Annotated in this window: 48 protein-coding genes and 1 other RNA gene; 43 read left to right on the top strand and 6 right to left on the bottom strand. The window is 40.8% G+C overall.

The window, feature by feature from the left end; translation table 11 throughout:
- The first annotated feature begins 166 nt into the window (after positions 1-166).
- The 9 genes from BTU61_RS07440 (at position 167) to BTU61_RS07400 (ending at position 14,909) form a co-directional block, all read left to right on the top strand.
- Positions 167-1,798: a Na/Pi cotransporter family protein gene (locus BTU61_RS07440; RefSeq protein WP_187538196.1), complete on the top strand. Its 1,632-nt coding sequence runs from the start codon at positions 167-169 to the stop codon at positions 1,796-1,798.
- A 152-nt stretch (positions 1,799-1,950) separates the two neighbouring features.
- Positions 1,951-3,102 (top strand): N-acetylglucosamine-6-phosphate deacetylase, encoded by a 1,152-nt coding sequence (gene nagA / locus BTU61_RS07435; RefSeq protein WP_200773001.1) that lies wholly within the window; start codon positions 1,951-1,953, stop codon positions 3,100-3,102.
- Positions 3,103-3,468: 366 nt separating this feature from the next.
- Positions 3,469-4,311 (top strand): aldo/keto reductase, encoded by an 843-nt coding sequence (locus tag BTU61_RS07430; RefSeq protein WP_200773000.1) that lies wholly within the window; start codon positions 3,469-3,471, stop codon positions 4,309-4,311.
- A gap of 267 nt (positions 4,312-4,578) precedes the next feature.
- On the top strand, positions 4,579-9,000 hold the full coding sequence (locus BTU61_RS07425; protein WP_200772999.1) for a S8 family serine peptidase: 4,422 nt from the start codon (positions 4,579-4,581) through the stop codon (positions 8,998-9,000).
- Between the two features lie 323 nt (positions 9,001-9,323).
- Positions 9,324-9,695 carry a GFA family protein gene (locus BTU61_RS07420; RefSeq protein ID WP_200772998.1) on the top strand — a complete coding sequence of 124 codons (372 nt, stop codon included), beginning with the start codon at positions 9,324-9,326 and terminating at the stop codon, positions 9,693-9,695.
- Positions 9,696-9,906: 211 nt separating this feature from the next.
- Positions 9,907-10,824 carry a glycine--tRNA ligase subunit alpha gene (glyQ, locus tag BTU61_RS07415; protein WP_002886077.1) on the top strand — a complete coding sequence of 306 codons (918 nt, stop codon included), beginning with the start codon at positions 9,907-9,909 and terminating at the stop codon, positions 10,822-10,824.
- Between the two features lie 206 nt (positions 10,825-11,030).
- Complete coding sequence (gene glyS / locus BTU61_RS07410; RefSeq protein ID WP_200772997.1) at positions 11,031-13,067, top strand: glycine--tRNA ligase subunit beta; 2,037 nt, start codon at positions 11,031-11,033, stop codon at positions 13,065-13,067.
- Positions 13,068-13,100: 33 nt separating this feature from the next.
- Complete coding sequence (locus BTU61_RS07405; protein ID WP_187538210.1) at positions 13,101-13,358, top strand: DUF896 family protein; 258 nt, start codon at positions 13,101-13,103, stop codon at positions 13,356-13,358.
- Positions 13,359-13,526: 168 nt separating this feature from the next.
- Positions 13,527-14,909 (top strand): amino acid permease, encoded by a 1,383-nt coding sequence (locus tag BTU61_RS07400; protein WP_200772996.1) that lies wholly within the window; start codon positions 13,527-13,529, stop codon positions 14,907-14,909.
- A gap of 201 nt (positions 14,910-15,110) precedes the next feature.
- Here the strand turns inward: BTU61_RS07400 and BTU61_RS07395 are convergent, their stop codons facing one another.
- The gene (locus tag BTU61_RS07395) at positions 15,111-15,287 is read right to left on the bottom strand and encodes a hypothetical protein (protein ID WP_187538214.1); all 177 of its coding nucleotides are present in this window, start codon (positions 15,285-15,287) and stop codon (positions 15,111-15,113) included.
- Positions 15,288-15,437: 150 nt separating this feature from the next.
- Between BTU61_RS07395 and rsmH the strand changes: the two genes are divergently transcribed.
- The 13 genes from rsmH to pepC all read left to right on the top strand — a co-directional run bounded on the left by rsmH (position 15,438) and on the right by pepC (position 28,937).
- Entirely contained in the window at positions 15,438-16,388 is a 951-nt protein-coding gene (gene rsmH / locus BTU61_RS07390; RefSeq protein WP_200772995.1) for a 16S rRNA (cytosine(1402)-N(4))-methyltransferase RsmH, read from the top strand.
- An 11-nt stretch (positions 16,389-16,399) separates the two neighbouring features.
- Complete coding sequence (gene ftsL, locus BTU61_RS07385; protein ID WP_200772994.1) at positions 16,400-16,735, top strand: cell division protein FtsL; 336 nt, start codon at positions 16,400-16,402, stop codon at positions 16,733-16,735.
- On the top strand, positions 16,728-19,010 hold the full coding sequence (gene pbp2x / locus BTU61_RS07380; protein ID WP_200772993.1) for a penicillin-binding protein PBP2X: 2,283 nt from the start codon (positions 16,728-16,730) through the stop codon (positions 19,008-19,010). The genes ftsL and pbp2x overlap by 8 nt, the downstream gene beginning before the upstream one ends.
- A gap of 1 nt (position 19,011) precedes the next feature.
- The gene (mraY, locus tag BTU61_RS07375; RefSeq protein ID WP_200772992.1) at positions 19,012-20,004 is read left to right on the top strand and encodes a phospho-N-acetylmuramoyl-pentapeptide-transferase; all 993 of its coding nucleotides are present in this window, start codon (positions 19,012-19,014) and stop codon (positions 20,002-20,004) included.
- A gap of 136 nt (positions 20,005-20,140) precedes the next feature.
- Positions 20,141-21,484 (top strand): DEAD/DEAH box helicase, encoded by a 1,344-nt coding sequence (locus BTU61_RS07370; RefSeq protein WP_023920282.1) that lies wholly within the window; start codon positions 20,141-20,143, stop codon positions 21,482-21,484.
- A gap of 196 nt (positions 21,485-21,680) precedes the next feature.
- Complete coding sequence (locus tag BTU61_RS07365) at positions 21,681-22,481, top strand: amino acid ABC transporter permease (RefSeq protein WP_200772991.1); 801 nt, start codon at positions 21,681-21,683, stop codon at positions 22,479-22,481.
- Positions 22,481-23,224 carry an amino acid ABC transporter ATP-binding protein gene (locus BTU61_RS07360; protein WP_200772990.1) on the top strand — a complete coding sequence of 248 codons (744 nt, stop codon included), beginning with the start codon at positions 22,481-22,483 and terminating at the stop codon, positions 23,222-23,224. Before BTU61_RS07365 ends, BTU61_RS07360 begins: the two co-directional genes overlap by 1 nt.
- An 81-nt stretch (positions 23,225-23,305) precedes the next feature.
- Positions 23,306-23,533: a DUF4059 family protein gene (locus BTU61_RS07355; protein ID WP_200772989.1), complete on the top strand. Its 228-nt coding sequence runs from the start codon at positions 23,306-23,308 to the stop codon at positions 23,531-23,533.
- A gap of 58 nt (positions 23,534-23,591) precedes the next feature.
- Entirely contained in the window at positions 23,592-24,503 is a 912-nt protein-coding gene (gene trxB / locus BTU61_RS07350; protein ID WP_200772988.1) for a thioredoxin-disulfide reductase, read from the top strand.
- A 141-nt stretch (positions 24,504-24,644) separates the two neighbouring features.
- Positions 24,645-26,105 (top strand): nicotinate phosphoribosyltransferase, encoded by a 1,461-nt coding sequence (locus tag BTU61_RS07345; protein WP_200772987.1) that lies wholly within the window; start codon positions 24,645-24,647, stop codon positions 26,103-26,105.
- Entirely contained in the window at positions 26,102-26,929 is an 828-nt protein-coding gene (gene nadE / locus BTU61_RS07340) for an ammonia-dependent NAD(+) synthetase (RefSeq protein ID WP_200772986.1), read from the top strand. Before BTU61_RS07345 ends, nadE begins: the two co-directional genes overlap by 4 nt.
- Before the next feature lie 53 nt (positions 26,930-26,982).
- Complete coding sequence (locus tag BTU61_RS07335) at positions 26,983-27,534, top strand: GNAT family N-acetyltransferase (protein ID WP_200772985.1); 552 nt, start codon at positions 26,983-26,985, stop codon at positions 27,532-27,534.
- Positions 27,535-27,602: 68 nt separating this feature from the next.
- Positions 27,603-28,937: an aminopeptidase C gene (gene pepC / locus BTU61_RS07330; RefSeq protein ID WP_200772984.1), complete on the top strand. Its 1,335-nt coding sequence runs from the start codon at positions 27,603-27,605 to the stop codon at positions 28,935-28,937.
- A 433-nt stretch (positions 28,938-29,370) separates the two neighbouring features.
- Here pepC and pbp1a read toward each other — a convergent pair whose 3' ends face one another.
- Entirely contained in the window at positions 29,371-31,488 is a 2,118-nt protein-coding gene (gene pbp1a, locus BTU61_RS07325; RefSeq protein ID WP_200772983.1) for a penicillin-binding protein PBP1A, read from the bottom strand.
- Positions 31,489-32,082, bottom strand: coding sequence for a Holliday junction resolvase RecU (recU, locus tag BTU61_RS07320; RefSeq protein ID WP_200772982.1), 594 nt, complete (start codon positions 32,080-32,082; stop codon positions 31,489-31,491).
- Between the two features lie 64 nt (positions 32,083-32,146).
- Between recU and BTU61_RS07315 the strand changes: the two genes are divergently transcribed.
- From BTU61_RS07315 to BTU61_RS07295, 5 genes are all read left to right on the top strand, one after another.
- On the top strand, positions 32,147-32,674 hold the full coding sequence (locus BTU61_RS07315) for an SLOG family protein (protein ID WP_187538245.1): 528 nt from the start codon (positions 32,147-32,149) through the stop codon (positions 32,672-32,674).
- 69 nt (positions 32,675-32,743) lie between these two features.
- Complete coding sequence (gene gpsB, locus BTU61_RS07310) at positions 32,744-33,085, top strand: cell division regulator GpsB (RefSeq protein ID WP_200772981.1); 342 nt, start codon at positions 32,744-32,746, stop codon at positions 33,083-33,085.
- Between the two features lie 15 nt (positions 33,086-33,100).
- An RNA gene (gene rnpB, locus BTU61_RS07305) (RNase P RNA component class B) lies at positions 33,101-33,466 on the top strand.
- Between the two features lie 66 nt (positions 33,467-33,532).
- Positions 33,533-34,690 carry a THUMP domain-containing class I SAM-dependent RNA methyltransferase gene (locus tag BTU61_RS07300; protein WP_200772980.1) on the top strand — a complete coding sequence of 386 codons (1,158 nt, stop codon included), beginning with the start codon at positions 33,533-33,535 and terminating at the stop codon, positions 34,688-34,690.
- Positions 34,691-34,702: 12 nt separating this feature from the next.
- A complete protein-coding gene (locus BTU61_RS07295; RefSeq protein ID WP_200772979.1) occupies positions 34,703-36,124 on the top strand; it encodes a cell division site-positioning protein MapZ family protein in 1,422 nt (473 codons plus the stop codon).
- A 77-nt stretch (positions 36,125-36,201) separates the two neighbouring features.
- Here the strand turns inward: BTU61_RS07295 and BTU61_RS07290 are convergent, their stop codons facing one another.
- Positions 36,202-36,684: an S-ribosylhomocysteine lyase gene (locus tag BTU61_RS07290; protein WP_200772978.1), complete on the bottom strand. Its 483-nt coding sequence runs from the start codon at positions 36,682-36,684 to the stop codon at positions 36,202-36,204.
- 235 nt (positions 36,685-36,919) lie between these two features.
- On the opposite strand from BTU61_RS07290, the gene BTU61_RS07285 reads away from it, so the two are divergent.
- The 13 genes from BTU61_RS07285 to BTU61_RS07225 all read left to right on the top strand — a co-directional run bounded on the left by BTU61_RS07285 (position 36,920) and on the right by BTU61_RS07225 (position 51,269).
- On the top strand, positions 36,920-38,527 hold the full coding sequence (locus BTU61_RS07285; RefSeq protein WP_187538256.1) for a ribonuclease Y: 1,608 nt from the start codon (positions 36,920-36,922) through the stop codon (positions 38,525-38,527).
- A 107-nt stretch (positions 38,528-38,634) separates the two neighbouring features.
- Entirely contained in the window at positions 38,635-39,267 is a 633-nt protein-coding gene (gene gmk / locus BTU61_RS07280) for a guanylate kinase (protein ID WP_187538258.1), read from the top strand.
- A gap of 25 nt (positions 39,268-39,292) precedes the next feature.
- Positions 39,293-39,607: a DNA-directed RNA polymerase subunit omega gene (gene rpoZ / locus BTU61_RS07275; RefSeq protein WP_200772977.1), complete on the top strand. Its 315-nt coding sequence runs from the start codon at positions 39,293-39,295 to the stop codon at positions 39,605-39,607.
- A gap of 87 nt (positions 39,608-39,694) precedes the next feature.
- Entirely contained in the window at positions 39,695-42,079 is a 2,385-nt protein-coding gene (locus BTU61_RS07270; protein ID WP_200772976.1) for a primosomal protein N', read from the top strand.
- 10 nt (positions 42,080-42,089) lie between these two features.
- A complete protein-coding gene (gene fmt / locus BTU61_RS07265; protein ID WP_200772975.1) occupies positions 42,090-43,025 on the top strand; it encodes a methionyl-tRNA formyltransferase in 936 nt (311 codons plus the stop codon).
- Positions 43,015-44,328, top strand: coding sequence for a 16S rRNA (cytosine(967)-C(5))-methyltransferase RsmB (rsmB, locus tag BTU61_RS07260; protein ID WP_200772974.1), 1,314 nt, complete (start codon positions 43,015-43,017; stop codon positions 44,326-44,328). Before fmt ends, rsmB begins: the two co-directional genes overlap by 11 nt.
- Positions 44,329-44,349: 21 nt before the next feature.
- Positions 44,350-45,090, top strand: coding sequence for a Stp1/IreP family PP2C-type Ser/Thr phosphatase (locus BTU61_RS07255; protein ID WP_187538269.1), 741 nt, complete (start codon positions 44,350-44,352; stop codon positions 45,088-45,090).
- On the top strand, positions 45,087-46,955 hold the full coding sequence (gene pknB / locus BTU61_RS07250) for a Stk1 family PASTA domain-containing Ser/Thr kinase (RefSeq protein WP_200772973.1): 1,869 nt from the start codon (positions 45,087-45,089) through the stop codon (positions 46,953-46,955). The genes BTU61_RS07255 and pknB overlap by 4 nt, the downstream gene beginning before the upstream one ends.
- Before the next feature lie 164 nt (positions 46,956-47,119).
- The gene (gene liaF, locus BTU61_RS07245) at positions 47,120-47,815 is read left to right on the top strand and encodes a cell wall-active antibiotics response protein LiaF (protein WP_200772972.1); all 696 of its coding nucleotides are present in this window, start codon (positions 47,120-47,122) and stop codon (positions 47,813-47,815) included.
- Complete coding sequence (locus BTU61_RS07240) at positions 47,812-48,828, top strand: envelope stress sensor histidine kinase LiaS (RefSeq protein WP_200772971.1); 1,017 nt, start codon at positions 47,812-47,814, stop codon at positions 48,826-48,828. The genes liaF and BTU61_RS07240 overlap by 4 nt, the downstream gene beginning before the upstream one ends.
- Complete coding sequence (locus BTU61_RS07235) at positions 48,825-49,457, top strand: response regulator transcription factor (protein WP_200772970.1); 633 nt, start codon at positions 48,825-48,827, stop codon at positions 49,455-49,457. Before BTU61_RS07240 ends, BTU61_RS07235 begins: the two co-directional genes overlap by 4 nt.
- Before the next feature lie 44 nt (positions 49,458-49,501).
- Complete coding sequence (locus tag BTU61_RS07230; protein WP_200772969.1) at positions 49,502-50,902, top strand: bifunctional Cof-type HAD-IIB family hydrolase/peptidylprolyl isomerase; 1,401 nt, start codon at positions 49,502-49,504, stop codon at positions 50,900-50,902.
- Position 50,903: 1 nt separating this feature from the next.
- A complete protein-coding gene (locus BTU61_RS07225; protein ID WP_200772968.1) occupies positions 50,904-51,269 on the top strand; it encodes a S1 RNA-binding domain-containing protein in 366 nt (121 codons plus the stop codon).
- Positions 51,270-51,318: 49 nt separating this feature from the next.
- Here the strand turns inward: BTU61_RS07225 and cysK are convergent, their stop codons facing one another.
- Together cysK and BTU61_RS07215 are read right to left on the bottom strand one after the other, a co-directional pair.
- Positions 51,319-52,242 carry a cysteine synthase A gene (gene cysK, locus BTU61_RS07220; protein ID WP_200772967.1) on the bottom strand — a complete coding sequence of 308 codons (924 nt, stop codon included), beginning with the start codon at positions 52,240-52,242 and terminating at the stop codon, positions 51,319-51,321.
- A gap of 135 nt (positions 52,243-52,377) precedes the next feature.
- Positions 52,378-53,022: a YigZ family protein gene (locus BTU61_RS07215; RefSeq protein WP_200772966.1), complete on the bottom strand. Its 645-nt coding sequence runs from the start codon at positions 53,020-53,022 to the stop codon at positions 52,378-52,380.
- A 55-nt stretch (positions 53,023-53,077) separates the two neighbouring features.
- On the opposite strand from BTU61_RS07215, the gene BTU61_RS07210 reads away from it, so the two are divergent.
- From BTU61_RS07210 to hpf, 3 genes are all read left to right on the top strand, one after another.
- Entirely contained in the window at positions 53,078-54,376 is a 1,299-nt protein-coding gene (locus BTU61_RS07210) for an ATP-dependent helicase ComFA (RefSeq protein ID WP_200772965.1), read from the top strand.
- Positions 54,373-55,038: a ComF family protein gene (locus BTU61_RS07205; protein ID WP_200772964.1), complete on the top strand. Its 666-nt coding sequence runs from the start codon at positions 54,373-54,375 to the stop codon at positions 55,036-55,038. The genes BTU61_RS07210 and BTU61_RS07205 overlap by 4 nt, the downstream gene beginning before the upstream one ends.
- 77 nt (positions 55,039-55,115) lie before the next feature.
- On the top strand, positions 55,116-55,658 hold the full coding sequence (hpf, locus tag BTU61_RS07200; RefSeq protein ID WP_200772963.1) for a ribosome hibernation-promoting factor, HPF/YfiA family: 543 nt from the start codon (positions 55,116-55,118) through the stop codon (positions 55,656-55,658).
- Positions 55,659-55,878: the final 220 nt, after the last annotated feature.

Genomic DNA, 55,878 nt, shown 5'->3' with positions numbered 1-55,878 from the left:
GTCCCACTCTCTCTTTTTTTGTCTCTCCATACAGAAAAATAGAGCCAAAAGAAAAAACGGTTTCAAAAAATTGTAGAAATTTACAGAAATCTCTTGTGTGATTGGAAATTATCCTTTACAATAGGAAAGGAGTTTTATTTCTGATCTCAAATTTGGAGGAATGAACATGTCGATTAACTGGCAGGAAATTGTATTTAACTTTTTGGGAGGCCTGGGTCTCTTTCTCTATAGTATTAAAACCATGGGAGAAGGCTTGCAACAGGCTGCAGGAGATCGACTTCGATACTATATTGATAAATATACGAGTAATCCCTTTCTAGGGGTTTTAGTAGGGATTGGAATGACTGCCTTGATTCAGTCGAGTTCAGGGGTTACAGTGATTACGGTCGGTCTGGTGAGTGCAGGACTTCTAACCCTCCGCCAAGCTATTGGTATTGTTATGGGGGCCAATATTGGAACGACTATTACCTCCTTTATCATTGGTTTTAAATTAGGAGACTACGCTCTTCCCATGCTCTTTATCGGAGCGGTTTGTCTCTTCTTTACCAAAAATCGTTTGGTTAATAATGTTGGACGAATCGTTTTTGGTGTCGGTGGTATCTTCTTTGCCCTCAACTTGATGAGTGGGGCTATGGAACCTCTTAAAGATTTGCAAGTCTTTCGTGACTATATGGTACAGTTAAGTAAAAGTCCTATCTTGGGTGTCTTTGTCGGATCAGGATTAACTCTTTTGATTCAGGCCTCTTCTGCAACCATTGGTATTTTGCAAAATCTCTATGCTAGTCATTTGATTGACCTGAAAGGGGCCCTCCCAGTTCTCTTCGGTGATAATATCGGAACAACCATTACAGCTATCATTGCTTCCTTGGGAGCGAATATTGCGGCCAAACGTGTGGCGGGTGCCCATGTAGCCTTTAATGTTATCGGAACCATTATCTGTCTTGTCTTCCTTGTTCCGTTTACATCTTTGATTCAATGGTTTGAAACGACTCTTCATTTGTCTCCAGAAATGACCATAGCCTTTGCTCACGGAACCTTTAATATAACCAATACCATCATCCAGTTTCCGTTTATTGGAGCCCTTGCCTTTTTGGTGACTAAGCTCATTCCTGGAGAAGACGAAGTTGTTAAATACGAACCACTTTACTTGGATGAACATTTGATCAAACAAGCTCCTTCGATTGCCCTTGGAAATGCTAAAAAAGAATTGCTTCATTTGGGAGGATATGCAGATAAAGCATTCAGCCTCTCTTATGACTATATTGTCCAGCAAAATGAAAAAATGGCTGAAAAAGGCCATAAGACAGAAGAAGCGATCAATACAATCGATGACGATTTGACTCGCTACTTAATTCGTCTGTCGAGTGAAGCCTTGAGTACCAAAGAAAGTGAAGCCTTGACCAATATCTTGGATTCTTCACGGGATTTGGAGCGGATTGGAGATCACGCAGAAGCTTTAATCAACTTGACGGATTATTTGATTCGCAAGAAAGTAGAATTCTCTGCAGATGCCTTGGCTGAATTAGAGGATATCTACCAAAAGACAGCGATCTTTGTTAAAGACGCCCTTCGGAGTGTGGAAGAAGATGACCAAACCTTGGCAGCTGAATTGCAACAACGCCATGAAGCTATTGAAAAACTTGAAAAGAAATTGAGAAAGACACATATTTCTCGTTTAAACAAGGGAGAATGTACACCTCAAGCAGGGGTCAATTTTATTGATATCATCTCTCACTATACACGAGTAGCGGATCATGCCATGAATATTGCTGAAAAAGTACAAATGGAACAAATTTAATGAATGATGAACAGAGTAAGGAGCTGACTTACTCTGTTTTTTAGATTCTTTTTTAAAAATAGGTCTATACCATTTACAAATAAAACTGAAAGCGTTATAATATGTATGAATAAAAAAGGAACTTTTGTTTCTACAATGGAAAGGACGTTCTTATGTCTACATATATTAAAGCAGATCAATTTTATTATCCACACGGAGTCCGTCGTGGAGGTTATTTGGAACTTGTGGATGGCAAATTCGGAAAGCATATAGAAAACTTGCCAGAAGGTGCAGAAGTATTGGATTATTCTGGCTATAGCATTGCGCCAGGTCTTGTTGATACACACATCCATGGATTTGGTGGCGTTGATGTTATGGATAACAACATTGAAGGGACCCTTCATACCATGAGTGAAGGCCTGTTGAGTACAGGGGTGACCAGCTTTTTACCTACGACCTTGACCTCTTCTTATGAACAACTACTGGCTGTTACAGAAAATATCGGCGCACGATACAAAGAGGCGACGGGTGCTAAAATTCGTGGTATCTACTTTGAAGGACCTTATTTTACAGAAAAATACAAGGGGGCTCAAAACCCAGCGTATATGAAAGATCCAAGTCTGAAGGAATTCCGGGCCTGGCAAAAAGCCTCTCATGGTCTTTTGAATAAGATCGCACTGGCACCAGAGCGTGAGGGTGTCGAAGATTTTGTCCGGACCATTACAGATGAAGGAGTGACAGTCGCCCTAGGACATTCCAATGCGACCTTTGAAGAAGCTAAGAAAGCGGTTGATGCAGGAGCAAGTGTTTGGGTACATGCCTACAACGGTATGCGAGGCCTCAATCACCGTGAACTCGGAATGGTAGGGGCGATGTATGAATTGCCACATACAACTGCAGAATTGATTTGTGATGGTCACCATGTAGATCCTTTAGCCTGTGATATCTTGATGAAGCAAAAAGGAAAAGAAAATGTTGCCTTAATCACGGACTGTATGACTGCTGGTGGTTTAGCAGATGGAGACTATATGCTTGGTGAATTTCCTGTGGTAGTTGCTGATGGAACTGCTCGTTTGAAATCAACTGGCAATCTTGCTGGTTCTATATTGAAATTAAAAGATGGCTTGAAAAATGTAGTAGAATGGGGAATTGCCAATCCTTATGAAGCTGTCATGATGGCCAGTCTCAATCCTGCAAAATCCGTTCATATTGACGATGTCTGTGGACAAATTCGGGAAGGCTATGATGCTGACTTTATTGTACTGGATCAGGATTTGGAACTGGTTGCGACCTACCTTGATGGTGTCAAACGTTACCAAGCATGAAACTAGATTGAAATAGAAAGTCCAACCCTCTTTAGGCTTAGACCTAAAGGGGGTTTTTGTGGGAGGAATTGTATTCTTTGTTTGGGACTCTTAACAGTTGGTGAATAAAGCCCTTTCATGCTATAATGGAGACTGAAATGTGAGGTAATTTATGAAGAAAATAGATTTACGGTTTTTAGCGATGGGAATTTTTTTCTTGCTCTATGGTTTGGTAAGGAAAAGTCCCTTTATCCTGGTGGTTGGAGGAGCCTTTTTAGTTTATAGTTTTTATAGCAAGAAAATGGAGCCAACGAAACTAAATCGGTTTAAACCAGAGCTCAAACTTCGAGGGCCTAAGAAATCAAAATCAAAGAAAGGAAAGAAAAAATGAACACCTATCGTTTAAACAATGGGATAGAGATTCCTGTTCTGGGATTTGGAACATGGAAAGCAGCTGATGGGAAAGAAGCTTATGAAGCAGTTTTGGCTGCTTTGAAAGCGGGGTACCGCCATATTGATACAGCTGCTTATTATCAGAATGAAGAAAGTGTTGGTCGGGCGATTCGAGATAGTGGCCTTTCGCGTGAAAAATTATTTGTAACGACCAAACTCTGGAATACCAATCACACTTACGAAGAAGCTCAGGCTGCTCTGGACGAGTCCCTGAAAAAACTTGGCCTTGACTATGTAGATCTTTATTTGATTCATTGGCCAAATCCAAAACCACTTCGTAAGGAGGATGCCTGGAAAGAGAGAAATGCTGAGGTTTGGCGGGCAATGGAAGATATGGTAAAGGCTGGCAAGGTTCGATCCATTGGGGTCAGTAACTTCCTGCCCCACCATCTGGAAGCCCTCTTAAAAACAGCTCAGATCATCCCAGCTGTGAATCAAATTCGCCTCTCTCCTGGTGTTTACCAAAAAGAGGCCATTGAAGCTAGTCGTAAACAGGGTATTTTACTAGAAGCTTGGGGACCTTTTGGCCAAGGAGAATTGTTCCAAAATAAACATGTAAAAGAAATGGCTACAAGATATGGGAAGACGGTTGCTCAACTGGCTTTAGCCTGGAGTTTGCAAGAAGGTTTTCTTCCTTTGCCAAAATCAGTGACTCCAGAACGAATTGCTGGCAATTTGGATTGTTTTGATTTTGAACTGACCCAAGAGGATTGCGACTATCTGAAAAATCTACCGGTTCAAGCAGGTGCACCGGATCCAGATCAGAAAGATTTTTAAGAGAAAGTGGGATAATTATCATTTCCGAGAGTGAGGGGACTCTCGGATTTTTTGCTATTCTTTTTGGTATAAAATAATTTTAACACTCTAACTAAAACAGACGTTCTATAATACTTTCCCATATAAAATAGCCAGATAACGAACGAAAATAAATCTTTAATTAGTAACATTCGTAAATATTACATTTTTGTTACAATTTCAGTTTGAATGAATTTTCAGACAATTTTGCGCTATAATAGGAACTATTAAAATAAAAGGGGAGTTCCTATGAACAGACAAGAGCGTTTTTCATTAAGAAAATACAAATTTGGCGTGGCTTCAGTATTATTGGGGTCTGTATTGGTGTTTGGATCTGCACAAGCAAGTGCAGAAGAACAAACAAGTGGGCAAAAGAGTCCTGAGACACAGCTAGTAGCTACTAGTCAAGGACTACCATCGCAAGAACAGAATTTGCAAGCAACAACACCGACAAGTGTAGCTACTGTTGAAAAGACAGCAGTTGCTAAAGATGCTGTAACTGAGAAGACAGAATCTGCTCCTGCAGAGGCAGCTGCAACTGAAAAGGCGACTGCACCTAAAGAAGGAGCAGATGCTTCACAAACAAAATCAGCAGAAGCTGCAAAACCGGTAGAAAAAGCTACAGAAGTAGCGACTCCTACAAGTTCTGAAACGACTGCCCGTCATGAGGCTGCAGAAAAACCTCAAAGTATTGAGAGCGATGAAATCATTACTGTCCCACAAACTTGGAAACAAGGATACAAGGGTGAAGGAATGGTGGTTGCTGTCATTGACTCAGGTTTGGATGTCAACCACGAAGTTCTTCGTATCACAGATCCTTCAAAAGCTAAGTTTAAAAACCAAAATGATATTGAAGCTGCTAAGAAGAAGGCAGGAATTGATTATGGTAAATGGTACAACGACAAGGTAGTCTACGCTTACGATTACTTTGACGGTACAGATAATATCAAGGAAGCTGAGAGAGAATCCCATGGGATGCACGTTACAGGGATTGCAACAGGGAACCCTGATAAAGATGCAGCAAACGGCGAAAAGATCTATGGTGTAGCTCCGGAAGCACAAGTGATGTTTATGCGTGTCTTCTCCGATCGTCAAAAAACGACTGGTTCTGCCCTTTATGTGAAGGCGATTGACGATGCGGTGGCACTTGGAGCGGATAGTATCAATATGAGCCTTGGATCTTCAACTGGTTCAATGGTGAATGCTGGTTCAGATATTATTGACGCTATCAAACGGGCACGTGCAAAAGGTGTCTCTGTGTTGATTTCTGCCGGAAATAGTAATACCTTTGGGAATGGTTATTCAAGACCATCGGCTGACAATCCAGACTATGGTGTAGTCGGAAATCCGTCAACCGTAGAAGATTCTATCTCTGTAGCTTCCATCAATAACAATGTCGTGACTTCTGAAGTATTTGAAGTGAAGGGCTTGGAAGATAACGCTCAAGCCGATCATGGTAAATTTGATTACAGTAAATCTGCTACAGACACTGACTTTGAAAAAGGAAAAGAATATGAATACGTAGCGGTTGGCCTAGGGAAAGAAGAAGACTTCAAAAATGTTGATGTAACCGGTAAATTAGCCCTCATTCAACGTGGTTCATTGACCTTCTCTGAAAAGATTGCGAATGCTTTCCATCATGGTGCTGTAGGGGCCTTGGTCTACAATAATGTAGAAGGAACCAACCTTGGAATGGCGATTGACGGTGATGCTAAAAAGATTCCTTCTGTCTTTATTTCAAAACACTATGGTGAGCTTCTAAAATCCGGTTCTTATAAGATTGTCTTTAACGATAAATTGGCCAATCGTCCATCACCTGCAGCAGACCAATTGTCTGACTTCTCTAGTTGGGGTGTGACAACAGATGGCCAGTTGAAACCTGATGTCACAGCACCTGGTGGAAATATCTTTTCTTCACTAAATGACAATACTTACGGTGATATGAGCGGTACGAGTATGGCGTCCCCTCACGTAGCAGGTGTTGCTGCTTTGGTCAAAGAATACCTTGTTAAGAACCACCCAGAATTGACTCCTGAACAAGTCTCTGCGACCGTTAAAGCCCTGATTATGTCTACGGCAAAACCACATGTCAACAAGGAAACCGGTGTTTATACTTCTCCTCGTCAACAAGGTGCAGGTGTTGTTGATACAGCTGCTGCGGTTTCAACGGACTTGTATGTTACTGGCGACAACAACTATCCTAGTGTGACTCTTGGCAATGTTGAAGATGCCTTTACATTTGATGTTACAGTTCACAATATTTCAGATACAGATCGTACACTGAAGATGCTGGTCAATACGGATACAGATGAAGTCAAAAAAGGTAAATTCACCCTCCGCCCTCGTAAATTAACAGAAACAGCTTGGCCTGAAGTAACTGTCAAAGCTCATAGTTCTGAGACGGTAACGGTTAAAGTTGATACCCGCAAATTTACAGAAGAATTGACAAAAGAAATGCCAAATGGTTATTTCCTTGAAGGATTTGTCCGTTTTGTTGATCCAGCTGATGATGGCGATGTGGTTAGCTTACCATTTATGGGATTCAAGGGAGAATTCCAAAATCTTCCAGCAGTAGAAAAACCAATTTACGATTTGGTACGTGAAGGCAAAAATGGTTTCTATTACAATGTGCCAGAAGATTTGAATATTCCTTACAATGCAGATATGTCTGCTTTGTTAACGCTTCAAAATGATCTTCTTCTCACCCAAGGCAAACGAGATGGACGTCGTATCACAGTCCTTGGTATTGGTGAAAAAGCGGATGGAACCCATTCACTTCAATTGGATGCTAACGGAAATGTTCGAATTGCCATTTCACCAAATGAAGACAGCAACAAAGACTTTGTCGAATACAAAACAGTAGCTCTCCGGAATTTGGAAAATCTTCATGCCAGTGTATTCGCTGCAAGTGATACTGAGCATAAAAATCCAATTTGGGAAGGATCTTCTACAGAACTTCGTAAGAACTTCTTTGATGGGAATGATAAAAATCCTCGTAGCTATACCTTAGATAGTACAGCGTGGAATGGTACCGATGCTAACGGCAACGCCGTAGCAGATGGTGTTTATGATTATGTGATTCGTTATACACCAATGGTTCCTGGAGCAGATGAACAATCAACTACCTTCAAGGTTCAAGTCGATACTCAAAAACCAGTGATTACTTCTGGATACATTCGCTTCAAAGATGGCGCTCAACAGTTTGTTGCACGTAAAGCCAAAGACGTTGGCGATGGTGGTATCCAAACTGAAAAATTGGTCTATGTGACACCATTTGATGATAAAGGTACCATGGTCCAAAAAGATAATGATGAAAGTGGTAGTCGTGCTCTCGAAAATTACCATATCATCAAGGCCAATGAAGATGGTAGCTTTAATCTTCCTGAAAACATTGATAAGAAGAATATCTACTACTATGTAGAAGACTTTGCTGGAAACGTCGATTACATTTCGTTAGCTGATTTGGTCCGTGACCAAAATAGCGGTCGGGTACAGATTGCGGTTCGTGATGCTAAGACAAATAAAGACTTGGATACCATGTATGTATACCGTATCAAGGATAGCAATGGACACTACGTCTCTGTTGATAAAACAAAAAATATCAATTTCTTGAACTTTGGTCATTATACAGCAGAAATCTTCACTTATGATCGTACAGAAGTGAAATTCGTTAGCAGTTTAAGTCAAGAGTTTGATCTGACAGAAGACAATAGTTTCCAAACCATTACTTTCCTAGCAAATACCTTGGAATATGCGCCAGTTAGCCTCCTATTTAATCAACCTGTTTCAAAAGCAGCAACCATCGTATTGAAGGGAGCTGATGGTGAAAACTTTGTATTGCCAGCTGAAAAATATGGTAAGAATGGGTTTGGTAAGACAGTAGCAACTGGAACATACACCTTGATTGCCACTCTTCCTACAGGCTATGAATTAGCTGAGGACGCACCTAAGATCACAGTCGTTGCAGGACGCAACAATGTATACCACATTGCAGTGCTCTCAAAAGTGGATCTCTTGGCTGCCTTGAATAAACAAACGGATGTTACAAAGACAGCCCTCTACTTCAATGCTAGTGCTGATAAGAAAGCAGCTTACGATCAAGCCTTACAAGCAGCCCAAACTGTTTTGACGAAAAAGTTAAGTCAAGAACAAATCAACCAAGCAGTTGCAGCTCTGGAAGCCGCAAATCAGGCTTTGGATGGAAAAGACTCCAATGTTGCAGCTTTGAAAGAAGCAATGCAAGCTTACGATGCAGCAACGAAAACAGGTCGTTATGCCAACGCCAAAGAAAAAGTACGTCGCGACTATGATCGTGCTTTCCAAACAGTAGCCTTGCTTGCAGTTGATCCAACAGTGAAACAAGAACAAATCGATCAAGCTCTTGCAGGTTTCAAGAATGCCGAAGCTAAATTGAATGGAAAAGCAACTGATTTTTCAAGTCTTAAAAAATACATTAAAGAAGAATTGAAATTCCAAGCTAAAAATGCTAAATTCCTCTATGCTGCAAAAGAAGACAAAGAAGCGTATCTTGTAGCCTTCAAGGATGCACAAGCTATTCTTTCAAATCCAGGATCTAGCCAACAAGATGTGAAAGATGCTTTGACAGCTTTGAAAAATGCAAAGAAAAAATTGCATGGGAAAAAACCAAAAGCTGCAAAACATCATAATTAACATAAGATAGTTTGTTAGCCTAAAACCAGTTTGAAACAGAAGTTTCAAGCTGGTTTTTATTTACAAATAGGCAAAAATCTGCTATAATACTGACAAGAAAGAAAGGCTTATGGCGTTTTTTTAGCGAGCTTGGGACAGTGAAAGCCAAGTAGAGCAAAGTAGGCAAGTGGCGCTTTCTCTTGGTGAAGAGCCGAGTAAAGTAAAATAAAATGAAGTAATAAATTAGGGTGGAACCGCGTTTTTGACGCCCCTAGTCGCAAGGCTTGGGTGTTGAAATTCGGTTCTTTTTGAATTCGTCTAATGCCTAAGTAGAAAGGAGCATAATGCTTAAAGGATCTTGTTTATGTAAAGCAGTGACCTACACTCTAGATGAGGAATTATCGGAATTAGTTTTTTGTCATTGCTCATTTTGTCGGAAAGCAACTGCGTCAGCCTACACCGTTAATGCTAAAGTTAGTAGAAAAAATCTGGTATTGTATGGAAAAGAAAAGCTTGTTTCCTATAGTTCTTCTCCGGGAAAACAGCGTTATTACTGCCAGAACTGTCATAGTCAAATTTTTACCGTTCAAGAAAATATACCAGAAGTCTGTGCTTTGAAATTAGGTACAATAGATGAATGCGATCAGAATTTACAAACTGTTCCTAAACGTCATATTTTTCAGGACCCAGCCTTTTCTTGGTTGCTTGATAAATAAATCTAAGAAGATAATATAAGTTAAAGGAGTAAACAATGTCTAAAAAATTGACTTTCCACTGCGTCAGTGGCAGAGACCTCCTTACAGTCGGACTGCCCCACGCTCAGCACTAGGGTGCTTGAGCTAGACGCAGTACTAACTCGTCTGGCCTCGTATAATCGATGAGGAAGACTCGTGTCGCAAGAAATCATTTTTTATTAAGGAGTATTCAATGTCTAAGAAATTAACATTTCAAGAAATTATTTTGACTTTGCAACAATACTGGAATGACCAGGGTTGTATGCTTATGCAGGCTTATGATAATGAAAAGGGTGCGGGTACGATGAGTCCTTATACCTTCCTTCGTGCCATTGGTCCTGAACCATGGAATGCAGCTTATGTAGAGCCATCTCGTCGTCCAGCAGATGGTCGTTACGGAGAAAACCCGAACCGTCTCTACCAACACCACCAATTCCAAGTGGTGATGAAACCATCGCCTTCAAACATTCAAGAGCTTTACCTTGAGTCATTGGAAAAATTGGGAATCAATCCATTGGAACACGATATCCGTTTCGTTGAAGACAATTGGGAAAACCCATCAACTGGTTCAGCTGGTCTTGGTTGGGAAGTTTGGTTGGACGGTATGGAAATCACTCAGTTCACCTATTTCCAACAAGTTGGTGGTTTGGCAACTGGCCCGGTAACTTCTGAGGTTACGTACGGATTGGAACGTTTGGCTTCTTACATACAAGAAGTAGACTCAGTTTATGATATCGAGTGGGCTCCAGGCGTTAAATATGGAGAAATCTTCCTTCAACCAGAATATGAGCACTCAAAATACAGTTTTGAAGTTTCAGACCAAGACATGCTTCTTGAAAACTTCGAAAAATTTGAAAAAGAAGCAGGACGTGCTTTGGAATTGGGGCTTGTTCACCCTGCCTATGACTACGTTTTGAAATGTTCACACACCTTCAACTTGCTAGACGCTCGAGGAGCAGTATCCGTTACAGAACGTGCAGGTTACATTGCCCGCATCCGTAACTTGGCCCGTGTTGTAGCCAAAACCTTCGTAGCAGAACGTAAGAAACTCGGCTACCCACTTCTCGACGAGGCAACACGCGCCAAACTCTTAGCAGAAGAGGAAGAATAAAAAGAGTATTAGATGGGATTGGCTAATAGAGTAATCCTACAGAACCAGTTGCCGCAGTGATAAAGGTATCGTTAGAGAAACTAACGATACCAGGCAAAATTGGAGACTATAGGCTCCAATTTTAGCAATGAAACGACACAGTCGGTTGCTTGCGTGCCAATCACATAAGGCAAACTGGAAAAAAAGATATTTTTCGGAGAAAAAACATGACAAAAAACTTATTAGTAGAACTTGGACTTGAAGAATTGCCAGCCTACGTTGTCACACCAAGTGAGAAACAACTCGGTGAAAAAATGGCAGCCTTCTTGGATGACAACCGTCTTTCATACGAAAGTATTCAAACCTTCTCAACACCTCGCCGTTTGGCTGTCCGTGTCATTGGCTTGGCTGATCAACAATCTGATTTGACAGAAGATTTTAAAGGACCTTCTAAGAAGATCGCCTTGGATGCTGATGGAAACTTCTCAAAAGCGGCGCAAGGCTTTGTCCGTGGAAAAGGCTTGACCGTTGACGACATTGAATTCCGTGAAGTTAAAGGGGAAGAATACGTCTACGTGACGAAACATGAATCTGGAAAACCTGCCAAAGAAGTCTTGGCTGGCGTTCCAGAAGTGCTTGCTTCATTGACCTTCCCTGTTAGCATGCACTGGGCGAATAACACCTTTGAATACATCCGCCCTGTCCACACTTTGGTTGTCCTTTTGGGCGACGAAGCGCTTGACCTTGATTTCTTGGATATCCATTCAGGTCGTGTGAGTCGCGGACACCGTTTCCTTGGACATGAAGTGGAAATCACCAATGCAGATTCTTATGAAGAAGACCTTCGTACCGTTTACGTGATTGCCGACAGCAAGGAACGTGAAAACATGATTCGTGAGCAAATCAAAACCATCGAAGCAGAACAAGGTGTTCAAGTACAAATCGAAGAAGGACTTTTGAACGAAGTCTTGAACTTGGTGGAATACCCAACTGCCTTCATGGGAAGTTTTGACACCAAATATTTGGACGTTCCAGAAGAAGTCTTGGTGACCTCAATGGAAACCCACCAACGTTACTTTGTTGTACGTGACCTAGATGGTAAGCTCAAACCAAACTTCATCTCAGTCCGTAATGGGAACGCTGAGCACTTGGAAAATGTTATCCGAGGAAATGAAAAAGTCTTGGTGGCACGTCTTGAAGACGGTGAATTCTTCTGGCGTGAAGACCAAAAACTCAAGATTGAAGACCTCGTGGCTAAATTGGCCAACGTAACCTTCCATGAAAAAATTGGTTCCCTTTCAGAACACATGGCCCGTGCTGGTGTTATTGCAGCATCATTGGCTAAACAAGCTGGTTTGACTGCTGAAGAAACGGCAGCCGTAGCGCGTGCAGCGGAAATTTACAAATTTGACCTCTTGACGGGTATGGTCGGAGAGTTTGATGAGCTTCAGGGAATTATGGGTGAAAAATATGCCCTCCTTGCTGGTGAAGATGCAGCCGTTGCGACAGCTATTCGTGAGCACTATCTTCCTGATGCAGCAGATGGTGCCCTTCCAGAGACCAAGGTTGGTGCTATCCTTGCGCTTGCAGATAAGTTGGATACCCTCCTTTCCTTCTTCTCAGTTGGTTTGATCCCATCAGGTTCAAACGACCCTTATGCGCTTCGTCGTGCAACACAAGGGATTGTTCGTATCTTAGATGCCTTTGGTTGGCACATTCCTATGGATGAGTTAATCGACAGCCTTTACGGACTTTCATTTGATAGCCTTTCTTATGACAATCAAGCAGAAGTGCTTAACTTCATCAAGGCCCGTGTGAACAAGATGATGGGACGTACTTCTAAAGATATCAAAGAAGCTGTTCTTGCTGGTTCAAACTTCGTGGTTGCAGATATGCTTGAAGCAGCAAATGCCCTCTCAGAAGCTGCGAAGACGGACGGTTACAAGGCAGCTGTTGAGTCACTGTCTCGTGCCTTCAACTTGGCTGAAAAAGCAGATGCTTCAGTAGCAGTCGATGCTAGCCTCTTTGAAAATAACCAAGAAAAAGCTCTCGCTCAAGCAGCAGAAAGTCTCGAATTGACTGGTTCAGCTAGTGATAAATTGGCTCAACTCTTTGCCCTTAGCCCAGCCATCGATGCCTTCTTTGACAATACCATGGTCATGGCAGAAGATGAAGCTTTGAAAAATAACCGTTTAGCTATTCTTGCTAGTCTAGTAGCAAAAGCCAATAAAGTCGCTGCCTTTAATCAATTGAACACTAAATAATGACCTGGTGACAGGTAGAAAGTAGGTCTGATAATGACACCTGAAAAAATCGCTCGGATTAATGAGCTTGCAAAAAAGAAAAAAGAAGTTGGCTTAACACCGGAAGAAGCAGTTGAACAAGCTGAACTTCGCGAAGAATATATTGAAGGTTATCGTCGCTCCGTTCGTCACCACATCGAAGGAATCAAAATTGTGGATGAAGAAGGAAACGATGTGACACCTGAAAAACTTCGCCAGGTGCAACGTGAAAAAGGCTTGCACGGACGCAGCCTTGATGATCCAAACTCATGATAGAAGGGGAGTGTCGGAGAAATTTCGACACTCTCTTCGTTTTAAAAATAAAAATTCAGAATATTCTGCACTATATTGACCGATTGTAAAAATCATGGTATAGTATAGATTGTGAAAAATTTAAAGTGTATTTTTCTAGAATATAGATAAGAGAATTGGAGTAGTGATATGTCAAAAAAACTTCACTCGAATGAAGAAACTGAAAATGGGATGGTCCGGGGTCTGCAAAATCGGCATGTGCAGCTGATTGCGATTGCAGGGACCATTGGGACAGGACTCTTTCTAGGAGCTGGGCGTTCCCTCTCTCTAACAGGTCCATCCATTATTTTAGTCTATTTGCTGACAGGCGGATTTATGTATTTGATGATGCGGGCCATTGGGGAAATGCTCTATATGGATCCTGACCAACATACCTTCATCAATTTTATCACCAAGTATTTAGGAAAAGGCTGGGGATACTTTTCGGGTTGGTCCTATTGGGTTTCCTTGATATTTCTAGGAATGGCAGAGATCACAGCAGTTTCAAACTATGTTCAATTGTGGTTCCCTGATTGGCCTGCTTGGCAGATTCAAATTGTCTTTCTAGCACTGTTGAGTTGTGTGAACTTGATAGCCGTCAAGGTCTTTGGAGAGGTCGAATTTTGGTTTGGTATGATCAAAATTATTACCATCCTAGCCTTAATCGCAACAGGTATTTTTATGGTGATGAGCAACTTTGAGACACCAGCAGGACATGCCAGCTTAGCCAATATTACCAATGGATTTCAGATGTTTCCAAATGGTTGGGTTAAGTTTGTGATGGCCTTCCAAATGGTTTTCTTTGCCTATCAGGCAATTGAGTTTGTCGGGATTACCACTTCAGAGACCGCTAATCCTCGTCAAGTGTTACCAAAAGCGATCAAGGAAATTCCGATCCGTATTGTGATCTTCTATGTAGGAGCTTTGTTAGCCATTATGGCTATCTTCCCTTGGCAACAGCTCCCTGTCAATAAGTCACCATTTGTGACCGTCTTTCAGATGGTTGGGATCAAGTGGGCAGCAGGGTTAATTAATTTTGTTGTGCTGACAGCTGCCGCGTCTTCCTTGAATTCTACCCTCTATTCAACAGGGCGTCACTTGTACCAGATTGCAAAAGAAACACCAAACAGTAAAGTGATGAATCGTTTGAAGTTGAATAGCTTATCTCGTATGGGAATTCCAAGTCGCGCGATTATTTTTTCTGCGATTGTGGTGGCTGTTTCAGCCTTTATCAATATCTTGCCAGGTGTATCGGATGCCTTTGCCTTGATTACGGCATCTTCATCTGGTGTCTACATTGCTATTTATATTTTGACCATGCTTGCCCATCTTAAGTACCGTAAATCAAAAGAATTTATGCCAGATGGTTTTGTCATGCCAGCTTATAAAGTGTTGAATCCATTGACCATTGTTTTCTTCCTCTTTGTATTCGTTTGTCTCTTCTTGCAAGAATCAACATACATTGGAGCGATCGGAGCTACGATCTGGATCGTCCTCTTTGGAATTTATAGTAATTGGAGATACACTAAATAACTTGAAAACTCACCCGATGGTGGGTTTTTCTATTGCCAAAAATGATCGTCACTTTTTAAGAGAATCATCCAACAAAAAAAGCTGGGAACCGTCCCAAGCTTCAATCGATCATCAGCGTTATATAAGGTTACGAATATGGTTTTCAAAGCGCACTTTCTTCAGCTTTCAAAAGGATTTAGAAAATCAAATGAAGAGCGCTCATCATTCCTTATCTTTCATTTTTTGCTGTTGGTAGGCTTTTTTGAATCCCCAAAAAGAGGCTACAAGAATGGTAGCGGCAAGCCAAAAAATCCAAGCTTCAATAGTGGTGAAAAATAAGTAGAGGGCGATCAAATCAACCAGTAATAGTGGAATTAGTATTTGTTTTTTTATTTTCATAAGATTATTGTATCATAAAATACAGAGGAAACAAGTAAAATCAAGGTTTCATTAGGGCATTCGAAGAGACAGACATAAGAAAAAATATCCCTTAATGAAAATTCTTTCAGGGGTGCATCTTGTCCCTATTTATGGTAAAATAGTAAAGATATGAGTAAAGAATTTCATCATGTAACCGTTTTGCTCCATGAGACCATTGATATGCTGGATGTTAAGCCAGATGGGGTCTATGTGGATGCCACATTGGGGGGAGCAGGACATAGTGAATATTTGTTAGGAAAGTTAAGTGAATTTGGTCATTTATACGCCTTTGATCAGGATCAGCATGCGATTGAGAATGCGAAAACTCGTTTGTCTCCTTTCATTGAGAGAGGCATGGTAACCTTTATTAAGGGAAACTTCCGTCAGTTGAAGGAGCGCCTAAATGAATTGGGAGTGACTGAAATCGATGGAATTTGTTACGATTTAGGAGTATCCAGCCCTCAATTGGATGAACGGGAACGCGGCTTTTCATATAAGAAAGATGCACCTTTGGACATGCGCATGAATCAAGAGGCTTCCTTGACAGCTTATGAAGTTGTGAATTCCTATGATTATCATGATTTAGTCCGAATCTTTTTCAAGTATGGAGAGGATAAATTTTCAAAGCAAATTGCTCGGAAAATTGAGCAGACACGGGCTATTAAACCAATTGAAACGACAACGGAATTAGCAGAGATCATTAAATCAGCTAAACCAGCTAAGGAACTCAAGAAAAAGGGCCATCCTGCTAAACAGATTTTTCAAGCTATTCGTATCGAAGTCAATGATGAGTTGGGAGCAGCCGATGAATCGATTCAACAAGCTATGGATTTGCTTGCCATCGGAGGCCGCATTTCAGTGATTACCTTTCATTCGCTAGAAGATCGCTTGACCAAGCAACTCTTTAAAGAAGCTTCAACTGTTGAAGTACCCAAAGGACTTCCCTTTATTCCAGATGAGTTGAAACCCAAAATAGAATTGGTCAACCGCAAGCCAATCCTACCTAGTCAAGAAGAGCTTGAGGAAAACAATCGGTCCCATTCTGCTAAGTTGCGGGTAGCTCAAAAAATACACAAATAAGAGGAATGAATATGCCAGCAAAAGAAGAGAGAACAAGAGCACAGATCTTACAAGATCACTTTCGACGTTTCTCCAGAGTAGAAAAGGCTTTTTACGGCTCGATCGTTTTAACGGGTGTGATTTTAGCCATCAGCATTGTCTTTATGCAAACACGGATTTTGCAAGTTCAGAATCAATTGACAGATTTAAATACAGAACTGGAAACAAAGAAAACAGAATTGGCAGATGTTCGTCAAGAGGTAAATGAATTGACGCGCTATGATCGGTTGTCGAAACTTGCCAGTTCGCAAGGAATGAAGTTACAAAAAGAAAATCGAAAAACAGTGAGTGCAAGTAGTGATGAATAAATTTAAAAAGTTTTTGATTCGGTATTCGGTGAAAAAACGCCGTTTACCGGCTCAAAATCGAAAACAAGTTGGGAAAAACCTCAGTGTACTGGCGATTTTCCTCTTTTTTCTCTTCCTTTTAAATTTTGCTCTGATTATAGGCACCGATAAGAAATTTGGTGTGACCTTATCGGATCAAGCAAAAAAAGTCCATGAGCAGACGGTCATTGTTCCTGCAAAACGTGGAACGATCTATGACCGAAATGGAGCAGTAATTGCAGAAGATGCTACGACCTATAACGTTTATGCCGTTATTGATAAAAAGTACAAATCAGCAACTGGGAAAGTCCTCTATGTAGAAGAGAGCCAATTTAAAAAAGTAGCAGAAATCTTTAAGCAGTACTTAGGGATGGATGAGGATTACGTCATTCAACAGTTGTCGCAAAAGAAATTGAAACAGGTTTCTTTTGGCTCGAACGGAAACGGCATAACTTATAGTAATATGACAGCCATCCGTGAGGCCATGGAAGCGGCGAAGATTGAAGGTGTTGCCTTTACAACCAGTCCAAATCGAAGCTATAAAAATGGAGTTTTTGCTTCTCAATTTATAGGTCAGGCCTCTCTTCAAGAAGATAAAGAGGGGAATAAAACCCTGAAGGGACAATCAGGGATGGAGAAATCCCTCGATCGTATTCTCGCTGGTCAAAATGGGGTTATCACCTATGATAAAGACCGAAACGGCAATATCGTTCCTGGTTCAGATAAGGTTTCTGTCAAAACAGAAGATGGAAAAGATGTCTATACGACCATTTCAGCAGAATTACAAACCTACCTTGAGACGCGTATGGATGTTTTCCAAGAAAAGGTGAAAGGGAAATATGTCAGTGCGACCCTGGTCAGTGCCAAAACGGGGGAAATCCTTGCAACGACACAACGTCCAACCTATAATGCAGATACCAAAGAAGGCTTGGATATTAAGAATCTGAGAACCTGGAACACGATTCTTTACCAGGGTCAATACGAACCAGGTTCGACTATGAAGGTCATGACCTTGGCTGCGGCGATTGATCATGGGACTTTCCCAGCCTATAATGAGGGATACTACAATAACGAACTACAAGTAAAAGATGCGACGATCCGTGACTGGGATGTCAATATGGGCTTGTCAGAAGGTCGCTATATGAATATTGCCCAAGCTTTTGCCTATTCAAGTAATATTGGGATGACCAAGCTAGAACAGAAGATGGGCAATAGTGTCTGGATGAATTACCTCACACTCTTTAAGTTCGGACTTCCTACACGTTTTGGAATGGGAGACGAAAGTTTTGGAGGCCTACCAGGTGATAACTATGTCACTCAAGCCATGTCTTCTTTCGGTCAAGGGATTTCCGTCAGTCAAACCCAAATGTTACGGGCCTTTAGCGCCATCGCTAATGATGGACAAATGTTGGAGCCGAAGTTTATTAGTGCCATTTACGATAAAAAATCAGACACGGCCCGCAAATCAAAAAAAGAAGTTGTTGGAAAACCAGTTTCAGGATCAGCTGCACAACAGACTCGAAATTATATGATCACGGTCGGAACAGATCCAGAGTATGGAACCTTGTACAGTGATGGACCCATCATTCAGGTACCCGGTCAAAACGTTGCGGTGAAATCAGGGACTGCCCAAATGGCGACAGATCAAGGATACTTGCAAGGAGAAAATGATTATATCTACTCGGTTGTAGCCATGACACCTGCAGAAGATCCTGAATTCATCATGTATGTGACGGTCCAACAACCAGAAGTGAAATTCTCATTCACCAGCTGGAAAGAGCTGGTCAATCCTATTTTGGAAGATGCAGTTGCTTTAAAAGACGAATTGCACTTAACATCAGAGGCACCAACGTTGGATGGTGTGACCAAAGAAACGACCTACAAAATCCCTTCAGTAGAAACTCTCTCTAAGGAGTTGAATCTGAAACAAAATTTGAGCCCAGGTGCTTATTCAGAGGAATTGCGTCGCAATTTGGTGCAACCAATTGTCCTAGGAACCGGGGAAAATATCCGCAAAATGTCTGTGGATATAGGCTCTAAAGTCAAAGCCAATCAGCAAGTATTGTTATTGACAGAAGACTTTGATGCGGTTCCAGATATGTATGGTTGGACTAAGAAAAATGCAGACATCTTTGGAGAATGGACTGGAATTGAGATTACCTATAAAGGTAGTGGAAAGAAAGTAACTAAACAAAGTGTCAAAATGAACACCTCACTCAATAAAACTAAAAAGATTACGTTAACATTAGGAGACTAAGATGTATATTGCTACGATCCTTGTATCGTTTCTATTAACAGTGGCTGCTATTCCAGCCTTTATTCGATTTTACCATCGTGCTCATATTTCTGGGCAACAAATGCACGAAGATGTGAAACAACACAAAGCGAAAGCTGGCACTCCGACAATGGGTGGAGTTGTATTTCTCATTACAGCCGTTCTAGTTAGTTTTGTCGTTACCGTATTGACTGGAAATTTCACGCGCCCTGTTCAACTGATTCTATTTATCTTGATTCTTTATGGAATTGTTGGATTTTTGGATGACTTTTTAAAAGTTTTTCGTAAGATTAATGAAGGTCTTAACCCAAAACAAAAATTGGCCCTTCAACTTGTTGGTGGAATCATCTTCTATATTTTTTCTGAACGCCACGGTGCAGGAAGCCTTTTGAATGTTTTCGGATATGAACTTTACTTGGGCCATTTCTACATTCTCTTTGCTTTATTTTGGTTGGTTGGTTTCTCAAATGCTGTCAATTTGACAGATGGGATCGATGGATTAGCCAGCATCTCCGTTGCCATTAGCCTGAGTGCCTATTCCTTTATTGCCTATATGCAAGGGAAATGGGACATTCTCTTTGTCACCTTGAGTATGATTGGGGCCTTGCTAGGATTCTTTGTCTTCAACCACAAGCCGGCTAAAATCTTTATGGGAGATGTCGGTAGTCTAGCTCTTGGAGGGATGCTTGCAGCTTTGTCAATGGCTCTGCATGTAGAGTGGACCTTGCTCCTGATTGGTCTGGTCTATGTCATTGAAACAGGTTCAGTGATGCTACAAGTGACCTATTTCAAATGGACCAAGAAACGCTACGGGGAAGGGCGACGGATTTTCAGAATGACTCCTTTCCACCATCATTTAGAACTGGGGGGACTTTCTGGAAATGGCCAAAACTGGTCAGAATGGAAAGTGGATGCCTTTATGTGGTCCATTGCCTTGGTAACAAGTGTCATCACTCTTGTTCTTCTCTACTTATAAAAAAAGACGGTGGGCTTGCCCATCGCTTTTTTGCTGACTCAGAGAGACTTTGTTGGTTAGGAAAAATGACTCATAAGAGAGGCACGAAGTCAGCTTTTCTGATATAATAATAGAGATCATGAAAGGAACTGAGAAAATGAAATTTACAGAGTTTAATTTTAAGCCCTATATTCAAGAGGCACTGAAAGAAATCAATTTTAGAGAAGCAACCGAAGTACAGGAAAAACTAATTCCGATTGTCTTAGCTGGAAATGATTTGGTAGGAGAGTCAAAGACAGGTTCTGGGAAGACCCATACTTTCCTCTTGCCGATTTTTCAAACCTTAAATGAAGACAGCCAACAAGTTGAAGCGGTCATCACGGCTCCTAGTCGGGAGTTGGCGACGCAAATTTACCAAGCTGCTCGTCAAATCGCTAGTCATTCTGAAAAAGAGATTCGAATTGTGAATTATGTTGGAGGAACGGATAAAAGCCGTCAGATTGAAAAACTGCAGGTCAAACAACCACATATCGTGATTGGAACTCCAGGCCGGATCTATGATCTGGTTGCATCGGGTGATCTGGCTATTCATAAGGCTCATACTTTTGTGGTAGATGAGGCAGATATGACGCTGGACATGGGATTCTTGTCTACTGTGGATAAGATTGCTTCAAGGCTTCCGCAACAACTGCAATTTTTAGTTTTTTCAGCCACCATTCCGCAAAAATTGCAGCCTTTCTTGAAAAAATATCTCTCAAACCCAGTCATGGAGCAAATTAAGACCAAGACGGTGATTTCAGATACCATCGATAATTGGCTGGTTTCGACTAAGGGTCGGGATAAAAATGAGCAAATTTACCAATTGACCAAGACCTTGCAACCTTATTTGGCCATGATTTTCGTCAATACCAAAACGAGAGCAGATGATCTCCATGCCTATTTAGTGGCTCAAGGATTAAAAGTGGCGAAGATTCACGGAGATATTCCACCACGTGAACGGAAACGGATCATGAACCAGGTGAAAAATCTTGATTTTGAGTATATTGTGGCCACCGATTTAGCGGCTCGTGGAATTGATATCGAAGGGGTGAGTCATGTCATCAACGATGCTATTCCACAAGATCTTTCCTTCTTTGTTCACCGTGTTGGCCGGACAGGACGCAATGGTCTACCAGGTGTCGCTATTACTCTTTATCAACCGAGTGATGATTCAGATATCCGTGAACTCGAAAAAATGGGAATTCGTTTCGTACCGAAAGTGTTGAAAAATGGGGTTATTGAAGATACTTATGATCGGGACAGACGGGCCAATCGTGAGAAAAAGCAAGAGAAACTCGACATCGAAATGATTGGTCTGGTGAAGAAGAAAAAGAAAAAAATCAAACCAGGCTACAAGAAAAAAATCAAATGGGCAGTTGATGAAAAGCGGAGAAAAGCTAAGCGGGCTGAAAACCGTGCGCGTGGTCGGGCGGAACGAAAGGCCAAACGCCAAACTTTCTAACCCCTTCTTTCAAATGTTCAGAAGAAAACATAGATTTTCTTTATGAACTCCATAAAGAAAAACTATTAGGAACTTGTCTAAAATTATGATAGACTAAATTTGAGTAGTCTATCATTTTTCTATTTCTGTAGCAATTTTTGGAATTCCGATAGTGAATGTGATAGAATGTTTATGTTCGAGAAAGGAAGTAACAAAAATGTTTACAACTAATCTTTTAGCTGCCAACTGGTATGCTGACTTTTTAAAACACGTTCCAGATAGCAAGCTGTTTAGTTTGAGAGCCGTATTGGATGCATTTCCGGCTGTCATAGGAAAATTGCCTGTGACGATTTTATTAGCCCTAGGAGGCGCATTTTTTGGAATTATTTTTGCCATGATTTTTGCTTTGGTCAAAATTAATCGTGTACGAATTCTTTACCCGATTCAAGCTGTTTTTGTCAGTTTTTTACGGGGGACTCCTTTGTTGGTTCAGTTGATGTTGACCTATTATGGGATTCCTCTTATTTTAAAAGCGATCAATCAGTCTTATGGAACAGCTTTTAATATTAATGCCATTCCAGCTGAGTTATTTGCAATTGTGGCTCTTGCCTTTAATGAGGCAGCTTATGCTAGTGAGACCATCCGGGCAGCCATTTTATCGGTTGATCCTGGTGAAATTGAGGCAGCGCGTAGTCTTGGGATGACCAACCGTCAAGTTTATCGCCGGATTATTATTCCCAATGCAGCAGTCGTTGCAACCCCGACCTTAATCAACTCTCTCATTGGCTTAACCAAGGGGACCTCGCTCGCCTTTAGTGCCAGTGTGGTTGAAATTTTTGCCCAAGCACGGATTATTGGGGGGAGCGATTTGAAGTACTTTGAACGCTTTATCACAGTATCGATTGTTTACTGGATTGTGAATATCCTCATTGAAATGCTAGGCCGCCACATTGAACGTCGACTGGATATTGAGACTCCCGTAACCATTGATTTACCAGATCAGGAGGTCCGGATCTAATGATTTATATTTCAGAATTATCAAAGACATTTTCAGGTCAAAAGGTTTTAAATAAACTGAGTTTGGAAATTCAAAAAGGGGAAGTCGTAGCCTTAATCGGGTCTTCGGGTGCTGGGAAATCAACCTTCTTACGTAGTTTAAACTATTTGGAATCACCGGATAGCGGTAGAATTAAGATTGATGATTTCGAGGTTGATTTTGAGCACATTAGCCAAGATCAAATCTTAACCTTAAGAAGAAAATTGGCCATGGTTTTCCAACAGTTTAATTTATTTGGAAGAAAAACAGCTCTTGAAAATGTGAAAGAAGGGCTCGTTGTTGTCAAGGGCTTATCCGATCAAGAAGCAACGAAAATTGCACGAGAAGAACTAGCAAAAGTCGGCCTATCGGATCGTCAAAATCACTATCCTCGTCACCTCTCAGGTGGGCAAAAGCAACGCGTGGCTTTGGCTCGTGCCTTGGCCATGAAACCAGAAGTTCTTTTGCTGGACGAACCAACTTCAGCCTTGGATCCAGAATTGGTTGGAGAAGTGGAAAAATCCATTGCTAATGCAGCCAAATCAGGGCAAACCATGGTACTGGTCAGCCATGATATGTCTTTTGTAGCGCAAGTGGCAGATAAGGTCTTGTTTTTGGATAAAGGACGGATTCTTGAATCTGGAACACCAGAGGAAATCATGCAACATCCAAAAGAAGAACGGACAAAAGAATTCTTTGCTAGTTACAAACGGACCTATGTTTGATATAATAGAAAAGAGGTAAGACTCAGCTGGCGGTGCTAGCTGGGTTTGTTTTCTGAAAATGTAAAAATATTTGGAGTCATGATGTTAAATAAATTATTATCCTTATATCTGCAAAGTCTAGTGACGACAACAATTTTAGTGGCAATTGCTTCTTGTGTTTGGATTGGCTATCGTGCCCTTAAGAAGAAAGATAAAACAGCCAAGCAACGACAAGCGCATTTGTATGATATCCTCTTAATTGATATCATGACGATTCCTATTTTAACCTTTGCGGTCATAGGGATCTTGTTTATCTTTCAAGCACGATAATTGCAAAAAGATCGTGTTAGAATTATAATGATGACAACGAAACAGAAAGAGGTTGAGTATGTTTGATACAGTGATTATTGGAGCAGGTCCTGCAGGGATGACTGCTGCCCTTTATGCGGCACGAAGTAATTTAAAAGTTGCGCTGATTGAAAGAGGAATTCCAGGCGGTCAAATGAACAATACGTCTGACATTGAAAACTATCCTGGCTATGCAAATATCAGTGGTCCAGAATTGGCTGAAAAAATGTTTGAACCTTTAGAAAATCTTGGTGTGGAGCATTTATTTGGTCAAGTAGAGCGCATTGAAGACAAGGGAATTAGTAAGAAAATCATAACAGATGATGGAGAATTTGAGGCTAAAACCGTGGTGATTGCAACAGGGTCTAACCACCGTTCATTGAATGTCCCTGGTGAAGCGGAACTGAATAGCAGAGGAGTTTCTTATTGTGCTGTCTGTGACGGAGCTTTCTTTCGAGATGAGGATCTCCTAGTCGTTGGTGGTGGCGATTCTGCGGTAGAAGAAGCTGTCTTTTTGACTCAGTTTGCAAAGACAGTGACCATTGCTCATCGTCGAGATGAGCTTCGGGCCCAAAAAGTTCTTCAAGATCGAGCTTTTGCCAATGATAAAATCCACTTTGCTTGGAATACTGTTGTTGAAGAAATTAAGGGAGATCAAAAGGTAACCTCTGTTCTTTTAAAAGATGTCAAGACAGGAGAGGTCAGAGAGAAAGCCGTTGGTGGCGTCTTTATCTATGTAGGTTTAGATCCTGTTAGCGATTTTGCAAGCGATCTTGGTATTTTGGATGAGAACGGTTGGGTGGTGACAGATGATCATATGAAAACGGCTGTTCCAGGTATTTTTGCAGTCGGAGATGTTCGTCAAAAAGACCTACGTCAAGTGACGACAGCAGTCGGAGACGGCGCAATTGCTGGACAAGAAGTCTACAAATATATCACAGAAAACGCTTAAACTTTAAGAAATCTGGGGCTTTGTGTCTCAGATTTTTTCTGTTTTTATTTCAGTATTCAATAGGGCTGAAATATGCTATAATGGTACTAATTTTATGGTAGTCTTTCATAGAACAAATCAATAAAAAAAGAGGTAGTACATATGTATCCAGATGACAGTTTAACCTTGCATACTGATTTATACCAAATAAACATGATGCAAGTCTATTTTGATCAAGGAATCCACAATAAACATGCTGTTTTTGAAGTATTCTTCCGTAACCAACCTTTCAAAAATGGCTATGCTGTTTTTGCTGGTTTAGAGCGAATTGTAGATTATTTAAAGAATCTGCAATTTTCAGAGAGTGATATTGCTTATTTAGAGTCACTTGGTTATCACGGGGCCTTCTTGGACTATCTCCGTGATCTCAAGCTGGAACTGACAGTACGCTCGGCCCAAGAAGGAGACTTAGTCTTTGCCAATGAACCGATTGTACAAGTAGAAGGACCTCTGGCTCAGTGTCAATTGGTGGAAACGGCCCTTTTGAATATCGTCAATTTTCAAACCTTGATCGCAACAAAGGCAGCTCGTATTCGTTCGGTGATTGAAGATGAGCCTTTGATGGAATTTGGAACCCGTCGTGCGCAAGAAATGGATGCTGCCATCTGGGGAACACGTGCGGCAGTTATCGGTGGTGCCAATGGGACTAGTAATGTGCGTGCAGGAAAACTCTTTGGAATCCCAGTTTTAGGAACCCATGCCCATTCTCTTGTGCAGGTATATGGGAATGACTACCAAGCCTTCAAGGCTTATGCCAAAACCCATAAAGATTGTGTCTTCCTCGTAGATACCTATGATACCCTTCGCATCGGGGTCCCTGCAGCTATCCAGGTAGCGCGTGAATTGGGGGATGAAATCAATTTCTTAGGTGTTCGAATTGATTCAGGAGATATTGCCTATATTTCTAAAAAAGTTCGTCAGCAATTAGATGAGGCTGGTTTTACAGATGCTAAAATCTATGCATCGAACGACCTTGATGAAAATACCATTCTCAACCTCAAGATGCAAAAGGCTAAGATTGATGTTTGGGGAGTCGGTACAAAATTAATCACTGCTTATGATCAGCCGGCTCTAGGGGCAGTCTACAAGATTGTCTCTGTAGAAAATGAAAAAGGCGAGATGATCAATACCATCAAGCTTTCCAATAATGCAGAGAAAGTTTCTACTCCTGGTAAGAAGCAAGTCTGGCGGATTACCAGCCGTGAGAAAGGTAAGTCGGAAGGGGACTACATCACCTATGATGGTGTAGATGTTTCCCAGTTGACTGAGCTCAAGATGTTCCATCCGACATATACCTACATCAATAAAACAGTTCGGAATTTTGAGGCTGTTCCTCTTCTAGTAGAGATCTTCAAAGAGGGAGAATTGGCTTATCAATTGCCAACATTATCAGAAATTCAAGAATATGCTCGGAAAAATTACGATCAATTGTGGGATGAATACAAACGTGTCCTCAATCCTCAACACTACCCTGTTGATCTGGCACAGGATATTTGGCAAGATAAGATGGATTTGATTGAGAAAATGCGCAGTAAAGCCAATGGAGAAGGAGATGCAAAATGAGTTTGCAAGAAGAGATTATTCAACAATTAGGTGTGAAGCCTAGCATTGATCCACAGGAAGAAATTCGTCGGTCAGTTGATTTCTTAAAAGAGTACTTGCAAAAACATCCCTTTCTGAAGACCTTTGTCTTAGGAATCTCAGGAGGGCAAGATTCAACCCTTGCAGGACGGTTGGCCCAACTAGCCATGGAAGAAATGCGGAGCGAGACTGGAGATACCTCTTACCAATTTATTGCCGTTCGTCTTCCTTATGGCGTGCAGGCAGATGAAGCAGATGCCCAAAAAGCCTTGGCCTTCATCCAGCCTGATGTGAGCTTAGTTGTCAATATTAAGGAATCGGTCGATGCCATGGAACGTGCTGTTGAAGCAACAGGAACGGATATCTCCGACTTCAACAAGGGCAATATCAAGGCACGGAGCCGTATGATTGCTCAGTATGCTTTAGCAGGAGCGCGGAGTGGAGCCGTAATTGGGACGGACCATGCAGCGGAAAACATTACAGGTTTCTTCACCAAATTTGGGGATGGTGGTGCCGATATTTTACCTCTATTCCGATTGAACAAGCGCCAAGGAAAACAATTGCTTAAAGCCCTAGGAGCTGATCCTGCTCTCTATGAGAAAATCCCAACTGCAGATTTGGAAGAAGAAAAACCAGGTGTTGCGGATGAAGTAGCACTGGGTGTCACCTATAATGAAATCGATGATTACCTAGAAGGCAAACAAGTGAGCCCAGAAACTCAAGCAACTATTGAAAAATGGTGGTACAAAGGCCAACACAAACGCCATCTACCAATTACGGTATTTGATACCTTCTGGCGTGGGTAAGAAAGAAAAGTCGGTTAAGCCGACTTTTTTAAAATAGGATAGGAGGAAATTGGATGAGGAATTTGGGGTCGATCGAATTAGAAACCAAGCGTTTATTCTTAAGACACTTTGTTGTAGAGGATGCAAAGGCAATGTTTGAAAATTGGGCGTCTGATTCAGAAAATGTCAGATATGTAACTTGGGATCCGCATCCAAATCCTCAAGTGACTCAAGCTTCGATTGAGAGATGGCTCCTTCATTACCAAGAGGAAAACACCTACAAATGGGCGATTTGCAAAAAAGAGGATCCCAAGCAAGTGATAGGAAATATCAGTGTTGTTTCCCAGGATCCACAAAAAGAAATATGTGAAGTTGGCTATATTCTAGGAAAAAACTTCTGGGGTCAAGGAATAATGACAGAAGCTCTAAAGGCTGTTTTACACTTTTTGTTACTAGAAGTTGGATTTAAAGAAGTTCAGGCAAAGTATGTCAGTTTGAACCCTGCTTCGGGGAGAGTCATGGAAAAAGCTGGCATGCATTATCTGACTACTCTTCCAAATGCTGTTGCTAGAAAAGGCTATATTGGAGATCAAATAACATACACCATCCATTCTTCTAACCTTTAAAACAATTTTTACTTGAAGATTTTTGTCAATGGTCTATAATGGTAAGTAGCTTTACAAAGGAGAAACTTATGTCAGAATTAACACAAGAATTTACAGACCAGCTCTATGCTAATTATGAAGCAAATGTGAAATATGCGGCTCTTGAAAATACTGTTACCCACAACGGGATCCATGCATCGCTTGAAACGCGCCAGAGTGCAGTAGAAAATACACCAGTTTTTTCACTTGATTTGACCAAGGATAAGGTGACAAACCAAAAAGCATCTGGACGTTGTTGGATGTTTGCGGCTTTAAATACCTTCCGTCACAAGATGATTTCAAGCTTCCAATTGGAGGATTTTGAATTGTCTCAAGCACATACTTTCTTTTGGGATAAGTATGAAAAATCAAACTGGTTTTTGGAGCAAGTGATTGCTACAGCAGATCAAGAATTGACCAGCCGTAAGGTGGCTTTTCTCCTACAAACCCCACAACAAGATGGTGGTCAATGGGATATGGTGGTATCCCTCTTTGAGAAATACGGAGTGGTTCCAAAATCAGTTTATCCGGAATCGATTTCTTCAAGTAATAGCCGGGAATTGAACACCTACCTCAATAAACTCTTGCGTCAAGATGCGCAAATCTTGCGTGACTTGATTCACTCAGGCGCAGATAGTGAGGCAGTTGCGAGCAAGAAACAAGCGTTGTTGCAAGAAATCTTTAACTTCTTGGCTATGTCTTTAGGATTGCCTCCGCGTGAATTTGACTTTTCATACCGTGATAAGGACAACCAATTCCATACCGAAAGTGGCTTAACTCCACAAAGCTTCTACAAAAAATATGTAGACCTTCAATTAGACGATTACGTCTCCATTATCAATGCCCCAACTACAGATAAGCCATATGGAAAATCTTACACCGTAGATATGCTGGGCAATGTGGTTGGTAGCCGTCCAGTCCGCTACCTAAATGTTCCAATGGATCGATTGAAAGAATTAGCTATTGCTCAAATGAAAGCAGGAGAAACTGTCTGGTTTGGTTCAGATGTAGGCCAAGTCAGCAACCGTAAAGCCGGAATCCTGGCAACAGATGTCTACGATTTTGAAGCAGGCATGGACATTCATTTGACACAAGACAAGGCGGGTCGCTTGGACTATGCAGAAAGTCTCATGACACACGCTATGGTCTTGACAGGGGTTGATTTAGACGAAGCAGGTCAGCCTCGTAAATGGAAGGTTGAAAATTCATGGGGAGACAAGGTCGGTACAGATGGTTACTTTGTGGCTTCTGATGCTTGGATGGATGAATATACCTATCAAATCGTGGTTCGTAAAGAATTCCTAACAGCAGACGAATTAGCAGCCTATGAAGCAGAACCAATTGTCCTAGCACCGTGGGATCCAATGGGAGCTTTAGCAAAATAATGATATAGAAAAGAGCCGAAAGGCTCTTTTCAGATTGAAGACAAAATATCTTAAAAACTTTCCTTAGGTGAGTACGGACGTCAGCGAACTTCTTTAAAGTTCCATGACTAATTATTGAGTCTAAGGTCTCAATAATTCCGAGTGCCTGAAACAATAACGTTTCAAGCACTTTTCTCACAGCGGAAAGTTTCAGTATTTTCTTAAATCGATTTAAATATTGGAACTCAATTTTGTTTTTTGCAGAATCACTTAACTTATTTTGCTTTAAAATAGTTTGTCTACATTCTAATAAGAGCCGAAAGGCTCTTTTTTTTATATACTCAAAAATAAAAAAGCTGGGAAGTCTAACTAAATAAATCAGATTTTATTCGTTCTGGTTTTTTAACCATTGTTTTAAAAAAAGCCGGGCCAAAAGCCCGACTTCTCCATTCTATTATTCGTTATGATTGTTAGAGTCTTGCGAAGAAGACTCAGATGGTTTAGATGAATTCTCTTCATTCGAAGAGCTAGATGAAGGTTCTTCATACGAATACTGATCAGTGGAATAACTTGGCTCATAGTAGTAGTTATTGTAGTTGTTCTTACCATTGTTTAAGTAGAGATAAGAACCACTTCGATACAGCCCACTTGGTTGCGTCCAATCTGTATGACCAGAATTGTTGTTATTAGCAAGATAGAGCATCATTTGACGGTAAACATCTGTCGCCACTTTCATTCCATTATCTAGTACAGGAGTCAAGCGATTTGAATAACCTGTCCAGACCGCCATAGCGTATTCAGGTGTGTATCCAACGAATGATTCATCTGGAGCCACGAAACTTGAATAACTTGAATTTTTAGTTAGTTTACTTAACTCATTATCAGAGTAGTTTGATGTACCAGTCTTACCAGCTTGGTAGACTCCTGAAATAGCCGCATTTGTACCAATACCGGCCATGAGGACTGTCTTCATCATATCTGTCATCATGTAGGCAGTTGTTGCCTTCATTGCGCGGGTTCCTTCGGAATCGAATTCTTTTGTGGTTCCATCGCTAAAGACAACTCGACTGACATATTTCGGTTTGTAATAGGTACCACCATTTGCAAAAGCAGCATAGGCAGCAGCCATTTTTTCACTGCTAGCTCCGTATTTGTTACTTGAATCGCTAGTATTACTTGAGATGGCATTGGCGTAGACCATTTCTGGATAATCGATTCCCAGTCCATTTAGGAATTTCTTGGCTTTTTTAAGCCCAACTTTTTCGAGAGCTTTCACCGCTGGAACGTTCCGAGACTGTTGGATGGCATAAGTCATGGTAATGCTACCGTAGTAAGAACGGTCCCAGTTGTAGAATGGTGTTGAGGAATGAGGGAAATTGTATGGTGCATCTGTGATGGTAGCTGCTGTAGAGGTATATTCCTCATGTTCAAGAGCTGGTGCGTAATCTGTGATTGGTTTCATTGATGAACCCCAGTCACGGTTCGTTTCAACCGCTTGGTTTGTACCAAAGGAAACATTGCTGGATTGGTGACGAGAACCCAGCTGAGCAATGACTTTACCAGTATTGACATCAATAACGGTAGAAGCTACTTGCATTTCATCATCCGGGTAATTGACATATTCATCTGTATTGTAGATATCCCATAGTTTCTTTTGAGCTTCTGTATCCACGTTTGTATAGACATCCATTCCGGTTGTCAACAAATTGTAGCCCGTTTCTTCTTCGACTTGCTCGATCACTTCTTTTAGGTAATTATCCATATAGGCTGGGTAACTGCTTGAAGAACTGAGACTTTGCAGACCATCTGTAACAGGTGTATTGACCGCTGCTTCGTATTGTTTGTTAGAAATGGTCTTCATATCGAGCATTTCTTTTAATACTAAGTTTCGGCGCTGTTGCGCTGCTTCAGGATGGGAGTATGGATCGTATTGGTTTGGTGCTTGGGGCATCCCCGCAAGGAGTGCCAATTGAGGGAGCGAAAGATCTTTTAGATCTTTTCCGTAATAACTTTTCGCAGCTGTCTGCATTCCGTAGTTCCCATTCGCCATAAATACTTTATTGACGTAATAGGTCAATATTTCTTGTTTGGTTGCCTTCTTTTCAAGCTGTGTCGCCAGCCAGGCTTCTTGAATTTTACGTGAAAGAGTACGGTCAGAAGCAGAGGTTGAGAAATAAGTTAATTTGATCAATTGCTGCGTCAAAGTAGAACCACCTTGACTACCTCCGTGAAGGTTATGAAGGAAGGAACCACCAATCCGAACAATGTCAACCCCCCGGTGATTGAAGAAACGATGGTCTTCAATAGCTATAATGGCATTGACTAGATCTGTAGGAATTTCATTGGCTGTTACGTTGATGCGTTTTTCAGCCCCTAAATCTGCAATTAGGTTATTTTTGTTGTCATAAATCTTACTCGATGTGGTAGCAACCAAATCTTTTTCAGATAAGGTTGGAGCCTTCATGGCATAGTAGCCAAAAATGAGAGCACCTAGAACAAATAAAAGTAAGAAGAATGAAATGGCTGCGATTGCAACATATTTCAACCATTGGATGACTGTTTGTTTATTCATTTAAATACCGCCTAGAAGTTTCTGTTCGATAATATCAAGATAAGGAATACTTGGAAGTTGATCCTTCCCCACAAGAAAGCCATTCTCCTGAATGTAGGAGAGGGGCATGGATTTAGTGCCATGATCGATATTGTAGTAGGAAATTAAAGCAAGAGCCGGTAGCAAATAGGTTTCATTCAGCTTTGCAAAGTGCAATAGTACGAAACAGATCCCACCTTGCTGGACAACCGCAGCCATATGATCGATCTGATGTTGATGAAAATTTTTCATTGGCATGGACTGCTTTTGCTGTGTTTCCTTGGCTTCAAAATCAATATAATGTCCCTTGTATACTCCAGAATAATCCGTAGTAGAGGCCTGCCTAAAGTAAGCTTCTACTATTTTTGCTCGACTACGCTGTGGATAATCTACTTTTACAATCTGAATGGGGGTCGGTTTTTTATGAATGACCGCCAAGCCTCGAGAGAGGTAGTATTGATTACTTTCGTTGATCATTTTTTCAAATGTCATTCCACGATTGGCAAAGTCGGTCGGCTGTTTCCTTTGAGTAGAGACGGCTGTTTTTTTAGCTACTTTATGTGGATAGTTGACCATTGTTCTCCTTATTGGTACAATTACATCACTCTATTATATCACAAAATAGAAGAATGAGGAAAAAATGAATACCATACTTGTTGTAGGCTATAAAAACTTTGAAGTAGGAATCTTTTCCAAGCAGGATCCAAGACTAACCATTATCAAAAAAGCCATCGAAAGGGATCTTAAGCGTTTGTTTGAAGAAGGAGTTCAGTGGCTGATTTTTACAGGTAATTTGGGATTTGAAGCTTGGGTCTTGGAGGTCGCCATTGATTTAAAGAAGGATTATGATTTTAAAATGGCGACGATCTTTTTGTTCGAAAATGTGGGTGAAAATTGGAATGAAGCGAACCGAGAAATACTGGCTCGTTTCAAGCAGGTAGATTTTGTAAAATATGCCTATCCACACTACACCAATCCTGGGCAATTGAAAGAATACAATCAATTTTTAGTCGACAATGCGGATGGTGGCTATATTTTTTATGATCCTGAAAACGAAACAAATTTAAACTATCTTTACAAAATGATGGCAGAAAAAGATCCCTTCTATGTCAAACGATTAAGTTTTGATGACCTAAATGATCTTGCTGAAAATTTTTACGAAAATTAAGTGTTATACCTTGATTTTTCTTACCATTTTTTTATATAATTGAGTTGATGAACTAGATTGGAGAGAGTAATGGCAAGTATTCATTTTACTGCGAAAGATATTTATGATCAAGATTTTAATAGAGAAGTTCGCGGGTTTAGTAAGGTTGAAGTAAACGAATTTTTAGATGATGTTATAAAAGACTATGAAACCTATGCGGCTTTGGTAAAGGAGTTGCGTGAAGAAAATGCGCGTCTTCGTGAAGAACTTGCGAAACAAGCACAGGAAGTACCGCAAGCAGCTTCTGTAGCAAGTAGTACTGGGCAAGATTTTCCGCAAGTGACAACTGCCACAAACTTTGATATTTTGAAACGACTGAATCGTTTGGAAAAAGAAGTGTTTGGTAAACAAATTGTAGATCGGGATTTCTAACAAATTGATCGTGCAATTTTTGGATAATCGCGTGAGTATTTTTTCTCATGAGGAAAGTCCATGCTAGCACAGGCTGTGATGCCTGTAGTGTTTGTGCTAGGTGAATCCATAAGCCTAGGAACTTGATCTTCAAGTTACGGCGAGCGAACGAGCTAAGTCTTAGGATAAGTTCTACTAACTCTGAAAGTGCCACAGTGACGTAGTTTTTAGGGAAACCTAAAAAGTGGAACGCGGTAAACCCCTCAAGCTAGCAACCCAAACTTTGGTCGGGGCATGGGATGCGTGGAAACGAACATAGCATTCTGACTGGAAACAGTAGACAGATGATTATCGAAGGAAATGGTACCTAGTCATTTCTGGAACAAAACATGGCTTATAGAAAATTGCATATAGGTTGTTGAGGGGGAGAGAGATCTCAACCTCCTTTTTTAAAATGATAGGAATAAGATGAAAAAACAATTTGAATTGGTGGCAACGGTAGCAGCTGGTTTGGAGGCGGTGGTTGGTCGTGAACTGAGAGAGCTGGGCTATGATTGCCAGGTTGAAAATGGACGGGTTCGCTTTCAAGGGGATAGTAGCGCGATTATTGAGACCAATCTTTGGTTGCGAGCGGCGGATAGAGTGAAGATTGTCGTTGGAAGTTTTCCAGCCAAAACCTTTGAGGAACTCTTTCAAGGTGTTTTTGCCTTGGATTGGGAAAATTATTTGCCCCTGGGGGCACGTTTCCCTATTTCAAAAGCCAAATGTGTTAAATCCAAACTCCATAATGAGCCAAGTGTTCAAGCCATTTCAAAAAAAGCTGTTGTTAAAAAGTTGCAAAAGTACTATGCTCGTCCAGAAGGAATTCCTCTGATGGAAAACGGTCCAGAGTTCAAGATTGAAGTGTCCATTCTGAAAGATCAGGCAACTGTTTTTATCGATACAACAGGTAGTAGCCTCTTCAAACGTGGCTATCGGACTGAAAAAGGAGGCGCTCCCATCAAGGAAAATATGGCGGCAGCCATTCTTCAGTTGTCTAATTGGTACCCTGATAAGCCATTGATTGATCCGACATGTGGCTCTGGAACTTTTTGTATTGAGGCAGTGATGATCGCTCGCAATATGGCACCTGGCTTGCGCAGGACCTTTTCTTTTGAGGAATGGAATTGGATAGATGATCGGTTGATTTACGAAATCCGTCAAAAAGCAAGTCAAAAAATTGATCGTGATATCACTTTGGACATCATGGGAACTGATATTGATGCGCGAATGATTGAAATTGCCAAAGAAAATGCCCAAAAAGCAGGTGTTGGCAATGATATCACCTTCAAACAAATGCGGGTCCAAGATCTTCGCTCGGATAAGATCAATGGGGTGATCATCTCCAACCCTCCCTATGGAGAGCGCTTATCAGATGATCAGGGTGTCACGAAGTTGTATGAGGAAATGGGACAAGTATTTGCTCCTCTCACAACCTGGAGCAAATTTATCTTGACGAGTGATGAAGGTTTTGAAGCGAAATACGGAAGTAAAGCTGACAAAAAACGAAAACTGTATAACGGAACCTTAAAAGTTGATCTCTACCAATATTTTGGGGAACGTGTGAAACGGCAAATAAAGGCGTAGAAAGGATTTTTTATGACAGAGAAGGACAAGAAACCATTGGAGCAAGAAACGGAATCTATTTTGGATTTTGAAGATGCTAAAGATATGACGATTGGACAGGCCAATCGAAAAGCAGAAGAGATAGAAGCTGGTGTGACAGAAGACGATAATGTCTTGGATAAATACATCAAGCAACACCGGGCAGAAATTGAGGCAGATAAATACGATACAAAGATTTTGGCTCAAGAAGAATTAGCCAAAGCAGAAGAGTTGGCAGCTAAGGAGGCAGCTACTGAAGTAGTAGAAGCACCAACAGCCCAAATACCAGAAGTGAAGGAAACGGTCTTGGAGCAAAGGCCGGAAATGGATGCCATTTCAACAGAGCTTCCAACCAAGATAAAGTTTGGTCCTGTTTCGACAGAACCAATCACTGAACCAGTGGATCTTCCAGAGGAAACACCTCAAAGTGGTGGTAAACGCCTCAAAACGATTTTGTATTCTACCTTAGGGTTAGCAATTATTGCTTCAGCTGGATTTGTAACTTATAACTGGATGCACAGTCGTGGAAAATCTGGTGGTACAACTGTTGTATCCTCTTCATCAAGCAAATCAACTTCGACTTCAAAATCAAGTAGCAGTGAAACACAAGCTCAAAAACTGGAAGAGTTTACGAAAGCCTATGATGCCTTTTTCGTAGATGACTCAAAAAGTGCCCTTAAAAATGATAAATTCGGAGATCTAGAAAATCTGAAGAAGTTGCTTGATAAGCTAGAAGGAAACAGTGAGTATCAGGCAGCTAAAACGAAATATGATGATCTAGTGAAACAGGTCTCTGCTATTCAGAAAGTCAATTCACAATTTACATCTCCTGTGATCAAAGATGGTGTTCTTGACGAAAATGCTAAAGCAAAAAGTGATGCGACTTTTGGCGATACAAAGACCGGTAATGAAAAATTGGATAGCTTATTGAACAATGCAATTGCACAAGGCCGTTCGCAACAAGTGGCGACACCAGCACCTGTGACAGGAACTGGTGGTACAGAGACTTCTAATGCAGCTGCAACGCCTGCTCAGTCGGCTATCCCAGCTGGAGGTTCTGCCGCAAATAGTTCAGGAGCTGCTCAACCAGGCTATTCAGGATATGGCCTTTCAAGCAATGGTGTGGCCCTTCAACGCAGCTTGAGTCGTGTACCGTACAACCAAGCTGCAATTGATGATGTCAATAACCCAGCTTGGGTATTTGGAGATGGTATTCTTGAAAAAGTATTGAATATTGCCCGTCAACGTGGTTATATCACTGGTAACCAGTACATTTTGGAACGTGTCAATATCATTAAGGGAAATGGCTATTACAATCTCTTCAAACCCGATGGAACCTACCTCTTTAGTATAAATGCTAAAACTGGCTATTTTGTTGGAAATGGAAAAGGTCACTCAGATGCTTTGGATTATTAATGCATGAGCCAACTTACCATTTCTGGGAAAAATGACAATAAAAAAAGGATGAACCACAGGTTCATCTTTTTTGAGTCTTAAACAACATGACGTTCAAATGGATCGTCCGAAATTCCTTGATCTAGAATCAGGCGACACCATTCTTTGGCTGAAAAGAGGCTGTGGTCCTTGTAATTTCCACAAGACTCAATGGTTGTACCTGGAACATCTTTCCAGGTGCTGATAGTTGCAATTTCTTCCAAAGATTCTTTCAACACTTTAGCAATTTCAGTACTGGAATGTTGGCCCCACATAATCATATGAAATCCAGTCCGGCATCCAAATGGTGAACAATCAATCATGCCATCAATTCGTTTACGAATGAGCATTGCAAGCAGGTGTTCGATGGTATGGAGTCCCGCAGTTGGAATGGCATTTTCGTTTGGTTGCACCAACCGAATATCAAAGTTGGAGATGATATCTCCTTTAGGACCTGTTTCTTCTCCAATCAAGCGGACATAAGGGGCTTTTACAGCTGTGTGGTCTAATTCAAAACTTTCAACGATGACTTCTTTTGACATACTTTCTTCCTTCTTTGTTTTTCTTGATTATAGCATAAAAAGAAGAATCAACAAAGTGGAAATCGCTGGATTTCTTAGAGGGATAGCATCAGGAAAAACAGTTTAAAATAGGAATCATAGAACAAAAATATCCTAGCTTCTTCTTGTTTTTTTAGATTGTTAATTTTAGTAATTTATGGTAAAATGATAAAGAATTTTTTAATTCAACTAATGAAATTAGATTTGGGGTAAAAGCATGCATTTTTTAATTACAGGTGTTTTTGCCGCGGTCATTGGTTTAGTCATTGGATATGTGGGAACTGCTCTAAAAATGAAAGCTTCTAAAGAAGCAGCAGAACTCACTCTTTTAAATGCTGAACAAGAAGCAACGAATTTACGTGGACAAGCAGAACGCGAAGCTGATTTGATCTTAAAAGAAGCTAAGCATGAATCAAGTTCACTTAAAAAAGAAGCACTTTTGGAGGCAAAAGAAGAAGCCAGAAAATATCGTGAAGAAGTCGATGCTGAGTTTAAGTCAGAACGACAAGAATTGAAGCAGTTAGAAAGCCGTTTGGCAGATCGTGCCAGCAATCTTGATCGTAAAGATGACAATTTAACAAGCAAAGAACAGTCTCTTGAACACAAAGAGCAAAGTCTTACAGATAGAACTAAACACATTGATGCGCGTGAACAACAGCTGGAAGAGCTTGAACACAAGAAAGTGGAAGAACTGGAACGTGTTGCTTCTTTGAGTCAAGGAGAAGCGCGTGACATTATTTTAAATCAGACGGAAGATCAACTTTCCAAAGAAATTGCGTCACGCATTCGTGATGCTGAGTTGGAAGTGAAGGAACGTTCTGATAAGATGGCTAAAGACATTCTCGTCCAAGCCATGCAACGGATGGCAGGTGATTTTGTTGCTGAGCAAACAAACTCAACAGTTCATTTGCCAGATGATAGCATGAAGGGCCGTATTATCGGTCGCGAGGGTCGTAATATTCGTACCTTTGAGAGCTTGACAGGTGTTGATGTGATTATTGACGATACTCCGGAAGTTGTCACCTTGTCAGGCTTTGATCCGATTCGTCGTGAAATTGCCCGTATGACAATGGAAAGTCTTCTCAAAGATGGTCGCATCCATCCAGCCCGTATTGAAGAGTTGGTTGAGAAAAATCGTCAGGAAATTGACAATCGTATTCGTGAATACGGTGAGGCCGCTGCCTATGAAATCGGTGCGCCAAACCTCCATCCAGATTTGATGAAAATCATGGGACGGTTGCAATTTCGGACTTCCTATGGTCAAAATGTTTTGCGCCACTCAGTTGAGGTTGCAAAACTTTCTGGTATTATTGCTAGCGAGTTGGGTGAAAGTGCTACACTAGCACGTCGCGCAGGTTTCTTGCATGATATCGGGAAAGCCATTGACCGCGAGGTTGAAGGTAGTCACGTTGAAATTGGGACTGAATTGGCACGTAAGTACAAGGAACACCCAGTGGTTGTCAATACCATTGCCAGTCACCATGGGGATGTTGAACCAGAAAGTGTCATTGCAGTCATTGTCGCTGCAGCAGATGCTTTAAGTGCCGCTCGACCTGGAGCACGAAGTGAATCGCTTGAAAGTTACATTAAACGCTTGCAAGATCTGGAAGAAATTGCAAATAGTTTTGAAGGAGTCAAGACAAGTTTCGCCCTTCAAGCAGGACGTGAAATCCGTATTATGGTCAGCCCTGAGGCAATCAAGGATGATAAGGTTACGATCTTAGCGCATGATATTCGTGAGAAGATCGAGTCCAACCTCGAATATCCTGGAAATATTAAAGTTACGGTTATTCGAGAGTTGCGTGCAGTAGATTACGCAAAATAGCCGAAAAGCTTGAGATTTCGCATCTCAAGCTTTTTTTCAATCATAAAGCAGTTGAAAAATCGCTTGATTTTTGTTACACTAGATAGAAAGACATTGAAGGAGATATCATGGCGGATCGTGGTTTATTAATCGTATTTTCAGGCCCATCCGGGGTTGGAAAAGGAACGGTCAGACGAGAGATTTTTGAAAACTCGGACAATCAGTTCCAGTATTCTGTTTCTATGACGACACGTGCACAACGTCCTGGTGAAGTGGATGGAGTAGACTATTTCTTCCGGACACGTGAAGAGTTTGAAGAGTTGATCCGTCAAGGTCAGATGCTGGAATATGCTGAGTATGTTGGAAATTACTATGGCACTCCTTTGACCTATGTCAATGAAACCTTGGACAAAGGAATTGATGTTTTCCTAGAAATCGAAGTTCAAGGCGCTCTCCAAGTCAAGAAAAAAGTACCTGATGCTGTCTTTATTTTCTTAACGCCGCCTGATTTGGATGAATTGCAAGATCGATTGGTGGGACGCGGAACAGATAGTGAAGAAGTGATTGCACAGCGTATTGAGAGAGCAAAAGAGGAGATTGCTATGATGCGTGAATACGATTATGCGATTGTTAATGATGAAGTTCCTCTTGCAGCTGAACGGGTTAAACGGGTGATCGAAGCTGAACACTTCCGTGTGGACCGTGTGATTGGCCATTACATGGACATGTTGCCCAAAACACAAACCGTGGCTACGAGATAAAAAATTAGAAATTAGGTAAAAAATTATGATGTTAAGACCTTCTATTGATACGTTGCTCGACAAAGTACCTTCAAAATATTCATTGGTTATTCTTGAAGCAAAACGAGCTCATGAATTGGAAAGTGGTGCGGCTCCAACCCAAGAATTTCAGTCGGTGAAAGCAACCTTGCAAGCACTTGAAGAGATTGAATCAGGAAATGTCGTTGTCCATCCTGATCCAGAAGCAAAACGGGAATCGCTTCGTCGCCGTATGGAAGCAGAGCGCATTCGTAAGGAAGAAGAAGAGCGCAAAATTAAGGAACAAATTGCCAAAGAAAAAGAAGAAGGTGAAAAAATTTAAGGTTGGGGCTTCTCAATCTTATTTTTTGCTATTTAAAGAGGTTCGTGATAGAGTCAAACGCATACAAGGAAGACAGGAGGTGAAAACATGATAGCAAAAGTGATTGTGGATGTTCCATTGATGCAGACAGATAAACCCTATTCCTATGAGATCCCTTCAGAGTTTGAAGATATGGTAGAAGCAGGGATGCGTGTGCATGTGCCTTTTGGTATAGGAAACCGTCTCATTCAAGGAATTGTGACCGAAGTATCAAAAGAAGTAGACACGCCCGAGGAATTGAAGTCTATCGTGGAGGTGTTAGACTACACTCCAGTTTTAAATCAAGAACAATTTTGGTTAGCAGACCAATTACGAAAAAGTGTGTTTTCTTATAAAATCACTCTTTTGAAATCCATGTTGCCTTCTCTTTTGAATTCGAGTTATGATAAGATCTTGTATCCCCAATCTTCATTAGATCCATCAATCCAAACAAAACTCTTTGGTTCGAAACAGGAAGTGGCTTTTTCTTCACTAGATGTAGCCGATCAAGCCCAAGTGATGCGATTGGTGAGGAGGGGTGATCTTCTCTTAGAATACCAGGCCAAGGATCAGAAACAGATCAAAACAGAAAAATGGTATCGTGTTGACCAAGAAAAGTTGAAAGAACTTCAACCGTCTGCCAGAGCTAAAAAGCGTCTGGTTTTGAAAGAAAAATTACAATTAGAGACGCAAGAAAAACCGTTGGCAGATTTGTATAAGGAATTTTCAAAGCCGGTAGTAGCCTATTTTGTGGAGCAAGGTGCCCTCAAGGTTAGCGAACGTGAAGTCAATCGTGCTGCTCAATACTTCGAAGGAAAAAAACAAAGCCAGGCCTTGATTTTAAACCAAGAACAGGCAAGAGCGGTAGAGGCGGTTGTTTCCCAAATTGGAAAAACTTCGACCCCCTTTCTTTTAGAAGGGGTGACTGGAAGTGGAAAGACAGAAGTCTATTTACAGATTATTCAAGAAGTCCTTAAAAAGGGGAAAACAGCTATTATGTTGGTCCCTGAGATTTCCCTGACACCTCAGATGACCAACCGTTTTATCTCACGTTTTGGTCAGGAAGTTGCCATTTTACACTCAGGCTTATCAAACGGAGAGAAGTATGACCAGTGGCGAAAGGTCGAACGCGGAGAGGCCAAGGTAGTCGTTGGCGCACGCTCAGCTATCTTTGCACCTTTAAAAAATCTAGGAGCGATCATTATCGATGAGGAACATGAGGCTTCCTACAAACAAGATAGCAACCCTCGCTACCATGCGAGAGAAGTAGCAGTACTAAGAGCCCAGTACAATCAAGCGGTTTTGCTTCTTGGCTCAGCCACACCTAGTTTGGAATCGCGGGCGCGTGCCACAAAAGGAGTGTATCAATTGCTTCGTTTAACCAAACGAGCCAATCCCTCAGCCAACATTCCAAAAGTCAAAGTGGTTGATTTTAGGGATTATATTGGTCAAAATGAAGCTGGTAACTATACTCCGATTCTTGTTGAAGCAATTGCAGATCGTTTGCAAAAGAAAGAGCAAGTGGTCCTGATGCTGAACCGTCGTGGTTATTCTAGCTTTGTCATGTGTCGCGAGTGTGGGACAGTGGATACTTGTCCCAATTGTGATATTTCTCTGACCCTTCACATGGATACCAAGGCCATGAACTGCCATTATTGTGGCTATAGCAAGGCAATTCCTCGGCACTGCCCCAATTGCCAAAGCCGTTCCATTCGTTATTATGGGACAGGCACACAAAAAGCATATGATGAGTTGCAAGAGATTTTTCCCGAAGCTAAAATTCTGCGTATGGATGTCGACACCACCCGAAAAAAAGGAAGTCACGCAGCCATATTAGAGGCTTTTGGAAATGGAGAGGCGGATATTTTATTGGGGACCCAAATGATTGCTAAGGGACTTGATTTTCCCAATGTCACTCTTGTAGGAGTTCTTAATGCAGATACGTCTCTGAATTTACCGGATTATCGCTCCTCAGAGAGAACCTTTCAACTGTTAACCCAGGTGGCTGGAAGAGCTGGTCGGGCAGATAAAGAGGGAGAAGTGATTATTCAAAGCTATAATCCCAATCATTATGCAATTCAATTTGCTAAGGAGCAAGATTATGAAGGCTTTTTTGCCTATGAAATGAAGATTCGCAGACAGTTGGGCTATACACCGTATTATTTTACGGTTGGTTTGACTTTATCGCATAAGAATGAAGAAGTTGTGGTAAAAAAGGCTCATCAAGTGATGGAAATTCTTCGCTCGGGCTTATCTGATCAGATTCAACTGCTAGGCCCAACTCCAAAGCCCATTGCACGTACACATAATCTTTATCACTATCAAATCATTGTAAAATATCGCTTTGAAGAAGGCATCACACAGGTGTTGAATCAGGTCTTGGATTTTACTCAAGAGAAAGAAAATAAAGACTTGCGTGTTAGCATCGATAATGAACCGCAAAGTTTTATGTAAGGAAGATAAGATGACAAAAATTATTTTTATGGGAACACCCGATTTTTCAGCAACTGTTCTAAAGGGCTTGTTAGCGGATCCCCGCTATGAAATTCTAGCAGTTGTAACACAGCCTGATCGAAAAGTAGGCCGCAAAAAAGAGATTCAAATGACCCCTGTTAAGCAAGTGGCTTTGGAACATCAACTACCGGTTTTACAGCCTGAAAAATTGTCAGGAAGCCTAGAAATGGAATCCCTTCTGTCGCTAGATGCTGAAGGAATTGTGACGGCTGCTTTTGGCCAGTTTTTACCAACAAAATTGTTGGAGAACTTCCAATTTGCGGTGAATGTCCACGCTTCTTTATTACCGAAATATAGAGGAGGGGCGCCCATTCATTATGCCCTGATCAATGGTGATGATGAAGCCGGTGTTACGATTATGGAAATGGTCAAAGAAATGGATGCTGGGGATATGATTGCTGCTCGTTCTCTCCCCATTTTAGATGAGGACAATGTAGGAACCTTGTTTGAAAAATTGGCTGTCCTAGGACGTGACCTGCTGCTAGATTCCTTGCCAGCCTACCTAGCAGGTGAGATCAAACCAAGGCCACAAGATCCAGGTTTGGTGACATTTTCACCGAATATTTTGCCAGAAGAAGAAGTGCTGGATTGGACCAAAACCAATCGCCAAGTCTTTAATCAGATTCGAGGGATGAATCCTTGGCCGGTAGCCTATACTATACTAAATGGGCAACGGTTTAAGATCTACGAAGCGAAGCCATGTGAGGGCAACGGAACTCCAGGTCAAGTGCTTCATCTCACCAAAAAAGAGTTGATCGTTGCTACTGGAGAAGGTGCGCTATCCCTCAAAGTTGTGCAGCCAGCAGGAAAACCGAAAATGTCGATTACAGACTTTTTAAACGGCGCCGGTCGTCAATTACAAGTAGGAGATCACTTTGGAAGTTAAACAAATCAATGCGCGTGAAGAGACCCTCCATATTTTGGAAGCTGTCTTTGATCAGGGAGCCTATTCCAATATCGCCTTGAATCAAGCGCTAGAAAAATCTTTGCTCTCAGATAAGGACAAGAGCTTTGTTACAGAAGTTGTATACGGTACAGTGGCACGCAAAATAACGCTTGAATGGTACCTTGCTCATGTTATTGAAGACCGTGAAAAATTGGATAGCTGGCTTTATGACCTCTTAATGATGAGTTTGTACCAGCTGGTCTATTTGGATCGCATTCCAGACCATGCCGTTGTCAATGAAGCTGTCCAGATAGCTAAAAGACGTAAAGAAGGCAGCGAGAAGTTTGTCAATGCTATCCTCAGAAAGCTTCTCCGTGAGGGCCTGCCAGATATTGATACCATCAAGCGAAAAAACAAACGCTATTCAGTGCAGTATTCCTTACCTGTCTGGTTGGTCAAAGAGCTCATTGAAGAATATGGTGAAGAACGGGCTCGGGCTATTTTTGAGAGTCTATACCAGCGCAATAAATCGAGTATTCGTGTTGTTGAGCTGGGTGAAAAAGAAACTCTTGCCCAGTTATTAGATGCGCAAGAATCCTTGCTAGCTCCAAGTGCTCTAGTAAAAGAACAAGGGCATTTTGCTGGGCACTCTTTCTTTAAAGAAGGAAAAATTGCCATTCAAGATGAATCTAGTCAATTGGTAGCACCAGCCTTAGAACTCCAAGGAGATGAATGGGTTCTAGATGCTTGTGCAGCACCTGGTGGTAAAACAACTCACATGGCTTCTTATCTCACAACTGGGAAAGTCACAGCCTTGGATCTTTATGATTACAAACTAAAATTGATTCAAGAAAATGCCAATCGGCTTCATGTTGCAGACAAAATTTTGACAAAAAAATTAGATGCGACAAAAGTCTTTGAAACATTTGGAACGGATGCTTTTGATAAAATATTGGTAGATGCACCTTGTTCGGGGATTGGTCTCATAAGGAGAAAGCCGGATATCAAGTACACGAAAAAAAGCGCAGACTTTGATTCCTTGCAATCTGTTCAATTGGCAATTCTAGAAAGCGTTTGTCAAAGTGTACGTAAAGATGGTATAATAGTGTACAGTACATGTACGATTATGGGAAAGGAAAATTTTGAGGTGGTCCACAAGTTTTTGGAAAACCACCCGAATTTTGAACTCGTCCCATTGAATCACGAAAGAAAAGATATTCTCAAAAATGGGTGTATATTGATTACACCTGAACTGTACGGGAGCGACGGTTTCTTTATCAGTCGTTTCAAGAGAATATCTTAAAATCAGGAGGGAACTGACAGAATGGATATTTCGATCTTAACCGATGTAGGTCAAAGACGGACAAATAACCAAGACTATGCAAATCAATATAAAAATAAGGCTGGGAAATCGATGATTTTTCTTGCCGACGGTATGGGGGGACACCGTGCCGGCAATATTGCAAGCGAAATGGCAGTCACAGACCTAGGTACAGCCTGGGTTACTTCTGAAATTGAGACAGTCAATCAAGTACGGGAATGGTTCGCAGATCATTTAGAAGCAGTGAATCGTCGGATTCATTTAGCAGGTCAAGATGATGAACACAAAGGAATGGGAACTACGCTGGAAGCTTTAGCTTTTGTAGAAGGTCAAGTCATTTACGCCCATGTGGGTGACTCACGTATTGGCCTGATTCGTCACGGGGAATACCAACAATTGACCAGTGACCATTCTCTTGTTAATGCCCTCTTGCGAGCTGGTCAAATTACAGAAGAAGAAGCAGCTCATCATCCGCAACGGAATATCATTACCCAGTCCATTGGCCAAAAAGATGAGTTAGAGCCAGATTATGGCTTGATTGGTGTTGAAGCAGATGATTATATTCTGATCAACAGTGATGGGTTGACCAATATGATCGGACCAGATGAAATTAGAGATATTGTTTTAAGTGACGTATCGCTTGAAGAAAAGGCTGAGACTTTGATTCGCTTTGCCAATAATGCTGGAGGTCTTGATAATATTACCGCTGTATTGCTCCACTTTACTGAGGAGGACGCAGCATGATTCAAATCGGCAAAATTTTTGCCGGACGATATAAAATCATCCAACAAATTGGTCGCGGGGGGATGGCAGATGTCTATCTAGCGCGTGATTTAATTTTGGATGGTGAAGAAGTCGCTGTTAAAGTTCTGCGTACAAATTACCAGACAGATCCCATTGCAGTTGCACGTTTTCAGCGTGAAGCAAAAGCGATGGCAGAACTGGACCATCCAAATATCGTTCGGATTACAGATATCGGTGAAGAAGAAGGGCAACAATACCTTGCAATGGAATACGTTGCCGGTTTAGATTTGAAGCGTTACATTAAAGAAAATGCGCCACTATCAAATGAAGAAGCCGTTCGTTTGATGGGACAAATTCTTCTAGCAATGCGCCTAGCCCATACATGTGGTATCATTCATAGAGATTTAAAACCGCAAAATGTCCTTTTAACTCCTGATGGGACTGCTAAAGTTTCGGATTTTGGGATTGCGGTAGCCTTTGCGGAAACTAGTTTGACTCAGACCAACTCAATGCTAGGATCCGTTCATTATTTGTCACCTGAGCAGGCGCGTGGATCAAAAGCTACGGTTCAAAGTGACATCTACGCTATGGGGATTATTTTCTATGAGATGTTGACAGGGCACATTCCATACGATGGAGATAGTGCTGTTACAATTGCCCTGCAGCATTTCCAAAAACCTCTACCTTCGATTCGTGAGGAAAATAAGAACGTCCCCCAAGCTTTAGAAAATGTCGTCATCAAAGCGACAGCTAAGAAACTGACAGATCGGTACAAATCAGTAGCTGAGATGTACGTGGATCTTTCAAGTTGTTTGTCGTATGAAAGAAGAAACGAACCCAAACTAGTTTTTGAAGATCAAACGAAGGCAGACACCAAAACACTTCCTAAAGTGAACCCAACTCCAAAAACTGCTCCAGTTCCCATCTCTGAAGTACGTAGTGAAATTAGTTCGATAGATGCGAATCGTCCATCTACAGATCCGCAGACGGTGGCACCAAATAAAAAGCCAAGAAGACGATTACGCACACGTTACAAGGTCTTGTTTGTAGCTATCGCTTTGGTCCTCGCTGCTTTTGCGTTCTTATTGTATATGAGTCCCGCTAATAAAACAGTACCAGATGTTTCTGGCAAGACTGTTGCAGAAGCGCGGGCACTGATTGAAGGACAAGATCTCCAAGTAGGAGATGAAAAGGAGGAATACAGCGATTCGGTTGCAGAAGGCTATGTGATCCGTACCAGTCCGAATGCAGGGGCTCAAAAGAAGGAACAGAGTCGAATTGATTTGATTGTCTCCAAGGGGCCAAACAGTTTTGAAATGCCAAACTACGTAGGTGAAACACGAGCAAAAGCTGAAGATGATCTCAAAAATACCTATAAAGTATCTAGTAAGATGATCAGTATTGAAGAGGTTGAAACCTTTGATTATGAACCTGGAACGGTTATTGAGCAAACACCGGCACCGGGTGAACAATACTCTTTGAACTCAAAAACTAAGATTGTATTGAAAGTAGCCAAAGAATCAACGTCTGTTGAAATGCCAAACTATATTGGATCAACCTATGATTTTGCTCGAAGCAATTTGATTGAAATCTATGGAATCAAAGAAGCGAATATTGAATTGAAGAAAACCGATCATCTACCAGATGGAGTATTCGTATCCGCTGGTCAGATTGTCAGCCAATCACCAGAGGCTTCAAGTAGTGTCGATATCAATCGTACACGAATTGTCTTGACGGTTTATGAACCGAAAGTAACCTCTTCATCTAGTACAAAAGCTTCCTCTTCTAGCTCAGAAACTTCTAGCTCCTCTTCTTCTGAACGATCAGACACTGAAAGTTCAAGTAGTACAGCTGCTGGAAATTAAAGAATTGGTACTGCTAAATAGGATTTTGAAACAAAATTTCTAACTAGAAGGCACCCAAAGGATTGCGATCCGGAGGGTGTTTTTTGATCTCTCAAACTTCTACAACCACAGACGGAAGTCAAATAAGAGAAAATTTGATAGAATAGGTAAAGATGAGGTGGACTATGTGGAAAATACAAATTTTTATCTTTGTTGAAGCAATTTTATTAACCTTAGCAGCGCTCACTATTTTATCAGTTGATTTCTCGAGATTCATCGTTTTAATGGTCCTTTTTTTGCTGCTTTTGTATTATTATTTTGGCAAACACAAAGCGAATTTCCTACTGATTGCACTAAGTGTGCTCCTATTTTTTATCGTCATGCTCAATCCATTTGTGATTGCAGCCATTTTATTTGCGGTAATTTATGGCTTATTGATTGCCTATCCTTATATGTACAAGGAAAATGAAGCCATTGTGTTTGATATTGAAGAAGATACAAAAATTTATCAAGAAAAAATGCGTTGGATTGGTGAACTGCAGCATTTTTCAAAACAAAGTCGAGGCTATCGAGACCTAAATGTGCTTCGAGTCTTTGGAAATGATACCCTTCACTTGGAAGAGGTTGCGATGTGTGATTGGGACAATATCATCATCATCCGTAAAGGTTTTGGAAATACAAAAATTATTTTACCGATTGATTTGGAGTTGCACTTGCAAATCAATACGCTTTATGGTGATCTGACATTTTTAGATTTACCCATTCGTAAAATGCGTAACGAAACGCTCGATATAGAAACAGCCCATTATCGTCGCTCCCATCGGTCAATCAAAATCGTCCTAGCTGGTATTGTTGGGGATGTAGAGGTGGTGCGCGGATGAAAAAAATGGACTATGTATTACTTTATTTTTACTCTTTAATGGTCATAGCAGTGATTTGTCACACCATTTTTAGTTTTGTTGGTTTTCATTGGAACGACCTCTTTACAAATTTTTCCTTGCTTCAATCCTTCCTATTTTTGATTTTCAGTCTGACACTGGCACTGACGGCTTTGGTCTTTTTGATTATGAAGATGACCCAATTTGTAACCGTCCACGCGGTTCAGCAAAAAGTAGAAGCTATGATGAATGGTTCAGAGCAAAAAGAAATTGCTCCCAAAGAACTGAATCAACAGTTGAATGCATTGGAGAAAAAACTCCATCGTCTAGAAGAAAATTTACAAAGAAGCGAAAATCGTGTTATGCGAAATGAAGAAGAAATTGTAGAAACCGAGCGTAAGAGAATTGCGCGCGATCTACATGACACGGTTAGTCAAGAATTATTTGCGGCTAATATGATTTTGTCTGGAGTGGCGGCTCAGGTCCTTGAGTTAGAGAAAAAACAGATTGAGCAACAACTAAATGGTGTATCGGATATTCTAGGGACAGCCCAAAACGATTTACGTGTCTTACTTTTGCACTTACGGCCAACAGAGTTGGAAGGAAAAAGTTTGGTAGAAGGGATGGAGATGATTTTTAGGGAACTAAAAGAAAAAAGTAACCTAACCGTTCTCTTCCACCACGATGAAGTGAGTATTCCAAAAGATATGGAAGAACACCTCTTTCGAATTGTACAAGAAATCGTCAGCAATACCTTGAAACATGCCAGAGCTCAACAAATGGATGTTTATTTGAATCAGGAAGGAAAACAACTTCATTTACGGATGGTGGATGATGGCATCGGATTTGAGCAGGAAAAATTGGAACGCTTGAGTTATGGCTTGAAAAATATTCAAGAGCGAGTAGAAGATATGGCGGGCACCATTAAAATTCGAACAAGTCCCCAAAAGGGAGTGGCGGTGGATATTCGTGTTCCCCTCCTTGTAAAAGAAAAAGATAAAAAGGAAACGGTATGAAAGTATTATTAGTAGATGACCATGAAATGGTCCGATTAGGTTTGAAGAGCTTCTTGTCCATGCAAACCGATATTGACAAAGTATTGGAAGCTCAAAATGGTAAGGCAGGAGTAGAGTTAGCTCTGAAAGAAAGACCAGAAGTCATCATTATGGATATTGTGATGCCAGAACTAAACGGGATCGATGCGACTCTTGCAATCCTCAAAGAATGGCCAGAAGCCAAAATTGTCATTCTGACATCGTATTTGGATAATGAAAAGATATACCCTGTCCTAGATGCAGGCGCAAAGGGCTATATTTTAAAAACATCCTCAGCAACTGAAATCTTACAGGCTGTTCGAAAAGTTGCAAGGGGGGAGTTTGCGATTGAGACAGAAGTTAGCCAAAAGGTTGAGTCACGAAAGAATCATGCCGCCTTGCATGATGATCTCACAGCTAGAGAGCGAGATATTCTGGCTTTATTGACCAAAGGGTATGAAAACCAGCGAATAGCAGACGAACTCTATATTTCCCTGAAAACAGTGAAGACCCATGTTTCCAATATTTTATCAAAACTAGAAGTTAGTGATCGAACGCAAGCGGTCGTCTATGCCTTCCGACACCATCTGGTGAATCAAGAAGATTTTTAAGGTAAAACATGCTATAATAGAGCATGATAAGAAGGGGGAGACAAGTGGACGCAAAATTACGTTATAAAGCAAAAAAAGTAAAAATCGTCTTTTTTGACATTGATGATACACTACGTGCAAAAGAAACAGGATTGATCCCAGAATCTGTTAAAGACGTCTTTCATCAGCTAAAAGAGAAGGGAATCTTAACAGGAATTGCAACTGGACGAGGAATTTTTGGAGTTGTTCCTGAAATCATGGACTTAAAGCCTGATTTTCTAGTAACTTTAAACGGTGCCTATATAGAAGATACAAAAGGAACTGTTATCTACCAATCACCGATCAATGAAGCAATCGTTTCTTCTTTTGTGGATTGGGCAAATAAATCCGAAATTGATTACGGTTTAGTTGCTAGTCATCAAGCTGCCCTTTCTCGACGAACCCCTATGATTAGTGATGCTATTGACGTTATTTATCCCAACTTACCCGTAGATCCAGATCTGCATTTGAAAGAACCTATTTTCCAAATGTGGACCTTTGATGAACACGACGGTGATATAGAGTTACCAGTTTCCTTACAAGAGGAACTTCGCTTAGTATCATGGCATCCCCATTCGTCAGATGTTGTTAGCTTTGAAGCTTCAAAAGCTTCAGGAGTTTCTCAAGTTGTCCATCACTTAGGTTTGAAACCGGAAAATGTTATGGCATTTGGAGATGGCTTAAATGATATGGAGCTGTTTGATTATGCTGGAATTAGCATCGCAATGGGGAAATCAGCACCAGAGTTGCAAGAAAAAGCAGATTATATTACCAAGAATTTAGAAGAAGATGGCATATTCCATGCCTTAGAGGAGTTAAATATGGTTGAAAAAGAATTGATATTACCACAGTTAGATCTTGCTACGGTTGAAGGCCCTATCGCTGTGATTAAAACAAATCACGGTGAGATGAAAATACAATTATTTCCGGATCAAGCACCAAAAACAGTTGCAAATTTTGTGGCCCTTGCTAAGTCTGGTTATTACGATGGAGTTATTTTCCACCGCATTATCAAAGATTTCATGGTCCAAGGGGGAGATCCAACAGGTACTGGTATGGGAGGTGAGTCTATCTATGGTGATAGCTTTGAGGATGAGTTTTCAAAAGAATTGTACAATATTCGCGGAGCCCTTTCGATGGCCAATGCTGGACCAAACACAAATGGCAGCCAATTCTTTATTGTACAAAATCAACATCTTCCTTATTCTAAAAAGGAATTGGTCCGTGGTGGTTGGCCTGAAAAAATAGCTGAAGTCTATACCACAGAAGGAGGAACTCCTCACTTAGACCAACGCCATACAGTATTTGGTCAATTGATGGATGAAACTTCGTTTGCCGTTTTGGATGAAATCGCGGCTGTTGAGACAGGTATGATGGATAAACCAGTAGAAGATGTCGTGATTCAAACTATCGAAATTGAGGACTAATATGAAAATTGGAGATAAGTTAGAAGGAACCATCACAGGCATTCAACCCTATGGAGCCTTCGTTGAACTCGCCTCGGGAGATACGGGATTGATTCATATTTCAGAAATCCGTAGTGGTTATGTTAATCATATCCAGGATATTCTTTCAATTGGAGAGAAGGTTTTTGTCCAAGTTATTGATGTTGATGAATATTCTAAGAAAGCCAGCCTCTCTTTGCGAACGCTGGAAGAAACACCGCAGCGAACGATTCGCCACCATCGTTTTTCAAATGACCGTCACAAGACTGGTTTTGCACCCTTAGCTCAACAAATGCCAACCTGGGTCAAGGAAGGAAAAGCATTTTTTGGGAAACAAGAAAAGAAATAAAAACCTCGCTAGGTTGATAAAACCTAGCGAAGTTTTTTTATATTAAGAATTATTCAAATTCGTAAAGAGTAGTAGAAAGGTAACGTTCGCCATTATCTGGTGCAAGAGCAAGAACTTTTTTGCCGCTACCCAATTCTTTAGCTACTTCAATCGCAGCATAGATCGCAGCAGCACTAGAAATACCGACTAAGAATCCTTCAGCTCCCCCGATAGCACGTGCTAGTTCGAAAGCTTCCTCAGAAGACACACGACGAACGCCATCATAAGCATTTGTGTCTAAAGTATTTGGAATAAAACCAGCTGAAATCCCTTGGATTTTATGTGGTCCAGGTTTTTCACCAGAAAGGACTGCAGATTCATTGGCCTCAACAGCATAGACTTTAACTGCTGGATTATTCTTTTTCAACGTATGAGAAATACCAGAAACAGTACCACCAGTACCGACACCTGCAACGAAAGCATCAAGGCCTTCTTTTCCAAAAGCATCAACGATTTCTTGTCCAGTTGTTCTTTCATGAACCTCTGGGTTAGCAGGGTTTTCAAATTGAAGAGGAAGGAAACCGTTTCGTTCTGCAGCAATTGCTTCAGCTTTGGCAATAGCACCTTTCATTCCTTCGCTACCAGGGGTTAAAACGAGTTCAGCTCCGTAAGCTTGGATGATTTTACGACGTTCCACACTCATGGTTTCAGGCATGACAATCACAACTTTATAGCCTTTTGCTGCTCCAACCCATGACAAACCAATCCCAGTATTTCCACTAGTTGCTTCAACAATCGTATCACCTGGTTTAATTTTGCCATCTGCTTCAGCTTTTTCAATCATGCTCAAAGCAATCCGGTCTTTGACAGATGATCCAGGGTTGAAAGCTTCTAGTTTAACATAGACATCTGCAGCTCCTTCAGGAACAAGACGATTCAACTTGACAATCGGAGTGTTTCCAATCAATTCTGTAATATTTTCATAAATAGCCATAGTATACCTCAATTCTAGGTTCTCTTGATATTATCTAGTATAGTCTCTTACGGGAAGAAAGTAAAATATAGAATTTTTATGGATGCGATAAACAAAACCTATCGTTGCCAATAGGTTTTGTTTATTTTAAGTGCTTTATTGCTTCTCAGGGAAAAGAAGGGGTACTTCAACCTCACGAATCCCTTGATCTTCTATATGGACTTTGCCATTGTAAAATTCGACTAAAGCTGCTGTGATCGAACTTTGGCTTTCTTTATCTACAAAGATAGTAGTCGTCACCAGATCGGTAAACAGCGGATCTTGTTCCGTCAATTGATGATCTTTTAAAAAATTAACAAACTCTTGGTATTGGGAATAAGAAAGTGTAATCCTTAGGACCACTTGTTCTTTGATTTCTACCAGCCCAATCTCTCGAACCGCTTGAGCAACACTTCCAGAGTATGCACGAATCAGACCGCCAGCGCCTAATTTAATTCCCCCAAAATAGCGGGTAACCACGACACAACTATTGGCGATGTGATGATTCTCTAAAACTCCCAACATCGGTACACCCGCTGTTCCACTAGGTTCGCCATCGTCACTAGTCCGTTTGATGTTACTTTGTTCTCCAATGATGAAAGCAGAGCAATTATGTGTAGCCTTGTAGTGTTCCTTCTTGATCGCGTTGATAAAATCTCTAGCTTCCTCTTCAGAAGAGACACGTTTAACATGACAAATAAATTTAGATTTTTTGATTTCTTCCTGGACGGTACCGTCAACTTTAAATGTAATATATTCCATAGTTTTATTTTACAAAAAAAGAACTATTTTCACCAATTTTTACGAATTAATAAGTATGAAGATTGAAGATACTTATGGAAGGCTCTTAACCAAGAGTCAAATGACAGATGATTTATATAAAATAGCCCAAGAAATTCCAGCAATAGAAAAACAAAATGGGGCCAACGTTTGTTTTAGATGTGGTAGTGTGATTGATCAAAAACTATGGAGGTTGAGTGAAGATGTATTGTATTGTAGAGCCTGTATCCAATTGGGAAGACTCCGGAGTGATCAGAAGCTGTATGCCATAGCGCAGCAAGACTTTGAAGGCCAAGAGGTATTGAACTGGAAAGGAACCTTAACTTCATATCAACAAGAGGTATCTGATGGACTGATCCAAGCAGTGAAAGGAAACAAGAATGCTTTGGTCCACGCTGTGACAGGTGCCGGAAAAACGGAAATGATGTACCAAGTTGTAGCGAATTCGATCAAGAATGGTAAAGCAGTTTGTATTGCAACACCACGAATTGATGTTTGTATCGAATTGTACCGAAGAATGAAGGAAGATTTTTCCTGCCCCATATCCTTGCTTCATGGAGAGTCGGAGCCTTATTTTAGAACGCCTTTGGTGATCGCGACCACACACCAATTGTTAAAGTTTTACAAAGCATTTGATCTTCTGATCATTGATGAAGTGGATGCCTTCCCCTATGTGGACAATCCCGTGTTATATAAAGCAGCCCAAAATGCAATTAAAAAAGAAGGCAACACCCTTTATTTAACTGCAACCTCTACAGATGAATTGGACAAGAAAGTAAAGAAAAAGGAAGTCAGTCGTTATAGTCTACCTAGAAGATTTCACGGCAACCCCTTAGTAGTTCCTGAGATAAAATGGGTTTCAAAAATTAGACAGAAGATAGAAAAAGGAAAAATTCCACATGATTTACTGCAGCTTATAAAACAGCAAAGACAAACAACCTATCCCTTGCTACTATTTGTATCAGAAATTGAATTAGGTAAACAATTGAAAGATGTTTTAACGAAATATTTTCCAAAGGAAAAACTTGGATTTGTTTCTTCTAAAACAGAGGACCGATTACGGATCGTTGAGGAGTTTAGAAATAGAGAAGTATCCATTTTGGTTTCAACCACCATTTTAGAGAGAGGAGTTACCTTTCCTTTAGTAGACGTCTTTGTTATAGAAAGTAATCATTGCTTATTTACGAAAAGTACATTGGTACAAATCTCAGGAAGAGTTGGTCGTAGTAAAGAAAGACCAACAGGACAGTTACTCTTTTTAGCTGATGGAAACACAAAAGCCATGAAAAACGCTGTAAAGGAAATTAAAGAAATGAATCAGGAGGCAGGCTTTTGAAACAATGTTTACTTTGTGAAAAAGAATTAAGAGAGAACCATCAGTTTAGAGAGCTATTCCTTTTATGTCATCAAGAAGAGTGGATTTGCAAAGAATGTAAAGAATCGTTTCAAGAGATTGGGAGCATTCATTGCCCAAGATGTTTTAAAGAGAAAGAAGAACAGATCTGCAAGGACTGTGAATTGTGGGAACAAAAGGGGAATATCGTCCATCATGAAGCTATATATAGGTACAACGAATCGATGAAAGAATACTTTAAACGTTACAAGTTTGAAGGAGATAAACTACTAGGAAAAGTATTTTCAAGAAGATTAAAAACAGAACTAAAAAAATATAAGAATTACATAGTTGTTCCAACACCCATTAGTAAAGAGAAAAAGCAAGAAAGGGGCTTTAATCAAATCTCAACCATATTAGATGATGCAAAGATAAACTATAGTGATATATTTGAAAAAAAGGATGGGGTAGCGCAATCTAAAAAAACAAGAGAAGAACGGTTAAAAACAAGCCAACATTTCCGTTTAAAGGGGAAGGTTCAAAAGAATAAACAGTATTTAATCGTTGATGATATCTATACTACCGGTAAAACAATCGAGCTGATGAAGCAACTATTAACTGAAAAAGGTGTGAAAGAAATAAAGACATTTTCAATTGCAAGGTAAGAAAAAGATTTGCAAAATCATAGTGAAAGCGTTATAATAAACATATAAAGTAAAATGTTTAGAAAGAAGGTACTTATATGATTAAATATAGTATCCGTGGTGAAAACCTAGAAGTAACAGAAGCCATTCGCGACTATGTCGTTTCTAAACTTGAAAAGATTGAAAAATATTTTCAGGCAGACCAAGATTTAGATGCCCGAGTTAATTTAAAAGTCTACCGCCAAAAGACTGCAAAAGTAGAAGTCACTATCCCATTAGGATCGATTACTCTTCGTGCTGAAGATGTCTCACAAGATATGTACGGATCCATCGATCTTGTTACAGATAAGATTGAACGCCAAATTCGTAAAAACAAAACGAAAATCGAAAAGAAAAATCGTGTAAAATCTGGTGCAGGCAAACTCTTTACAGATGCAGTAGTTGAAGAAGCTGGCACAATTGAAAAAGTTGTTCGTTCAAAAACAATTGATCTTGAACCAATGGACTTAGAAGAAGCAATCCTTCAGATGGATTTATTAGCTCATGATTTCTTCATTTACCGAGATGCTGAAGATAACACGACCAATGTGATCTATCGAAGAGAAGATGGAGATATTGGCTTATTAGAAGTTAAAGAATAAACAGAATGGTCCTAGAATTCTAGGGCCTTTTTTAATAATCCCCCAACAAAATAAAAAAACTTAGAAAAAAGTATTGACAGATAAGAAATGGCGTGATATACTAATATAGTTGTCGCAAGAGAGCGACAAAGACCTTTGAAAACTGAACAAGACGAACCAATGTGCAGGGCACTATAACAAAGGTTATAGTACTGAACAATAAAAAAACAATAAATCTGTC

The organism is Streptococcus lactarius (genome assembly GCF_016642265.1).
GTDB classification, from domain to species: Bacteria; Bacillota; Bacilli; order Lactobacillales; family Streptococcaceae; genus Streptococcus; species Streptococcus lactarius.
This window is presented reverse-complemented; position numbering and strand designations above follow the sequence as displayed.

What these genes read in the sequence shown, in the direction of transcription:
- BTU61_RS07440 (WP_187538196.1), top strand. Translation starts at nt 167, where the DNA reads ATGTCGATTAACTGGCAGGAAATTGTATTTAACTTTTTGGGAGGCCTG.
- nagA (WP_200773001.1), top strand. Translation starts at nt 1,951, where the DNA reads ATGTCTACATATATTAAAGCAGATCAATTTTATTATCCACACGGAGTC.
- BTU61_RS07430 (WP_200773000.1), top strand. Translation starts at nt 3,469, where the DNA reads ATGAACACCTATCGTTTAAACAATGGGATAGAGATTCCTGTTCTGGGA.
- BTU61_RS07425 (WP_200772999.1), top strand. Translation starts at nt 4,579, where the DNA reads ATGAACAGACAAGAGCGTTTTTCATTAAGAAAATACAAATTTGGCGTG.
- BTU61_RS07420 (WP_200772998.1), top strand. Translation starts at nt 9,324, where the DNA reads ATGCTTAAAGGATCTTGTTTATGTAAAGCAGTGACCTACACTCTAGAT.
- glyQ (WP_002886077.1), top strand. Translation starts at nt 9,907, where the DNA reads ATGTCTAAGAAATTAACATTTCAAGAAATTATTTTGACTTTGCAACAA.
- glyS (WP_200772997.1), top strand. Translation starts at nt 11,031, where the DNA reads ATGACAAAAAACTTATTAGTAGAACTTGGACTTGAAGAATTGCCAGCC.
- BTU61_RS07405 (WP_187538210.1), top strand. Translation starts at nt 13,101, where the DNA reads ATGACACCTGAAAAAATCGCTCGGATTAATGAGCTTGCAAAAAAGAAA.
- BTU61_RS07400 (WP_200772996.1), top strand. Translation starts at nt 13,527, where the DNA reads ATGTCAAAAAAACTTCACTCGAATGAAGAAACTGAAAATGGGATGGTC.
- BTU61_RS07395 (WP_187538214.1), bottom strand. Translation starts at nt 15,287, where the DNA reads ATGAAAATAAAAAAACAAATACTAATTCCACTATTACTGGTTGATTTG.
- rsmH (WP_200772995.1), top strand. Translation starts at nt 15,438, where the DNA reads ATGAGTAAAGAATTTCATCATGTAACCGTTTTGCTCCATGAGACCATT.
- ftsL (WP_200772994.1), top strand. Translation starts at nt 16,400, where the DNA reads ATGCCAGCAAAAGAAGAGAGAACAAGAGCACAGATCTTACAAGATCAC.
- pbp2x (WP_200772993.1), top strand. Translation starts at nt 16,728, where the DNA reads ATGAATAAATTTAAAAAGTTTTTGATTCGGTATTCGGTGAAAAAACGC.
- mraY (WP_200772992.1), top strand. Translation starts at nt 19,012, where the DNA reads ATGTATATTGCTACGATCCTTGTATCGTTTCTATTAACAGTGGCTGCT.
- BTU61_RS07370 (WP_023920282.1), top strand. Translation starts at nt 20,141, where the DNA reads ATGAAATTTACAGAGTTTAATTTTAAGCCCTATATTCAAGAGGCACTG.
- BTU61_RS07365 (WP_200772991.1), top strand. Translation starts at nt 21,681, where the DNA reads ATGTTTACAACTAATCTTTTAGCTGCCAACTGGTATGCTGACTTTTTA.
- BTU61_RS07360 (WP_200772990.1), top strand. Translation starts at nt 22,481, where the DNA reads ATGATTTATATTTCAGAATTATCAAAGACATTTTCAGGTCAAAAGGTT.
- BTU61_RS07355 (WP_200772989.1), top strand. Translation starts at nt 23,306, where the DNA reads ATGTTAAATAAATTATTATCCTTATATCTGCAAAGTCTAGTGACGACA.
- trxB (WP_200772988.1), top strand. Translation starts at nt 23,592, where the DNA reads ATGTTTGATACAGTGATTATTGGAGCAGGTCCTGCAGGGATGACTGCT.
- BTU61_RS07345 (WP_200772987.1), top strand. Translation starts at nt 24,645, where the DNA reads ATGTATCCAGATGACAGTTTAACCTTGCATACTGATTTATACCAAATA.
- nadE (WP_200772986.1), top strand. Translation starts at nt 26,102, where the DNA reads ATGAGTTTGCAAGAAGAGATTATTCAACAATTAGGTGTGAAGCCTAGC.
- BTU61_RS07335 (WP_200772985.1), top strand. Translation starts at nt 26,983, where the DNA reads ATGAGGAATTTGGGGTCGATCGAATTAGAAACCAAGCGTTTATTCTTA.
- pepC (WP_200772984.1), top strand. Translation starts at nt 27,603, where the DNA reads ATGTCAGAATTAACACAAGAATTTACAGACCAGCTCTATGCTAATTAT.
- pbp1a (WP_200772983.1), bottom strand. Translation starts at nt 31,488, where the DNA reads ATGAATAAACAAACAGTCATCCAATGGTTGAAATATGTTGCAATCGCA.
- recU (WP_200772982.1), bottom strand. Translation starts at nt 32,082, where the DNA reads ATGGTCAACTATCCACATAAAGTAGCTAAAAAAACAGCCGTCTCTACT.
- BTU61_RS07315 (WP_187538245.1), top strand. Translation starts at nt 32,147, where the DNA reads ATGAATACCATACTTGTTGTAGGCTATAAAAACTTTGAAGTAGGAATC.
- gpsB (WP_200772981.1), top strand. Translation starts at nt 32,744, where the DNA reads ATGGCAAGTATTCATTTTACTGCGAAAGATATTTATGATCAAGATTTT.
- BTU61_RS07300 (WP_200772980.1), top strand. Translation starts at nt 33,533, where the DNA reads ATGAAAAAACAATTTGAATTGGTGGCAACGGTAGCAGCTGGTTTGGAG.
- BTU61_RS07295 (WP_200772979.1), top strand. Translation starts at nt 34,703, where the DNA reads ATGACAGAGAAGGACAAGAAACCATTGGAGCAAGAAACGGAATCTATT.
- BTU61_RS07290 (WP_200772978.1), bottom strand. Translation starts at nt 36,684, where the DNA reads ATGTCAAAAGAAGTCATCGTTGAAAGTTTTGAATTAGACCACACAGCT.
- BTU61_RS07285 (WP_187538256.1), top strand. Translation starts at nt 36,920, where the DNA reads ATGCATTTTTTAATTACAGGTGTTTTTGCCGCGGTCATTGGTTTAGTC.
- gmk (WP_187538258.1), top strand. Translation starts at nt 38,635, where the DNA reads ATGGCGGATCGTGGTTTATTAATCGTATTTTCAGGCCCATCCGGGGTT.
- rpoZ (WP_200772977.1), top strand. Translation starts at nt 39,293, where the DNA reads ATGATGTTAAGACCTTCTATTGATACGTTGCTCGACAAAGTACCTTCA.
- BTU61_RS07270 (WP_200772976.1), top strand. Translation starts at nt 39,695, where the DNA reads ATGATAGCAAAAGTGATTGTGGATGTTCCATTGATGCAGACAGATAAA.
- fmt (WP_200772975.1), top strand. Translation starts at nt 42,090, where the DNA reads ATGACAAAAATTATTTTTATGGGAACACCCGATTTTTCAGCAACTGTT.
- BTU61_RS07255 (WP_187538269.1), top strand. Translation starts at nt 44,350, where the DNA reads ATGGATATTTCGATCTTAACCGATGTAGGTCAAAGACGGACAAATAAC.
- pknB (WP_200772973.1), top strand. Translation starts at nt 45,087, where the DNA reads ATGATTCAAATCGGCAAAATTTTTGCCGGACGATATAAAATCATCCAA.
- liaF (WP_200772972.1), top strand. Translation starts at nt 47,120, where the DNA reads ATGTGGAAAATACAAATTTTTATCTTTGTTGAAGCAATTTTATTAACC.
- BTU61_RS07240 (WP_200772971.1), top strand. Translation starts at nt 47,812, where the DNA reads ATGAAAAAAATGGACTATGTATTACTTTATTTTTACTCTTTAATGGTC.
- BTU61_RS07235 (WP_200772970.1), top strand. Translation starts at nt 48,825, where the DNA reads ATGAAAGTATTATTAGTAGATGACCATGAAATGGTCCGATTAGGTTTG.
- BTU61_RS07225 (WP_200772968.1), top strand. Translation starts at nt 50,904, where the DNA reads ATGAAAATTGGAGATAAGTTAGAAGGAACCATCACAGGCATTCAACCC.
- cysK (WP_200772967.1), bottom strand. Translation starts at nt 52,242, where the DNA reads ATGGCTATTTATGAAAATATTACAGAATTGATTGGAAACACTCCGATT.
- BTU61_RS07215 (WP_200772966.1), bottom strand. Translation starts at nt 53,022, where the DNA reads ATGGAATATATTACATTTAAAGTTGACGGTACCGTCCAGGAAGAAATC.
- BTU61_RS07210 (WP_200772965.1), top strand. Translation starts at nt 53,078, where the DNA reads ATGAAGATTGAAGATACTTATGGAAGGCTCTTAACCAAGAGTCAAATG.
- hpf (WP_200772963.1), top strand. Translation starts at nt 55,116, where the DNA reads ATGATTAAATATAGTATCCGTGGTGAAAACCTAGAAGTAACAGAAGCC.